General features: G+C 70.5%; 48 protein-coding genes (2 of these 48 cut by a window edge). 28 read left to right on the top strand and 20 right to left on the bottom strand.

Annotation, left to right across the window (positions count from 1 at the left end; all coding sequences use genetic code 11):
- The 5 genes from KRR26_RS02220 to KRR26_RS02200 form a co-directional block, all read right to left on the bottom strand.
- A protein-coding gene (locus KRR26_RS02220; RefSeq protein ID WP_217078998.1) for a hypothetical protein crosses the window boundary here: on the bottom strand, window positions 1-1104 show its 5' portion. Its footprint begins 552 nt before the window's first position; the window shows 1104 of its 1656 coding nt (coding positions 1-1104); its start codon is at window positions 1102-1104; its stop codon lies off the left edge, out of view.
- The gene (locus KRR26_RS02215) at window positions 1101-1922 is read right to left on the bottom strand and encodes an ABC transporter ATP-binding protein (RefSeq protein WP_120210315.1); all 822 of its coding nucleotides are present in this window, start codon (window positions 1920-1922) and stop codon (window positions 1101-1103) included. Before KRR26_RS02215 ends, KRR26_RS02220 begins: the two co-directional genes overlap by 4 nt.
- Window positions 1923-1986: 64 nt before the next feature.
- Window positions 1987-2364, bottom strand: coding sequence for a response regulator (locus tag KRR26_RS02210; RefSeq protein WP_120210316.1), 378 nt, complete (start codon window positions 2362-2364; stop codon window positions 1987-1989).
- A 139-nt stretch (window positions 2365-2503) separates the two neighbouring features.
- On the bottom strand, window positions 2504-3448 hold the full coding sequence (locus tag KRR26_RS02205; RefSeq protein ID WP_217078997.1) for an amidohydrolase family protein: 945 nt from the start codon (window positions 3446-3448) through the stop codon (window positions 2504-2506).
- 13 nt (window positions 3449-3461) lie between these two features.
- Window positions 3462-3692, bottom strand: a complete 231-nt coding sequence (locus KRR26_RS02200; RefSeq protein ID WP_120210318.1) for a hypothetical protein — start codon at window positions 3690-3692, stop codon at window positions 3462-3464.
- A 356-nt stretch (window positions 3693-4048) separates the two neighbouring features.
- Here KRR26_RS02200 and KRR26_RS02195 point away from each other — a divergent pair, with 356 nt between their 5' ends.
- Window positions 4049-4324, top strand: a complete 276-nt coding sequence (locus tag KRR26_RS02195) for a hypothetical protein (protein ID WP_120210319.1) — start codon at window positions 4049-4051, stop codon at window positions 4322-4324.
- 112 nt (window positions 4325-4436) lie between these two features.
- On the opposite strand, the gene KRR26_RS02190 is transcribed toward KRR26_RS02195, so the two are convergent.
- The 3 genes from KRR26_RS02190 to ggt all read right to left on the bottom strand — a co-directional run bounded on the left by KRR26_RS02190 (window position 4437) and on the right by ggt (window position 9170).
- Entirely contained in the window at window positions 4437-6464 is a 2028-nt protein-coding gene (locus KRR26_RS02190; protein WP_120210320.1) for a M3 family metallopeptidase, read from the bottom strand.
- A 105-nt stretch (window positions 6465-6569) separates the two neighbouring features.
- Window positions 6570-7352, bottom strand: a complete 783-nt coding sequence (locus tag KRR26_RS02185) for a TatD family hydrolase (protein WP_120210321.1) — start codon at window positions 7350-7352, stop codon at window positions 6570-6572.
- Window positions 7353-7388: 36 nt separating this feature from the next.
- Window positions 7389-9170 carry a gamma-glutamyltransferase gene (ggt, locus tag KRR26_RS02180; protein WP_217078996.1) on the bottom strand — a complete coding sequence of 594 codons (1782 nt, stop codon included), beginning with the start codon at window positions 9168-9170 and terminating at the stop codon, window positions 7389-7391.
- Window positions 9171-9623: 453 nt separating this feature from the next.
- Here ggt and glmU point away from each other — a divergent pair, with 453 nt between their 5' ends.
- Both glmU and glmS read left to right on the top strand, forming a co-directional pair.
- On the top strand, window positions 9624-11069 hold the full coding sequence (glmU, locus tag KRR26_RS02175; protein WP_407931704.1) for a bifunctional UDP-N-acetylglucosamine diphosphorylase/glucosamine-1-phosphate N-acetyltransferase GlmU: 1446 nt from the start codon (window positions 9624-9626) through the stop codon (window positions 11067-11069).
- Window positions 11070-11175: 106 nt separating this feature from the next.
- Window positions 11176-13011, top strand: a complete 1836-nt coding sequence (gene glmS / locus KRR26_RS02170; protein WP_120210324.1) for a glutamine--fructose-6-phosphate transaminase (isomerizing) — start codon at window positions 11176-11178, stop codon at window positions 13009-13011.
- A 72-nt stretch (window positions 13012-13083) separates the two neighbouring features.
- On the opposite strand, the gene KRR26_RS02165 is transcribed toward glmS, so the two are convergent.
- Window positions 13084-14025 (bottom strand): serine/threonine-protein kinase, encoded by a 942-nt coding sequence (locus tag KRR26_RS02165; RefSeq protein WP_120210325.1) that lies wholly within the window; start codon window positions 14023-14025, stop codon window positions 13084-13086.
- A gap of 248 nt (window positions 14026-14273) precedes the next feature.
- Here KRR26_RS02165 and KRR26_RS02160 point away from each other — a divergent pair, with 248 nt between their 5' ends.
- The 6 genes from KRR26_RS02160 (at window position 14274) to KRR26_RS02135 (ending at window position 22126) form a co-directional block, all read left to right on the top strand.
- The gene (locus KRR26_RS02160) at window positions 14274-14912 is read left to right on the top strand and encodes a hypothetical protein (RefSeq protein WP_217078994.1); all 639 of its coding nucleotides are present in this window, start codon (window positions 14274-14276) and stop codon (window positions 14910-14912) included.
- Window positions 14913-15030: 118 nt separating this feature from the next.
- The gene (recA, locus tag KRR26_RS02155) at window positions 15031-16116 is read left to right on the top strand and encodes a recombinase RecA (RefSeq protein WP_120210327.1); all 1086 of its coding nucleotides are present in this window, start codon (window positions 15031-15033) and stop codon (window positions 16114-16116) included.
- Between the two features lie 238 nt (window positions 16117-16354).
- Window positions 16355-18487 (top strand): alkaline phosphatase D family protein, encoded by a 2133-nt coding sequence (locus KRR26_RS02150; protein ID WP_120210328.1) that lies wholly within the window; start codon window positions 16355-16357, stop codon window positions 18485-18487.
- Window positions 18488-18600: 113 nt separating this feature from the next.
- The gene (locus tag KRR26_RS02145; protein ID WP_217078993.1) at window positions 18601-19137 is read left to right on the top strand and encodes a GNAT family N-acetyltransferase; all 537 of its coding nucleotides are present in this window, start codon (window positions 18601-18603) and stop codon (window positions 19135-19137) included.
- An 80-nt stretch (window positions 19138-19217) separates the two neighbouring features.
- Window positions 19218-21581, top strand: coding sequence for a Tex family protein (locus KRR26_RS02140; protein WP_120210330.1), 2364 nt, complete (start codon window positions 19218-19220; stop codon window positions 21579-21581).
- Between the two features lie 65 nt (window positions 21582-21646).
- Window positions 21647-22126, top strand: coding sequence for a hypothetical protein (locus tag KRR26_RS02135; protein ID WP_217078992.1), 480 nt, complete (start codon window positions 21647-21649; stop codon window positions 22124-22126).
- A gap of 185 nt (window positions 22127-22311) precedes the next feature.
- Here KRR26_RS02135 and KRR26_RS02130 read toward each other — a convergent pair whose 3' ends face one another.
- The gene (locus tag KRR26_RS02130; protein ID WP_120210332.1) at window positions 22312-23427 is read right to left on the bottom strand and encodes a hypothetical protein; all 1116 of its coding nucleotides are present in this window, start codon (window positions 23425-23427) and stop codon (window positions 22312-22314) included.
- Entirely contained in the window at window positions 23427-25283 is a 1857-nt protein-coding gene (locus KRR26_RS02125; RefSeq protein ID WP_120210333.1) for an HSP90 family protein, read from the bottom strand. Before KRR26_RS02125 ends, KRR26_RS02130 begins: the two co-directional genes overlap by 1 nt.
- A gap of 181 nt (window positions 25284-25464) precedes the next feature.
- Here KRR26_RS02125 and KRR26_RS02120 point away from each other — a divergent pair, with 181 nt between their 5' ends.
- From KRR26_RS02120 to KRR26_RS02105, 4 genes are all read left to right on the top strand, one after another.
- On the top strand, window positions 25465-26331 hold the full coding sequence (locus KRR26_RS02120) for a metal-dependent hydrolase (RefSeq protein ID WP_120210334.1): 867 nt from the start codon (window positions 25465-25467) through the stop codon (window positions 26329-26331).
- A gap of 159 nt (window positions 26332-26490) precedes the next feature.
- Window positions 26491-27864, top strand: coding sequence for a hypothetical protein (locus KRR26_RS37335; protein ID WP_328707044.1), 1374 nt, complete (start codon window positions 26491-26493; stop codon window positions 27862-27864).
- A gap of 147 nt (window positions 27865-28011) precedes the next feature.
- Complete coding sequence (locus KRR26_RS02110; RefSeq protein WP_120210335.1) at window positions 28012-28707, top strand: alpha/beta fold hydrolase; 696 nt, start codon at window positions 28012-28014, stop codon at window positions 28705-28707.
- Between the two features lie 10 nt (window positions 28708-28717).
- Entirely contained in the window at window positions 28718-30877 is a 2160-nt protein-coding gene (locus tag KRR26_RS02105) for an FUSC family protein (RefSeq protein ID WP_120210336.1), read from the top strand.
- On the opposite strand, the gene KRR26_RS02100 is transcribed toward KRR26_RS02105, so the two are convergent.
- Entirely contained in the window at window positions 30858-32447 is a 1590-nt protein-coding gene (locus KRR26_RS02100; RefSeq protein WP_217078991.1) for a HEAT repeat domain-containing protein, read from the bottom strand. The two genes, KRR26_RS02105 and KRR26_RS02100, sit on opposite strands and share 20 nt — an antisense overlap.
- A 104-nt stretch (window positions 32448-32551) precedes the next feature.
- Between KRR26_RS02100 and KRR26_RS02095 the strand changes: the two genes are divergently transcribed.
- From KRR26_RS02095 to KRR26_RS02075, 5 genes are read left to right on the top strand one after another with little or no spacing between them, the layout of a single operon-like run.
- Entirely contained in the window at window positions 32552-33127 is a 576-nt protein-coding gene (locus KRR26_RS02095) for a signal protein (protein ID WP_120210338.1), read from the top strand.
- A 31-nt stretch (window positions 33128-33158) separates the two neighbouring features.
- Window positions 33159-34094 (top strand): methionyl-tRNA formyltransferase, encoded by a 936-nt coding sequence (fmt, locus tag KRR26_RS02090; RefSeq protein ID WP_120210339.1) that lies wholly within the window; start codon window positions 33159-33161, stop codon window positions 34092-34094.
- Between the two features lie 33 nt (window positions 34095-34127).
- A complete protein-coding gene (locus KRR26_RS02085) occupies window positions 34128-35006 on the top strand; it encodes a type II 3-dehydroquinate dehydratase (RefSeq protein ID WP_233577479.1) in 879 nt (292 codons plus the stop codon).
- The gene (gene rsmB, locus KRR26_RS02080; protein WP_120210340.1) at window positions 35003-36319 is read left to right on the top strand and encodes a 16S rRNA (cytosine(967)-C(5))-methyltransferase RsmB; all 1317 of its coding nucleotides are present in this window, start codon (window positions 35003-35005) and stop codon (window positions 36317-36319) included. Before KRR26_RS02085 ends, rsmB begins: the two co-directional genes overlap by 4 nt.
- Window positions 36320-36346: 27 nt before the next feature.
- Window positions 36347-37384: a YARHG domain-containing protein gene (locus KRR26_RS02075; RefSeq protein ID WP_217078990.1), complete on the top strand. Its 1038-nt coding sequence runs from the start codon at window positions 36347-36349 to the stop codon at window positions 37382-37384.
- Between the two features lie 48 nt (window positions 37385-37432).
- On the opposite strand, the gene KRR26_RS02070 is transcribed toward KRR26_RS02075, so the two are convergent.
- A complete protein-coding gene (locus KRR26_RS02070; RefSeq protein WP_120210342.1) occupies window positions 37433-38332 on the bottom strand; it encodes a LysR family transcriptional regulator in 900 nt (299 codons plus the stop codon).
- A 123-nt stretch (window positions 38333-38455) separates the two neighbouring features.
- Complete coding sequence (locus tag KRR26_RS02065; protein WP_120210343.1) at window positions 38456-38764, bottom strand: hypothetical protein; 309 nt, start codon at window positions 38762-38764, stop codon at window positions 38456-38458.
- A 71-nt stretch (window positions 38765-38835) separates the two neighbouring features.
- On the opposite strand from KRR26_RS02065, the gene KRR26_RS02060 reads away from it, so the two are divergent.
- On the top strand, window positions 38836-39945 hold the full coding sequence (locus tag KRR26_RS02060; protein ID WP_217078989.1) for an MJ1255/VC2487 family glycosyltransferase: 1110 nt from the start codon (window positions 38836-38838) through the stop codon (window positions 39943-39945).
- 12 nt (window positions 39946-39957) lie between these two features.
- Here the strand turns inward: KRR26_RS02060 and KRR26_RS02055 are convergent, their stop codons facing one another.
- Both KRR26_RS02055 and KRR26_RS02050 read right to left on the bottom strand, forming a co-directional pair.
- A complete protein-coding gene (locus tag KRR26_RS02055; protein ID WP_120210344.1) occupies window positions 39958-41001 on the bottom strand; it encodes an SDR family NAD(P)-dependent oxidoreductase in 1044 nt (347 codons plus the stop codon).
- 49 nt (window positions 41002-41050) lie between these two features.
- Window positions 41051-41524, bottom strand: a complete 474-nt coding sequence (locus KRR26_RS02050; RefSeq protein WP_120210345.1) for a peroxiredoxin family protein — start codon at window positions 41522-41524, stop codon at window positions 41051-41053.
- Between the two features lie 164 nt (window positions 41525-41688).
- Here KRR26_RS02050 and KRR26_RS02045 point away from each other — a divergent pair, with 164 nt between their 5' ends.
- The 3 genes from KRR26_RS02045 to KRR26_RS02035 all read left to right on the top strand — a co-directional run bounded on the left by KRR26_RS02045 (window position 41689) and on the right by KRR26_RS02035 (window position 45317).
- Window positions 41689-42813, top strand: a complete 1125-nt coding sequence (locus tag KRR26_RS02045; protein ID WP_217078988.1) for an aminotransferase class I/II-fold pyridoxal phosphate-dependent enzyme — start codon at window positions 41689-41691, stop codon at window positions 42811-42813.
- Window positions 42814-42974: 161 nt separating this feature from the next.
- Window positions 42975-43859, top strand: coding sequence for a hypothetical protein (locus tag KRR26_RS02040; RefSeq protein ID WP_120210347.1), 885 nt, complete (start codon window positions 42975-42977; stop codon window positions 43857-43859).
- 21 nt (window positions 43860-43880) lie between these two features.
- Window positions 43881-45317, top strand: coding sequence for a choice-of-anchor X domain-containing protein (locus tag KRR26_RS02035; RefSeq protein WP_236068175.1), 1437 nt, complete (start codon window positions 43881-43883; stop codon window positions 45315-45317).
- A gap of 163 nt (window positions 45318-45480) precedes the next feature.
- Here the strand turns inward: KRR26_RS02035 and KRR26_RS02030 are convergent, their stop codons facing one another.
- Window positions 45481-46443 carry a hypothetical protein gene (locus KRR26_RS02030; RefSeq protein WP_217078987.1) on the bottom strand — a complete coding sequence of 321 codons (963 nt, stop codon included), beginning with the start codon at window positions 46441-46443 and terminating at the stop codon, window positions 45481-45483.
- A 379-nt stretch (window positions 46444-46822) separates the two neighbouring features.
- Here KRR26_RS02030 and KRR26_RS02025 point away from each other — a divergent pair, with 379 nt between their 5' ends.
- Together KRR26_RS02025 and KRR26_RS02020 are read left to right on the top strand one after the other, a co-directional pair.
- Window positions 46823-47566, top strand: coding sequence for a PP2C family protein-serine/threonine phosphatase (locus KRR26_RS02025; protein WP_120210349.1), 744 nt, complete (start codon window positions 46823-46825; stop codon window positions 47564-47566).
- 175 nt (window positions 47567-47741) lie between these two features.
- Window positions 47742-49577, top strand: coding sequence for a methyl-accepting chemotaxis protein (locus KRR26_RS02020; RefSeq protein WP_217078986.1), 1836 nt, complete (start codon window positions 47742-47744; stop codon window positions 49575-49577).
- Between the two features lie 236 nt (window positions 49578-49813).
- On the opposite strand, the gene KRR26_RS02015 is transcribed toward KRR26_RS02020, so the two are convergent.
- The gene (locus KRR26_RS02015; RefSeq protein ID WP_120210351.1) at window positions 49814-50578 is read right to left on the bottom strand and encodes an SDR family NAD(P)-dependent oxidoreductase; all 765 of its coding nucleotides are present in this window, start codon (window positions 50576-50578) and stop codon (window positions 49814-49816) included.
- A 60-nt stretch (window positions 50579-50638) separates the two neighbouring features.
- Here KRR26_RS02015 and KRR26_RS02010 point away from each other — a divergent pair, with 60 nt between their 5' ends.
- Entirely contained in the window at window positions 50639-51820 is a 1182-nt protein-coding gene (locus tag KRR26_RS02010; protein ID WP_120210352.1) for an acyl-CoA dehydrogenase family protein, read from the top strand.
- Window positions 51821-51895: 75 nt separating this feature from the next.
- Here KRR26_RS02010 and KRR26_RS02005 read toward each other — a convergent pair whose 3' ends face one another.
- Complete coding sequence (locus KRR26_RS02005) at window positions 51896-52684, bottom strand: DUF2058 family protein (protein ID WP_217078985.1); 789 nt, start codon at window positions 52682-52684, stop codon at window positions 51896-51898.
- 109 nt (window positions 52685-52793) lie between these two features.
- On the opposite strand from KRR26_RS02005, the gene KRR26_RS02000 reads away from it, so the two are divergent.
- The 3 genes from KRR26_RS02000 (at window position 52794) to KRR26_RS01990 (ending at window position 54972) form a co-directional block, all read left to right on the top strand.
- Window positions 52794-53840 (top strand): hypothetical protein, encoded by a 1047-nt coding sequence (locus KRR26_RS02000; RefSeq protein WP_120210354.1) that lies wholly within the window; start codon window positions 52794-52796, stop codon window positions 53838-53840.
- 120 nt (window positions 53841-53960) lie between these two features.
- Window positions 53961-54485 (top strand): hypothetical protein, encoded by a 525-nt coding sequence (locus KRR26_RS01995; RefSeq protein WP_120210382.1) that lies wholly within the window; start codon window positions 53961-53963, stop codon window positions 54483-54485.
- A 148-nt stretch (window positions 54486-54633) separates the two neighbouring features.
- Window positions 54634-54972: a hypothetical protein gene (locus tag KRR26_RS01990; RefSeq protein WP_120210355.1), complete on the top strand. Its 339-nt coding sequence runs from the start codon at window positions 54634-54636 to the stop codon at window positions 54970-54972.
- Window positions 54973-54991: 19 nt separating this feature from the next.
- Here the strand turns inward: KRR26_RS01990 and KRR26_RS01985 are convergent, their stop codons facing one another.
- A protein-coding gene (locus tag KRR26_RS01985; RefSeq protein ID WP_217078984.1) for a peptidase M3 crosses the window boundary here: on the bottom strand, window positions 54992-56373 show its 3' portion. It continues 139 nt past the right edge of the window; only the last 1382 of its 1521 coding nucleotides appear in the window; the start codon falls outside the window, past its right edge; it ends in the stop codon at window positions 54992-54994.

Below are 56373 nucleotides of genomic sequence, written 5' to 3'. Positions count from 1 at the left end.
GTAGATGCACAAGCCGCCCATCACCCACGCATCCGCGCTGCGGCCCAGCAGGTACACGAAGAGGTCCCGGCCCGACAGCAGCTTGAGCAGGATGCCGAGGATGAACGGCACCGCGGCCAGGAGGCGTGCGCGCGGGTTGCGCCACAGGTCCAGCACCTCGCGCGCCACCAGCGTGTCGTAGCGCGTGCGCGTGCGCGAGAATGGATCTCGGTCCTGGGACTCCTTGAGCTGCGGGCCCGCGCGGCCTGCTTGCTTGTGGAAGCGCATGAGCAGCGCGTAGGCCACGGCCATGCCCATCACGGTGAAGAAGAGCAGGCCGCCCGCTTCGATGAGCGCCGTGCCGGGCCGTCCCCACGCGAGCTGACCCAACCCATCGCCGAAGAACCCAGGGGGCACGCGCCCGAGCGCCACCGCCGCGTTGATGATGAGCGTCATGTCCAGCGCGCCCACGCCGGCCTCGCCCACCGCCGTCAGCCACGAGGTGTCGATGGGCGGGATGAACGACGCGGCCACGAGGAAGGCCACCAGCCCGCCGCCCATGATCTCCGCGCTGTGCTTCTCCCTCAGCACGTTGATGACCGCGTACAGGCCCACGCGGCTCCACGCCGCGCACAGGAGCGCGAAGAGCACGTACAGCACCACCGCGAGCCAGGGCGCCGCCAGCCGGTACACCGACGCGTAGCCCAGCGCCGCGCCCGTGAGCGGGGCGTAGAACACGAGGGCGCGCGGCTCGAAGAGGCTCGCCACGGTGGAGGCGATGATCAGCCGGAACGGTGAGATGGGGAACGCCGCGTAGCGGCTCAGCTCCGAGTGGTCATCCACGCCGGCGGACAAGAGCGGCCACGTCACCCACGTCGCCGCGGTGACGAAGCACAGCAGGTTGAGGATGAAGTACGGCCACACGTTGCTGTGCGCGATGGGCCCCAGCCGCATCAGCTTGAAGAAGAACAGCCCCAGGAACACGCCCGGCGCGCTGGACCCGAGGAACGCTCCCACGGCGAGCAGCCGGCTGCGCCCCGGACCCCGGTTCAGGCCGATGCGCAGGCGCAGGTCCCAGAGCAGCAGCAGGTGCTGGAAGAACCCCGGAACGGGAGGGCGGTTCACGCGGACTCCCGATGCAGGGCGCCCACGGGAGCGGGCGCCTCCGCGTAGAAAGACAACCGCGCGTTGCGCGCCGCCGGCACCGCGATGAGCTTCTCGAACACCGCCTCCAGCGACTTCGCTCCGTGGCGCTCCAGCAGCGCGCCCACCGGCCCCTGGTCGAGCATCTGCCCGCCGCGAATGACTCCGGCGTGCGTGGCCAGTCGGTCGGCGATCTCCAGCACGTGCGTCGTCAAGAGCAGCGTCACCCCGCGCCGGCTCAGCTCCCGCAGCAACTCGCGGATGACGCCCGCGGCGAGCACGTCGATGCCCTCGAAGGGCTCATCGAGCAGCACCAACTCGGGGGCGTGGATGAGCGCCGCCGCGATGGCCAGCCGCCGCCGCATGCCCTTGGAGTACTCGGCCACCAGCGAGCCGGCCTTGTACGTGAGCTCGGTCAGCTCCAGCAGCTCCGTGGCGCGCGCGGCGGCCTCGTCTCCGCCCAGGCCGTACATGCGTGCGCAGAAGGTGAGGTACTGGCGACCCGTGAGGCGCTCGAAGAGGCTCAGCTCCTCGGGGACCACGCCCACCCGCCGCTTCACCTCCATGGGCTGGCGCACGGCGTCCATGCCCAGCATCTGGATGGTGCCCGCGTCCGGGCCGTACACGCCCGTCAGGAGCGCGATGGAGGTGGACTTGCCGGCGCCGTTGGGCCCCAGGTACGCGTAGAAGGCACCACGGGGAATCTGGAGGTCCAGGCCCTGGAGCGCGGTGAAGCCACCGAAGCGCTTCACGAGTCCGCGGGCGTCGACGGCCAGGTCAGCAGGAGAGGGGGGCGTCATGGAGAGTGCCCACCATCTCACCCGAGCCAGGGTGGGGCGAACAATCCCCCGGATGACGGACGCCTCAGTGCACCAGGGCGACCTCGGGCGGACCGACGATCTGCTGCACCGTCACCCGCACCTTGTCCAGGTCCACGGGCTTGGAGATGTAGCCCGCGGCGCCCACCAGCTCCGCCTCCCATTCGAAGCCGTAGCCGGAGATGATGATGATGGGCAGCGCGCGCGCGCGCGGCATCTTCTTCAGCGCGTCCAGCAGACCCCAGCCGCTCATCACCGGCATGCGCAGGTCCAGCAGCACCGCGCCCGGCATGTCTCCCTCCAACTGGTCCAACGCCTCGCGGCCGTTTCCCGCCTGCTCCGTGCGGTAGCCCATCTCCTCGAGGGCATCGCAGATGAGCGTGCGGTGGCTCGCATCGTCATCGACGACCAGGATGTGAGACATGGCAGGGCCTCAAGGAGGGCAACAACTGCGGGAACGGCGGATTCTATGGGCACGAAGATGGGAACGCCCCTGTCATTGCGGAAGGGGCGTCGCCACTTTTCAACACCCCGTCGCGTTCACCCGCGGGCGTCTTCTTCGCTCAGCTTTCGCCATAAAGCCGCAGGGCATTGGCGCCCAACACGCCCTCCAACACCGCGTCGCTCAGGCCCATGGAGGCGAGCGCCTTCACCTCGCGATCCCACGCGTAGGGCAGGTTGGGGAAGTCCGTGCCGTACAGGATGCGCTCGGGCCGCACCGTCAACGCCTCGCGCGACAGGGGGACCGGGAAGTAGCCGGCCACCGCCATCGTCGTGTCCAGCCAGAGGTTGTCGTAGCGCTCCAGCAGCTTCGCGTAGGCCGTGAACTCGTCCGCGCCCAGGTGCGGCACGCAGAGCTGGAGCGTGGGATGCTCGCGCAGCACCCGCTCCACCCGCTCGGCGGCGCACAGCGCATGGGGGTCGCAAGGGTATTGGGGGCTGGAAGGCTCGCGCCCCGCGTGCATGACGAGCGGTCGCCCCGCCCGCGCGCAGGCGGCGTACACCTCGTGGAGCTGGGGGGCGTCCGGCGCGAAGGCCTGGACGTGGCAGTGCAGCTTCACGCCCCGCAGCCCCGCCGCGAAGGCCTCCGTCAGAATCTCCGCGGCGCCTTCCTCGCCCGGGAAGACGGTCGCCAGGCCCACCACGCGAGGCTCGGCCCGTGACACCTCCGCGACGTAGGCGTTGAGCGCGCGCGCCATGCCGGGCTTGTGCGCGTAGTGGAGAGCCACCACGCGGCTCACGCCTCGCTCCAGCAGGAACGAGAGCACCCGAGGCGTGTGCAGCTTGTAGCGGATGGGCCACCCGTACCGGTCGAACCAGCGCCACACCGCCTCGAAGACGCGGTCGGGGAACAGGTGCACGTGGGCATCCACCACGCGCGGGAGCCCCGAGGGGAGGCGCTCGCTCTCGGCGTCGTCCACGGCGGGCATGGGCATGGCGATGCCCTGCTCGCGCCACGTGGGCGCGTGGGCCAGGCAGGGCTCGGGGACGTCGGGGGGAAGGGACATCGTCGCCGGCAGACTACTCCGGCTTCTTCTCGTCACCGGGGCGAGGGCGATCCAACCGCTCCAGGTACGTGTTGTGTGCGTAGCCCTGGCGCTCCAAGCGCTGGGCCTCGATGGCGTCGGCGACCTTCGCGCAGACCTGCCCGAGCATGCGCAAGGACTCCGCGAGCAGTCGCTCGGCATGGTCCTTCGCGTCCACGGACTGGATGGTCGCGCGCTCTTTGCGGAACGGCAGGGGCCACTTCATTCCCCGCAACTTAAGGGATGCGGGGGCCTTGTGCCACGCGTCATGCCCGGCCGCCGCGCGCGGCTCGCTCGGCCGCAGTGCGTCGGAGCCGCGCCCCCTCCGGCTGATCGCCCCCAAGTCTCGGGGCGCTGTCCGGGGCTGAGCGACCCCGCCCTTCGGGGCAGGTTAACCGCATTGACCAGTCGGCAAATTTACAATTTTGGGCCCGCATCGCTGGCTTTGCCCCCGAACGCCGCCCGAAGCGTCCGCTAACCAACGAGATTCCGGGCGCTTTCACGAATTTTCAAGGCAGGGGGTGACAGCGAGTTAATTGCCCCCTATGTTGGGTCGGTCGGATTTTCCGAGAGGAGCGACGCATGGCTTACGACGGCGAGCTGGTGAAGATGGAGAACGGTCGCTGGGCGCGTTTCCAGCGTTGCCAGGTGCATCGGCCCGGAGTCGCGGACGCCGGTGAGACCATGCTGCTCATCGCGGTGGAGTTGGAGGAGCGCTTCCAGCGCCTGCTCGACGAGGCGGCGGACTCGCTGGCCCACTACCGCTACCAGGGCGTTCCCGTGCAGGTCCGGCTGGATCCGGACGCGCGCGGCATCTCGCTGCACCCCGAGAGCTCCTTCGTACCCGTCGTGCACTGAGCGGCGCACTCCGCGTCGCTCGGACGGCGCGATTTGACGAATTCACAACACTCGGGGCTCCCCGCTTCACAGCCGGGAGCCCTTCGTCTTTACAGGCTCGGCGCGCCCGTGCTCAGCCGTTGTCCAGCCAGCGCAGGAAGGCAGCGTCGTTGGCGTCGCGCCCGAGGAAGTCATGGAGCAGCGCGGCGGCGTCTCGCGTCGCTCCGGGCGCCAATACGGTGCGTCGGTAACGCAGCGCGGTGGCGGGGTTCATCAGCCCTTCCTGCTCGAAGGGTGTGAAGAGGTCCTTCGCGAGCAGGAGCGACCACAGGTACGTGTAGTAGGTGGCGCCGTAACCCTCGAGGTGCTCGAAGGACAGGTGGAAGTACGTCCCCTCGGCGTAGGTGAAGGGCGTGTACTTCTCCTGCATCTGCTGCTCCAGGGCGACGACGTCCAGGTCGCGTGGATCTCGCTCGTGCAGCCGCAGGCTGAGGGCCGTGCAGAACAGCTGCGTGCGCACCCAGAGGCCCTTGCCGAAGCCGGTGGCCTGATTCATTCGCGCCACCAGCGGAATGGGGATGGGCTCGCCCGTCTGATAGTGGCGCGCGAACGTGCGCAGCGACTCGGGACGCCAGAGCCACTCCTCCAGGAGCTGGGAGGGCGCCTCCACGAAGTCGCGTTCCGTATACGTGCTGGAGAGGCCGGCCCAGCGCGAGTGATTGCCCAGCACATGGTGGAGCAGGTGGCCGAACTCGTGGAGGAAGGCCTTCACCTCTCCGAGCCGCAGCAAGGTGGGCTCGCTGCCAGCGCGCGCGAAGTTGAAGGTCAGCACGGCCTCGGGCAGTGAGCGGCCCTCTCGCCCCGCCGCCATGTCCCACTCCGCCGAGCCCGGGTACTTGTCCGGTCGCTCGCGCATGTCCAGATAGAAGCGGCCCAGGCGCTCGGCGCCTTCGTACACGTCGTAGGCCTCGACGTCGGGATGCCACACGGGCGCGTCCGGGATGCGGCGGTACGACAGGCCGAACAGCTGCGCGGTGAGGTCCAACACGCCTTGCTTCACGCGCGTGTACTCGAAGTAGGGCAGCAGGGTCCGCGAGTCGAAGTCGTACAGCCGCGCGCGGACCTGGTCGTTCAAGTAGCGCTCGTCCCACGGGTCCACGCGCGTGGCGTCGGGCGTGTCGAGTCGCTTGATGGCCAGCAGCGCGGCGGTGTCCGCGCGGGCCTGCTCCTGGGTGGAGGCCGCGAGCCGGTCGATGAAGTCCGCCACGGCCTCGGGCGTGCGCATCATCATCGGCTCGATGGTGTAGGCGGCCCAGTGGGGATAGCCCAGCGTGGTGGCCAGCTCATGGCGGGCGGTGAGCAGCCGCTTCAGCGTGTCCACGTTGGCTGGATGGCCGCGCTGGAGCCCCGCGCGCCACACGGCCTCTCGCGCTCGGGCGCTGCGCGAGTAGGTGAGCACGGGGATGGAGTCCGCGGTCTCGGAGGTGATGCGCACGCGGCCATCGGGGCCCGGCGGATGCGCGCGCACGTAGTCCTCGGGCAGTCCATCCAGCTCCTCGGGCGACAGCAGCACTCCGCGGGTGTCCTCGCGGATGTGCTGGACGAACTCCTGTCCCCAGCGCACCAGCTCCGCTTGGAGCACGCGGACCGCCTGTCGCGTGCCCTCGTCGCGGTCCACGCCCGCGCGGCGGAAGTCCTTGAGCTGCAGCGCCACCCAGCGGCGCGCGCCCTCCGCCTGCCCCGACATGTCGAGCGAGGCGAGCACGTCATGCAGGCCTCGGTCGAGCGACAGGTCCGTGAGCTCCCGCTCCGCGCGTTGTTCGCACTCGGTGGCGGCCTTTCGAAACGCCGCGTCGGGGTGGACGTTGGTGCCGATGGTCGCGCGCGACACGGCGTCGTTGAGCAGGGTCAGCGCGTCGTCATACGTCGTCAGCGTGGCGAGCGGCTCGCGCGGCGCGGGCTGGCGTTGGAGCTGCGCGAGCAAGGCGCGCGCGCGCTGGATGTCCTGCTGGCAGCCCGCCAGGAAGGCAGCCGGGGGCTCGGAGAGCGTGCGTCCCGCGTTCGGGACGGGAGCCCGCGTCGGGCTCGGGAGAGACACCGTCGAGGCGTGGGTGCAGGCCACGAGCGCGGAGGCCGTGACGGCGGCGAGGGTGAAACGCATGGAGACTCGTCGAGGGGCGCCGGAAAGTTGGGGGGCGGACGCGCGGTCCGCACCTCTAAGGGGACGCGGAGCGGGCGTTTCCTTGGGTTGCGGGCACGTTCCGCGTCAGTCGTGAACCTGCAGGAAGCGCTCGGCGTTCTCGCGCGCGACGCGGCGGACGATGCGCTCGGAGAGCCTGGCCTTGGCGAGCAGGTTCGCCACGCGCGCCAGCCCGAGGATGTCCCCCGCGCCATCGCCCGCGTCGGAGTTCAACACCAGACGTTCGCTGCCCAGCCGCCGCACCACGGACACCGCGCGCTCGGCGCGAAGCTCATCGGGGTGCAGCGTGAGGCCCGCCCAGTGCCCCACCTCGAGGATGGTGCGCACGGTGCGCGCGTTGGCGTGGTCCACCAACACCCGCGAGGCCAGCACGCCGGACTGGCGCAGCAACGTGAGGATGCGGCGCGTGGTGCGCTCCTTGTCCTGCGTGGGGGTGTGCACGAGCACGCGCAGCTTGAGGCGCCGCGCCAGCGCGAGCTGTTCGAGGAAGGCTTCCTCCTCTTCCTCGCCCCCGTTGTGCAGCCCTGTCTCGCCCAGCGCCACCACGCGACCGCCCTGGAAGTAGTCCGGCAGGTGCCCGAGCACCTCGGACAGCCCGCGCCGAGGGATGCAGCGCGGATGGACGCCGAGCGCCGCGTAGGCGCGGATGCCCAGGCGCTCCAGGCGGGGGAGCTGGCGCTCGACGAGCTGGTCGAAGTGCTCGCGGAGCCCCTTGGGCGTGGGCTCCGGGAAGTGGTGGGCCACGACGAGCGCCCGCTCCACGCCGAAGAAGCGCATCGACTCCAGGTCCTGATCGCTCAGGCCCTCGGGGTGCAGGTGCGCATCGAAGAGCGGCAGGGGCTCGGGCACGGGCGCGTCCTCCAGGCGTCGCGGGCGGGGGGGACTTCAATCCTGCCCCAGCGCGGCGCCCTCGTTGCGGGGATCGCTCGCGGGGTAGCGCAGGTTCGTGCGGGGGTCGCTGTAGACCGCCTCGGCATCACCCCAGGCGTCCACGCGGCGGATGTGGTGACCCTTGGCCTCCAGCGCGGCCAGCGTCGCGGGCTCCAGGCCCCACTTGTCCACCCACAGCTCGTCCGGGAGGTATTGGTGATGGAGTCGGCCGGCGGCCACCGCGCGCGTCACGTCCATGCCCTGGTCCACCACGTTGCCAATGACCTGGATGACGGTGGTGGGGATGGTGGAGCCACCGGGGCTGCCCACCGCGAGCAGGATGCGCTTCGGGTCGTCCTTGGCGAACACGAACGTGGGGGACATGGAGGACAGCGGCACCTTGCCGGGCTGGATGGCGTTGGGTTCGCCCGTCACCAGTCCGTAGGCGTTGGGCACGCCGGGCTGCGCGGCGAAGTCGTCCATCTCGTCGTTGAGCAGCACGCCGGTGCCCTTGGCCACCAGGCACGAGCCGAAGCTGTAGTTGACGGTGGTCGTCATCGCCACGGCGTTGCCGTCCTTGTCCACGACGGAGATGTGCGTGGTGTTCTTCCGCTCGGGCTCGGGCGTCATCCGGCCGGCGTCCTGGGCGGGGAGGGTGGAGGTGGCGGCGCCCGCCACGGGAGGCAGGAGCGACGCGCTCGGCGTGGCCTTCTTCGGGTCGATGCTCCCCGCGAGGTCCGCGATGTGGCCCGGCGACACGAGCCGCGCCAGGGGCACCTCCACGAAGGCCGGGTCGCCCAGGTACTTCGCGCGGTCCACGTACGCGCGCCTCACGGCCTCGGTGTAGAGGTGCAGCGAGTCCGCGTCTCGGTAGGGGACGCCCTGGGGCCGCAGCTGCTCCATCATGCCCAGCACCTGGAGCACCGCCAGCCCGCCAGCGCTGGGCGGCGGCATGGTGAGCACGCGGTGGCCTCGGTACGCGGCCTCCAGTGGCGTGGCCTGACGCGTCTGATAGCCGGCCAGGTCCTCGGCCGTGAGCACGCCGCCGTTGTCCTTCACCGTCTTCACCAGGGCCTGCGCCACGGGGCCCGTGTAGAATGCCTTCGCGCCCGCCTTGGTCAGCTGGGTCAGGGTGCGCGCCAGGTCCGGCTGCTTCACGAGGTAGCCGATGGGCGGCACGTCCAGTTCGCCCTGGGCGTTGGGCGCGAGGAAGATGCGCGCGGCCTCGGGGTCCTTGCGCAGACACTGGAGCCGGCCGGTGGCCATCTGCTGGTACTTGGGCGTCACCCAGAAGCCCTCGCGCGCCAACCGGATGGCGGGTGCGAGCACCACGGAGGGCTTCAACTTCCCGTGCGCCGAGAGCAGCTCCAGGTAGCCGGCCACCGCGCCCGGGACGGCCACGCTCAGCGCTCCATCCGTGGAGAGGCCCGGCACCAGCCGCCCATCCTTCACGTACATGTCGCGCGAGGCCCCCTTGGGCGCCACCTCGCGGAAGTCGAGCGCGCGCGTCTGGCCGGACTTCGCGTCGTGCACGAGGGCGAACCCGCCACCGCCCACGCCCGAGTGGTAGGGGCCCACCACGGCCGCCACGAAGGCCGCCGCCACCGCCGCGTCCACCGCGTTGCCGCCGCGCTCCAGCATCTGCAAGGCCGCGGCGCTCGCGGGGGGGTAGGCCGTGGCCACCGCGCCGCCGCGATAGGGCCGAGCCGCCCAGGCCGCGGCGGACACGAGCACCACCGCCAGCGCCAGCCCCCGTGCCCAGGTCCCGCTTCCACGTCCTACGCGCTCGTGCCTCACTGTGCCTCCTCCTGGCGGTGGGTGATTTCGGGCCCCAGCCCCCGGATTTCGGGGTGGCGTGTTACCCGGTGAACGGAAGTCCCACCCTGAAGGCGGGAAATGGGTCGCCCCGGTAGAACTTCGGCCCCTTCCCTATGTACGAAGTGTGCGGTGCCCACCACGGTTTCAGTGGGACGACACTATTCCTCTTGGAACGTTTTCTGGGAGGGTGCATCATAACACCCGTATGCGCCGCGAACGGAGGAGTGCATGAGCACGCCGTCCATACCGGAAAAGCCGAAGGCACCGGCAGCTTCCGGAGCATCACGGGTGACGACGTTCCTGCGGCCTTGCTTTGGAATCACCATCCTGTGCAACGCGCTGAGCGTGGCCGTTCGCGCGCAGACACATGAGGGGGGCAAGACTCGCTCCCCTCCCCCAGCGCGCGGTTGACGGGGTGATCGGCTGTCCCTAATCCTGCGCCGCATGACAGCTCTGGCGGCGGTGGTGTTGTGCGCGGGCAAGGGCACCCGGATGAAGTCGGAGAAGGCGAAGGTCCTTCATCCCATCCTGGGCCTGCCCCTCTGCGCTTATCCCTTGAAGCGAGCCCTGGACCTGGGCGCCTCTCCCGTGGTGCCCGTGGTCGGCCATCAGGCGGCCGAGGTGGAGAAGTCCATCCGCGCCCACTTCCCGGACGCGCCCCTGCGCTTCGCGCTCCAGAAGGAGCAGCGGGGCACGGCGGACGCGGTCAAGTCGGCGCAGGGGGCGATGACGGGCCACTCCGGCCGCGTCCTCATCCTCTACGGCGACGTGCCGCTCCTGCGCCGCGAGACGCTGGAGGCGCTGCTCGCCGCGCATGACCGCGCGGGGGGCGTGCTGGCCATGGTGTCCACCACGCTGGAGGACCCCACGGGCTACGGCCGGGTCATCCGCGAGGGCGGCAAGGTCGCGCGCATCGTGGAGCACAAGGACTGCACTCCGGCGCAGCGGCAGGTGCGCGAGTGCAACGCGGGCATCTACTCGGTGGACGCGGACTTCCTGTGGACCGCGCTGGCGGACATCCAGCCGGTGAACGCGCAGGGCGAGTACTACCTCACGGACCTGGTGGAGATGGCCGCGAAGCGCGGGCCGGTGGGCACCGTGGACGTGGACGCCACCGAGACCGCGGGCGTCAACGACCGCGTGGAGCTGGCAGCTCGGGCGCGCGTGCTCCAGCAGCGCATCAACGAGCAGCACATGCGCGCGGGCGTGACGCTGATGGACCCCGCCTCGACCTTCATCGAGGAGGGCGTGCGCATCGGGCCGGACACGGAGCTGGGGCCGCAGGTGACGCTCGCCGCGGGCACCGTGGTGGGGCGCGACGTCACCATCGGGCAGGGCTGCGTGCTGACGGCCTCGCAGGTGGCGGACGGCACGACGCTCAAGCCCTACTCGGTGCTGGAGGATGCGGTGGTGGGCGGCCGGTGCATCATCGGCCCGTTCGCTCGCCTGCGTCCGGGCACGGAGCTGGCCGAGGACGTGCATCTGGGCAACTTCGTGGAGACGAAGAAGGCGCGCATCGGCCGAGGCTCCAAGGCCAACCACCTGGCGTACCTGGGCGATGCGAACATCGGCTCGGGATGCAACGTCGGGGCGGGAACCATCACCTGCAACTACGACGGCGTGAACAAGCACCTCACCGAATTGGGTGACGGCGTGTTCATCGGCTCGGACAGCCAGCTCGTCGCGCCGGTGAAGGTGGGTGACGGGGCCTACGTGGGGGCGGGCACCACCGTGACGAAAAATGTGCCACCGGGGAGCCTCGCTGTGTCACGCGCGCCGCAGGTCGTGAAGGAAGGTTGGGTAGCGGCCAAGAAGGCGCGGCAGTCCAAGTCCGCGAAGCCAGGAGGGGAGACCCCCCCGACGGCGAAGACGGGCTGACGCGGCGCGGCTCTTGCTTGGGGGGCAGGCACTGAACTGCCCCCGGGATGAACGGGAACCCCGCGCATTGCTCCGGCGGGTAAGGGCGTGAGAGAGAGGACTGACCATGTGCGGGATTGTTGGATACGTCGGTGACAAGGAGTCGGCCCCCATCCTCGTTTCCGGGCTGAAGAAGCTCGAATATCGCGGGTATGACTCGGCGGGCGTGGCGGTGGTGAGCGGCAAGCAGCTCAACGTCGTCCGCGCCATGGGCAAGCTGAAGAACCTGGAGAATCGCGTCGGGCAGGACCTGCCCCAGGGCACGACGGGCATTGGCCACACCCGGTGGGCGACGCACGGGCGCCCCTCCGACGAGAACGCGCACCCGCACACGTACAAGAACGTGGCGGTGGTCCACAACGGCATCATCGAGAACCACCTGGCGCTCAAGGAGCAGCTGCGCGCGCGCGGGCACGTCTTCTCCTCGGAGACGGACACCGAGGTGTTCGCGCACCTCATCTCCGAGGCGCAGGAGCAGGGCAAGGACCTGCCGGACGCGGTGCGCGCGGCCATCGCGCAGGTGAAGGGCACGTACGCGCTGGCGGTGGTGTCCTCGGCGGATCCGCACCGGCTGGTGTGCACGAAGAACGCGTCGCCGATGGTGCTGGGCTTGGGCGAGGGGCAGAACTTCGTCGCCAGCGACGTGCCGGCGGTGCTCGAGCACACCCGCGACTTCGTCTACATGGAGGAGGGGGACCTGGCCATCGTCTCCGCCACGGGCGTGGAGATCTTCAACCGCCAGGGCCAGAAGGCGAACCGCTCCACCAAGCGCATCGACTGGACGCCGATGATGGCGGAGAAGGGCGGCCACAAGCACTTCATGCACAAGGAGATCTGGGAGCAGCCCCGCGCCATCGCGGACACGCTGCGCGGCCGGATGCTCCTGACCGAGGGCGACGTCCACTTCGAGGGCTGGAACCTGACCCCCGAGAAGGTCCGCTCGCTCACCAAGGTGACCATCCTGGCGTGCGGCACGTCCTGGCACTCGGGCGTCGCCGGCAAGCACATGATCGAGTCGCTGGCGCGCCTGCCGGTGGAGGTGGAGCTGGCCAGCGAGTTCCGCTACCGCGACCCCATCGTGGACAGCACGCACCTGGCCATCGCCATCAGCCAGTCCGGCGAGACGGCGGACACGCTGGCGGCCTTCAAGGAGGCCAAGGGCCTGGGCGCCACCGCGATGGCCATCTGCAACGTGATGGGCAGCGCGATGACCCGCGAGGCGGACATCTCCGTGCTCACCAACGCGGGCCCGGAGATTGGCGTGGCCTCCACCAAGGCCTTCACCACGCAGCTGGTGATGCTCTACATGCTGGCCGTCAAGCTGGGCCGGCTGCGCAACACCCTCACGGTGAAGGCGGCGCAGGAGCACCTGACGCACCTGGCTGAGATTCCGAAGATGGTGGAGGACGTCCTCAAGTGCGAGCCCGCGGTGAAGAAGGTCGCGCGTGAGTTCATGACCGCCCAGGACTTCCTCTTCCTCGGCCGCGGGCCCATGCACCCGGTGGCGCTGGAGGGCGCGCTCAAGCTCAAGGAGATCTCCTACATCCACGCGGAGGGCTACGCGGGCGGCGAGATGAAGCACGGCCCCATCGCGCTCATCGATGAGAAGATGCCCGTGGTCGTCATCGCGCCCAAGCAGCCGCATGTGGCGTACGAGAAGATCATCGGCAACATCGAGGAAGTGCGCGCGCGCGGCGGCAAGGTCATCGCCATCATCGACGAGGACGACGCGCAGGCGGGCACGCTCGCCGACCACGTCATCCGGATTCCGCCGGCCAGCGCGCTGCTCGCGCCGGTGGTGGCCACCATCCCGCTCCAGTTGCTCGCGTACCACGTGGCGGAGATGCGCGGGAACGACGTGGACCAGCCGCGCAACCTCGCCAAGAGCGTGACGGTGGAGTAGCGGCGCGCCGGGTCGCTTCGGTGTCCTGGGGCCCGGGCCTCCTCGCGAGGGGAGCCCGGGCTTCGTCGTTCTTCAACCGATGAGGCCCAGCACCGCCATCAGCCAGTGGCGCACGTCGAGCCGCGAGGGGCTCTGGTCGGTGTCCAGGGCCCAGGTGAAGAGGGCTCCGGCCAGCTCCCCCGCGGTGCGGTAGCGGCCCCCGAGGTCCGGCGCGAGCGCCTTGCGGAGGATGGCGGCCATGGGCTTGTCCAGCCAGTCTGGCGCGGTGAAGCGCGCGGCGCGGATGGCGGCCATCACCGCCTCCGGGTCGCTCTCCCCGGGTTGGCGGAAGGGGTTGGCGCCGATGATCAGCTCATGGAGCATGATGCCCACGGCGAAGACGTCCGAGGCGGGCGTGAGGCGCTCGCCTCGCGTCTGCTCGGGCGAGAGGTAATGCAGCTTGCCCGCGGCGACGCCATCCGCCGGGCCCACGGCCTCCACTCCGTGCGCCTTCGCCACGCCGAAGTCGCCCAGCTTCACCTCGCCCTCGGCGGAGAAGAAGACGTTGGCGGGGTTGATGTCGCCGTGCACCAGCTCCAAGGGCCGGCCGCTGCGCGTGCGCGCCAGATGAAAGTAGGCCAGCCCGCGCAGCACCTCGATGGCCACGTGCACCGCCATGGCTCGGGGCAGGGGACGGCTCTGGCGCTGGAGCGCTCGCAGCAGCCCGCCCAGGTCGCCTCCCACCAGGAACTCCATGGCGATGAACGGCCGGCCAAAGGCCTCGCCCACCTCCAGGCGCTGCACCAGGTTGGGGTGCTGCAACAGGCCCATCAGGTCCGCCTCGTCCGCGAACGCCTCGGGCGACACGTCCTTGCGCATCAGCTTGAGCGCCACGCTGAAGGGCTCACCCCGGGCGTTCTGCGCGTCCGCGAGGAACACCTCCGCCATGCCTCCGCCGCCCAGCCGCGCCCGCAGCACATAGCGCCCGAACCGGCGCGAGGGCACCTCCACGGACCTGAAGGAGCTGGAATCCACGGTAAATCAGTTTAAGCCCCGACCATTCCCTGGGCCATTCCGATGCCATCGGGGTGTTCAAGGGGCGGCTGTGGGCTTTGAACCCCTGCCAGGGGCGTGCGTACAGTGCCCGCGTGCCAGACGGCTCGCGCATACAGCCTCCCGTGTCGCCTTGGGAGCGTGGGGAAGGGGCTCCGCTCTCGGACGGTGCGGCCTCGGAGAGCGCGGCCCCAGAGGTCGTGCCCTGGGCGCCATCCGAGCGGGCTCAGATGCCCGCGCCGGTTCCCCTGGGGACGCGACCCCTGGAGGCGAGGGCGCTGGCGGAAGAGGCCCACCATGCCGAGTCGTCTCGGCGCCCGGCGCTCTGTTCACAGCTCAACCAGCTCATGGGAGACGTGGTGAAGCAGGCGGAGGGGCGCGAGGCAGCGGACCTTCTCCATGGGCTGTTGGAGGGAGGGGGGCTGGCGGGCCTCGAGGATGAGAAGGGGCGGACGTGCCGCGCCGCCGCCGTCGAGGGGCTCCTGTCGCTGGGCTTCCCCTACGCCCTGGAGGTGAGCCCCGAGGACCTGGCCCACCTGAGAGCCCAGGGCGGGGGACGCAATCGCCTGGGGCTGGCTGGACTGCTGCTGCTGGGGCTGGGCGCGACGGCCCAGATGGCGTCCCAGCTCTTCATCGTGGACACGCCCTCGGAGTGGGCGCTGCTCCAGGGGGGAGTGTCGCTGGTCCTCCTGGCGTTGCTCAGCAAGGCCCCACCCAAGGCCCTCCTCTACCGGATGGCGCAGGCCCTCCTGGTCCTCGTGGCTGGGTTGGGGGTTTCGGTGTCGCTGATGACCCCAGTGGATGCCGGGTGGTTGTCCGGGCTGGCGGGGTTGGCGGCCGTTGTCCTGCTTGCCCACCGCGAGAGCTGATGAACAGGACGCAGAACGGATGTCAGAGGGGTGGACTAGGGTCTACCCATCGCGTAACTAAAAGCGCGTTCAGGTGGGCCGGGGTGGCCCGCCGTTACCAAGCCGAAGGAGCGACGAAATGTCTGTGAATCAGGAGAAGGAAAAGGCGATCGAGCTGGCGATGTCCGCGGTGGAGCGGCAGTTCGGTAAGGGCTCCATCATGCGGCTGGGCAAGGACGAGCCGCTGCTGCGCGACGTCCAGGCCGTCTCCACGGGTTCGATCTCCCTGGACATCGCTCTGGGCGTGGGCGGCGTGCCCAAGGGCCGCATCGTCGAGATCTTCGGTCCGGAGTCCTCCGGCAAGACGACGCTGTGTCTGCACATCGTCGCGGAGGCCCAGAAGCGCGGAGGCATCTGCGGCTACGTGGACGCCGAGCACGCGCTGGACGTGGGCTACGCGCGCAAGCTGGGGGTGCGCACGGATGACCTGCTGCTCAGCCAGCCGGACACCGGTGAGCAGGGGTTGGAGATCGCCGAGATGCTGGTGCGCTCGGGCGCCATCGACGTGCTGGTGGTGGACTCGGTGGCCGCGCTCGTGCCGAAGGCGGAGCTCGAGGGTGAGATGGGCGATGCGCACATGGGCGTGCAGGCCCGTCTGATGAGCCAGGCCCTGCGCAAGCTCACGGGCACCATCGCCAAGAGCCAGACGTGCGTCATCTTCATCAACCAGATCCGCATGAAGATTGGCGTGATGTTCGGCAACCCCGAGACGACCACGGGCGGCAACGCGCTGAAGTTCTACGCGTCGCAGCGCCTGGACATCCGCCGCGTGGGCGCCATCAAGAATGGCGAGAACGTGGTGGGCAGCCGCACCCGCGTGAAGGTGGTGAAGAACAAGGTGGCGCCTCCCTTCAAGGAAGTGGAGTTCGACATCATGTACGGCTCGGGCATCTCGCGTGAGGGCGACCTCATCGACCTGGCCTCGAACGACAACATCATCGAGAAGAGCGGCAGCTGGTTCTCCTTCAAGGGCGAGCGCATCGGGCAGGGGCGTGAGAACGCGAAGGACTACCTGCGCGAGCACCCCGAGATTCAGCGCGAGATCGAGGCGCGGGTCTTGGAGAAGTACGGCATCACCAAGGGCGGTCCCGCCGCCACGCCGGCCGAGGCCGCGGAGCCCGCCGCCGACGGCGAGAAGCGTCCCCGCGTGAAGGCCGTGAAGTAGCCACCGCGCTCGCTCGCTTTTCGGGCGCGCGGGAAGCACCGCAGGGGCTGTCCGTCCTCGGATGGACAGCCCCTTTCCTTTCGGTACTCCCCTCGTGAGACGCGGTCTGCGGCTCGGCGTATCTGACGCGTCCAGTCAGTGACAGGGACAGCACTGCGCTGTTTCTTGCGGGAGCGTGGGCGGCCATAGACTCCGCGGGTCTGTCACCCCACACCCCCAAGTGAAGCGGAGCCTTGCCGTGTTCGACACCCTCAAACGCCGAACGTTCTTGCAGGCCGTGGTCGCGGTTGCCGCGAGCACGACCTTTGGTTGCTCTGACGAAGACACGCCCACGGACCAGGGCGGGCGCTACTTCCCACAGTCGGTGTGCTCGGGAGATCCTCGCCCGGACAGCGTGGTGCTGTGGGTGCGCGCGGTGGATCCGGACAAGGTGGGTGCGGACCTGACGGTGCGCCTGGAGGTGTCCACGCGCGACGACTTCAGCGCGCTGGTGTTGGACAAGAAGGACCTGACGGCGCGGGCCGCGACGGACAACACCCTCAGCGTCAAGGTGACGAACCTGTCGGCGCGCACCCCGTACTATTACCGCTTCACCTACGAGAAGGACGGCAAGCGGTACACCACCAACACGGGCCGGACCAAGACGGCGCCCGCGGCGGGCGACGACGTGGCGGTGAAGTTCGCCTTCGCCAGCTGCCAGGACTTCATTGGCCGCTACTACAACACCTGGCAGCGCCTGGTTCAGCTCAACGAGGACCTGGACTTCGTCGTCTTCCTCGGGGACTACATCTACGAGACGACGGGCGACCAGTCGTTCCAGTCCGGGGCAGGGCGCTCGGTCATCTTCAGCGAGCCCGCGAGCGCGCTGCCGCAGGGCTCCGGGGTCACGGCGTTCCTCGCGGCCAACTCGGTGTCCAACTACCGGGACCTGTACAAGACGTTCCGCTCGGACAAGCAGCTGCAGGCGGTGCATGAGCGCTATCCGTTCATCGTCATCTGGGACGACCACGAGTTCTCTGACGACAGCTGGGGTTCCCACGCCACGTACGAGGACGGCAAGACGGACGAGAACTCGGAGGCGCGCAAGCGCAACTCGGAGCAGGCCTTCTTCGAGTACATCCCGCTGGACCTGTCCACGGGCAACGACGGCGCCATCGACGTGGGCGCCATTCCCCGCTACCCGGACACGCACATCTACCGCTCGTTCGACTACGGCCGGAACGTGAAGCTGGTGGTGCTCGACTACCGCACCTTCCGCCCGGACCACATCATCCCCGAGGACGCGTACCCGGCGGCGGTGGCGGTGGACCAGGCGACGCTGACGGCGGTGCTGGCCTCGCAGCCGGATCCGGTGAAGCAGGCCTTCCAGTCGGACACGTTCGCGTACGTGAACATCGATGACGCGGGCTACGCGCAGCAGAAGACGGTGCTCCAGCAGGTCTATGTGGCCCAAGCTCAGAAGGCGGGCCTGAGCCAGGCCGCCGCCAGCGAGAAGGCCGTGACGTGGGTGAAGGGCAATGTGTCGCTCTTCTACGTCAACCAGGTGCTGCAGCAGGCGGGGGCCTCGGCGCTGGTGGTGTCGCCGGTGGGCAAGCCGCGCGGCGTGGCGTTCGTGCACATGGGCAAGAGCTCGCTCTTCAACATCCAGGGCTCGCGCTACGTGGTGGTGAAGGACACGTTCGACCTGTACTCGGCGGTGAAGTTCCAGGCCTCCCAGGGAGCCAGCGAGAACGTCCTCGGCGCCGCGCAGGAGACGTGGTTCCAGCAGACGGTGCGCGAGGCGTCGCAGACCTGGAAGATTGTCGTCAGCTCCACGTCGCTGTCGGCGCTCATCTGGGACCTGCGCGACAAGGCGGACGTGGCGGACCCGACGCTGCGCCAGCGCTTCTACTTCTGCGCGGACCAGTGGGACGGCTTCCCCACCAAGAAGAAGATGCTGCTCGGCAGCCTCAAGCAGAGCGTCAACAACGCGCTGTTCATCTCCGGCGACATCCACGCCTCGTTCGCGTCGGTGGAGGAGGGCGTCCCCACGCTGACGACGCCGGCCATCACCTCCAGCTCCATCAAGGGGCTGGCGGGCCTGGCGGTCATGGCCGCGGGCTACAGCGAGGGCTCGTCCGTGTACCGCTACGTCATCACGGAGATGGAGAAGACGCTCCAGAGCGCCAACCCCAACCTGCGCTTCGCCGAGGGCGACGCCAACGGCTTCGTGGTGTTGGAGGTGAAGGGCGACGAGGCGCTCGCCACGTTCCACCTCATCCCGGGCTCCGAGGTGAACAAGGACTACTCCAAGCGGTCCCCGGAGGAGCTGTCCACCAAGGCCTTCAGCAAGACGTTCCGCGTGAAGGCGGGCGACATCCAGGCCGTCTGAGTCGCGGCGCGCCCTCTCGGGTGGAGTGAACGTGAGGGCCGCGTGGGGAGGTGGCAGGATGCCTCCCGGCGCGGCCCTCGCCTGTACGCGCGGGTCTATTCCGTGGGGACGTCATGCCTCCTGCCGACATCCGCTTGGTCCGAGTGCTGCCCGAGCATCTGGACTTCTGGTTGGCCCTGCGCGCCGAGCCCACCTCGCGGCGCTTCGTCTCTTCCGAGGAGGACTCGCGCGAGTCGCTGCTCAAGCGGCTCATGGAGGCGAGCGGCGAGGTGACGCAGCCCCAGGCGAAGAGCTTCCGTTGGATGGTGGAGGTGCAGGGCCAGCTGGCCGGCACCGTGTCCGCGCGCGAGCTGTCCCGGACCCATGGCCGCGTGGTCATCGGGTACATGATTTCGGAGGCGCACCAGGGGCAGGGCGTCTGCACGCGCGCGGTGGGGCTGATGTTGGAGCGGCTGTTCGCGCTGCCCTTCTTGCAGCGCGTGTGGTTGCACACGCTCTCGCACAACGCGGCCTCCCAGGCCGTGGCGCGCAAGTTGGGGTTCACCCACGAGGGCACGCTGCGCGCCCACGTGGTGCACGATGGCGAGCGGTTCGACCAACAGCACTGGGGCCTCCTGCGGTCCGAGTGGCGCGGTGTCCCCGCGCGCTGAGGCGGGGCGTTGGCTGGCGGGCGCGCGCAACGACGGGGCTCTGGGCGGTGTGGGAGGCCCGGGGTATAGAACGCGACGCCATGCATCCCTACGCCGCAGAGCTGTCCCGAGAGCTGGGCATCGCGCCCGAGCAGGTTGACCGCACCCTCGCGCTGAGCGCCGAGGGGGCCACCGTTCCGTTCATCGCGCGTTACCGCAAGGAGGCCACCGGCGGACTGGACGAGGTGCAGATTCAGACCCTGCTCGATCGCGCCTCGGAGCGCGCGGAGTTGGACGCGCGGCGCGAGACCATCCTGCGGACCATCGAGGAGCAGGGGAAGCTGACGCCCGAGCTGACCCGGGCGCTCCAGCAGGCGCGCACGCGCACCGAGTTGGAGGACCTGTATCTGCCGTACAAGCCCAAGCGGCGCACGCGCGCGGCCATCGCGCGGGAGAAGGGGCTGGAGCCGCTGGCGGATCTGCTGTGGAAGCAGGAGGGCCGGCGCGGAGAGGACCGGGACTCGCGCGTGCGCCCGTTCGTGGATGCGGGCAAGGGCGTGGAGGACCTGTCGGCGGCGCTGGCGGGCGCGCGCGACATCTGCGCCGAGCGCGTCACCGAGGACGCCGTCCTTCGCCGCGAGGCCCGCGAGGTGTGCGCGCGCAAAGGCTCGCTGTGCTCGGACGTGGTGTCCGCGAAGAAGGGCGAGACGACCAAGTTCGAGAACTACTACGGCCACGAGGAGCCGCTGTCCCAGGCCCCCTCGCACCGCGTGCTGGCGCTCCTGCGAGGCGAGGAGGAGGGCGTGCTCAAGGTGAAGCTCGCCCTGCCGGACGACGAGGTGAAGGGCCTCTTGTCCGGGCGCGTGGTGACGCGGCCCCAGTCCCTCTTCGCGGACGAGCTGCGCGCGGCGGTGGAGGACGGATGGGAGCGGCTCATGGGCCCCTCGCTGGAGTCTGAGCTGCGCGCCGAACTCAAGGCCCGCGCGGACAAGGGCGCCATCGGCGTGTTCGGGGACAACCTGCGCCATCTGTTGTTGGCTGCTCCGGCGGGGGCTCGCGCGGTGCTCGCGTTGGACCCGGGCCTGCGCACCGGCATCAAGCTGGTGATGTTGGACAACACGGGCGGCGTGGCGGAGGTGGCCACGCTCTACAGCGAGCGCTCGGCGGATGAGCGCGCGCGGGCCGCGAAGGTGCTGGCGGCGGTGGTGCAGAAGCACAAGCCCGAGCTCATCGCGGTGGGCAACGGCACCGGCAGTCGCGAGGCGGAGGGCTTCGTGCGCGACACGCTCAAGGCGATGGGTTCGCAAGTCTCCGTGGTGTCGGTGAGTGAGCAGGGCGCGTCCATCTACTCGGCCTCCGAGGTGGCGCGTGAGGAGTTCCCGGAGATGGACGTGTCGCTGCGCGGCGCGGTGTCCATCGGGCGGCGACTCCAAGACCCGCTGGCCGAGCTGGTGAAGATTGATCCAAAGAGCATCGGGGTGGGCCAGTACCAGCACGATGTGGATCAGGGCCTCTTGAAGAAGAAGTTGGGCGAGGTGGTGGACTCGTGCGTGAACGCGGTGGGCGTGGACGTGAACACCGCGTCGCCGCAGTTGTTGGAGCACGTGTCCGGCGTGGGCCCCTCGCTGGCCAAGAAGCTGGTGGCGCATCGGGTGGCGAAGGGCCGCTTCACCACGCGCCGGGAGCTGCTCAAGGTGAGCGGCATGGGCCCCAAGACGTTCGAGCAGGCCGCGGGCTTCCTGCGCGTGCGGGGCCCCGAGCCCCTGGATTCGAGCGCCGTGCATCCAGAGCGCTATCCCGTGGTGGAGCGCATGGCGAAGGACCTGGGCGTGGACGTGGCCGCGCTCGTAGGCAACGCGGGGCTCGTGCGCCAGGTGGACCTCAAGCGCTACCTGAGCGCGGACCTGGGCGCGCCGACGCTCCAGGACATCCTCGCTGAGCTGGAGAAGCCGAGCCGGGACCCTCGCGGTGACTTCACGGCGCCGGTGATGCGCGATGACCTGCGCACGCTGGAGGACGTGAAGGAGGGCATGGTGCTCCAGGGCGTGGTGACCAACGTCACGGCCTTTGGTGCCTTCGTGGACGTGGGCGTGCACCAGGATGGGCTCGTGCACGTGTCGCAGATCTCCACGCGCTTCGTGAAGGACCCGTCCGAGGTCGTGAAGGTGGGCGATCGGCTCACGGTGAAGGTCCTCACCGTGGACCTGGCGCGCAAGCGATTGGCGCTGTCCGTGCGCGCGGTGCAGGAGGGCGGAACGCCTGGGCCCTCGGGCAAGCCCGCGGTGGGTGGGGCGCACGGGACGCGGGGCGTGACGACGGAGCGTCCGGCCGCGCGCGGTGCGCCCCCCTCGCGCCCGAACGCGCCGGGTCCTGGCCGGCCCGCGCCGATTGCCTCCGGAGGCAATCCAGACGCCAAGAAGAAGCCGGAGCCCTTCAACAATCCGTTTTCCAAGCTGAAGCGCTGATGCGACTTCAGGGAGGGGCGCCTCGGGGGAGGTCTTCGAGGCGTCCTGCGCTATGGTGAGCGGACATGCGCTGCGACTCCTGCTTGCTCCCCGAACCGGCGGCCCCCGTTCGGCTCTCTCACAACGTGGGCATGCTGTTCATGCGCCGCGAGTATTCGACTGAGGGAGAGCTGTGCCGGAGCTGTCTCAATCGCGCCCTGTTTCACCACACCCTGCGCAACGTCACGCTGGGCTGGTGGGGGACCATCTCGTTCTGCATGACGTGGTACTTCCTCTTCTCGAACCTCGTGAACTACTTCCGCGCGAGGAGCGAGCTGGGGCAGATGAAGCCGCGCGAAGCCCCGCGTCCGCCCGCCTCCGGTGAGGAGGCGGCCCGCGTGCTCCAGCCGTTCGAGCACAACATCCGCATGCAGCTGCGCATGGGCGACAGCCCCGGTGACATCGCGCGCGAGATGGCGCGCATTCATCGCGTGGATGCCGCGAGCGCCGAGCGCTTCGTGGCGAGCGTTCAGGCGTCGGAGGCCGAAGCGGTCAGCGAGGCGTGAAAGCTCGCGTGCGCGGCTTCAGGACTCCTGGCGGTGCAACCGAAGGGGGGAAGCCGGGTCCGCGCATGGCGTGGCGCGGCTCAGGGGGCCGCGCAGTCAGCCCGCGGTGAGGCGTTCGCGCGAGGTGGCGCGCCTCGCGTGTCTCGGCCTTTGCTGTCTGGGGCGTGCGAGGGGCGTGTCGGGCGTCAGCCTTCGAGGGCGAATGGACGGACTTCGGTGCGGAGTGCTTCGGTGCGCTGGCGCAGTCGGGCGAAGCGGTCCGTTCCGTTTCGCGCGTCGAACTGGAGCGCGAGGTCCCTGGACTGCGCGTCCATCCAGGCAGCCAGGGCTCGCGTCTCGTAGGTGCTGTTGGATTGATACAGCTCGAAGTCCCGGGGCAGCCGCAGCGTCGCCGTGGCTCGGCCCGCGGACACCACTCGCCCTAGCAGGAAGCCTGCCGCGGTGTAGAAGGTGAAGCGGTCGCGGCGGCTCGCGTGCTCCAGCGCCCAACCGAGGTGCCGCTCGAACAGCGCCAGCCCTCGTTCCAGGTTGTCTGTCAGCCCGAGGAACTCCAGGTGCTCACCCACCGTGGCGAGGAACTCGCGGTTCTTCGCGATGAGCGCATAGCCGCGCTGGTGGCAGTCCCGGGCCTCTTCCATCCGCCCCAGTCGGAAGAGGGGATACAGCAGCGTTCCGAAGGTCTGATGCGGGACCTCGGTGCAGAACTGCCGCCCGTCCAAAAGCGGGCGAGCCTTGCGCAACGCCAGCTCCCACTCGCCGCGGCGCACGTGATGATCCAACTCGTCATCCAGCTCGCACACGCGACAGTCGGTGAGGTGGTCTCTGGGCGTCTGAATCCAGGCGGCCCACAGGCGCTCGGCCTCGTCGACCTCGCCCATGTCCATGGCGGTGAGGTAGCGCAGCTTGAGCATCGCGCGCTTCCCCGCGTTCACCCGTGCGAAGCCCTGCTCCAGGTCATCCAGGGCCGCGGCGATTTGCTGGCGCGAGATGCTCGGGAACTCATCCATGAGCCCGACCACCCACTTCTGCTTCCAGAGCATCTCCTCGGGGTCGAAGCGCTTCGGGTCCTTCTTCTGCTGGCCCCGGCACCACGCGAACGCCACCAGGACCTTGTCCGCCGCGCCGCCAAACGTGGCCGCGTCGATGAGTTCCCCGCGCAGCGCGTAGCCTCGGTCGATGTCCCCGTGGAGATCCGCCAGCCGCACGGCCTCCTCGAGGATGCGCGTCTTGGTGTCACCGTAGGGCAGGTGCTCGGCGCGCTCCAGGAGCGCATCCGCCTCGTCGTTCCAGTCACCCGCCATCAGTGCACCTCCCGCGAGCCCGGTCCGCCATCGTTCTCCGGCCCCTCGTCGTCATCGCCGAGCCGCGCGTCGATGAGCCCCAGCAACCCCTGGTTGAGCAGCGTCATCTCCCGCGCGCTCAGCGGGTGCTGCCCCAAGAGCAGCGATTGGACATAGAGCATCTCCACCGAGAGCTTCATCACCTCCCGGTCCGGCACCCGCGCCATCCGCCGTACCACGGGGTTCAGGTAGTTGAAGCACAGCTTCGCGTGGAGCTGGCCCGGCGCGCCTTCCAGCACGCCCGCCACCACGCCGGCGTACAGGTCGTCCGCTCCCTCTCGCGCTCGCTCCGCTTCTCGGCGGAAGGCGCCTTCTTCGTCCGTGCTGTAGAGCGTGGGCACCTCCGCGGGGAGGAACTTCCGCACCTCCACGCCGCAGCGGAAGGGGAGCAGGGCCCGGTCCGCCACGCGCACCAGCGAGCGGACCGCGTGCCGCTCGTCATCCGTCAGCTCCTCGAAGCTCTGGGGCAGCTCCGCCGAGGAGAAGGGCTCCGCGCGGACCTCGGGGAAGAGCTGAGGCAGTCGCTCCAGGAGCGCGGTGTCGTGGGTATAGGCCGCGTTGATGATGCACAGGCCCTGGGCCGCCGCCACGCGCGCCACCTGACGGAAGCCATCCAGCGTGGGGGTGTAGCGGACCAGGGAGTACGCCCGACGGTAGTCCCCCAGCGTCATCATCCCCAGCGAGGTCTCGAAGGGGAGCCAGTCGATGACGAGCCGGAAGAAGTCGTCGTCATCCAGGGCCAGGGCCTTCATGGACAGGCCGTGCAGCGCGATGAGGCGCTGGAGCGCGCGCGGCTCCTCCCGGGCCAGGTCCATCAGGTATCTGCGCAGCGCGACGCCCAGCGAGCCCCGGGCCCGCTCCAGCACCGCGTCCTCGTAGAAGGATTCGCGGCTGGCGGTGGGCCGCAGCGCGTTGGCGTTCACCACGCACTTCACGAAGAAGGCCCAGTCCGGCAGCAGGTTGTCCGCGCTCTCCGACAAGAGCATCGACTTGAGGTACACGCGGTGCTTCTGCTTCGCGTTGAAGTGCGGCGAGGCCGGCAGCACGAAGGCCACGCCCTGCACGTCCCCGGACGTGGCCCGCAGCGGGATGTAGTCCAGGAAGTCCATGTCGAAGACCTGCCGTCCGTAGGCGAGCAGGGCCTCCCGGCGCTCCGAGGGGGACTCGTAGCTCGCGCTCCAGGGCGCGCCGTCCCGGTTGAGGTGCTCGGTCTGGCCCCCCACGGTCAGGTGGATGGGGAAGGGCAGGAGCCCGCCGTAGTGCAGGACGAGGCTTCGCACGCGCTCGGGGGTGAACCACTCGGCCATGTCCGCGCGGGCCGTGAGGAAGACCTGGGTGCCGGGACGCTCCAGCGGGTGCGCGGCGGGGCGGACGTCGTAGGTGCCGTCGTGGCGACCGCGCCACTCCAGCGTCGGGTGAGTGCCCCGCGCCGAGCGCGTCACCACGAGCAGCTCGTCGCACACCATGAAGCACGACAAGAGGCCGATGCCGAACTGGCCGATGAAGTCGTTGCGCCGGGCCTCCAGGGCCTCGCGCTTGGAGGACTCGCCGATGGTGGCCAGGAAGCGGTGGACCTCCTCCTCCGTCAGCCCCACGCCGTCATCGGTGAAGACGAGGGTGGTGGCGCCGCCGTCCTGCTTCTCCATCAGCTCCAGCCGGAGGGTGCCGGGGTGCTGGGACTCCAGGTGCTGGCGGGCCCGGATGGCGTCCGTGGCGTTCTGGAGCAGCTCCCGCACGTAGACGCCCGGCGAGCTGTACAGGTGGTGGGAGAGGAGGTCGATGACCCCCCGGAGGCTGACTTGGAATCGATGGTCCACGTGGAGCGGCAGCGTAGCGCGCGGTCCCCACGGAATGTCGAAACAAGCTTGAGCCCAGGCGGCGCTCCAGGCATCTGTCTGCTCCGAGGCAGCCGGGGGCCCGTGCCCCCCTCGTCCCGCCTGGGGAGTGGTATTCGGCGGGCCGGCCTTTCTCGTCGTTCCAACCCAGGAGCAGACAGCGATGCGGACGAACTTCAAGGCGGCAGTGATGGGCGCGGTACTGGCCCTGTCGGGGACCGCGCTGGCCCAGGGCGCTCCGGCGCAGAAGCCTCCGGCGGCGGCCAAGGCGGCCAGGCCCGCCGGTGAGGCGAAGGGCGCGAAGGCCCCCGCGGCCACCCACGGCAAGACGGAGGTGACGTGGTGGGGCCACGCGGCGTTCGTGGTGCGCACCCCGGGCGGCGCGGTGCTGGCGCTGGACCCGTGGCTCACCAACCCCAAGGCTCCGCAGGGCGCGCCGTGGCCCGAGGCGGTGGACGCCATCCTCGTGACGCACGGCCACTTCGACCACGTGGGCGAGACGCAGGCCCTGGCGCAGAAGACGGGCGCCAAGGTGTTCGGCTCGTTCGAGCTGGTGAACCTGCTGGGGTTGCCCGAGGCCCAGGCGATGGGCGCCAACGCGGGCGGGACGTTCCGGGTGAAGGACGCGACCATCCACCTGGTGCAGGCGGTGCACTCCAGCAGCTACCAGGCGGATCCCAAGGCGCCGGCCCAGTACGCGGGCGCGCCGCTGGGCTACGTCATCCAGATTGATGACGGCCCCACGCTGTATCACGCGGGGGACACCGGGGCGTTCGAGTCCATGGAGCTCATCGCCGAGGAGTTCAAGCCCAACGTGGCGCTGCTGCCCATTGGCGGGCACTTCACCATGGATCCGCAGGAGGCGGCCCACGCGGCGCGGCTCTTGAAGGCGCAGACCATCGTGCCCATGCACTTCGGCACGTTCCCGGCGCTCAGCGGCACGCCCGAGGAGCTGCGCGGTGCGTTGAAGAAGCTGCGCGGCGGCGCCAAGGTGCAGGAGCTGGAGGTCGGCAAGGCCACGGCGCTGTAGTCCCCCGGGCCGGGCCCCCGTTGGAAAGAAGCGGGGGTGTCCGGCCCCGCTTCTCCGCCTGATGAACGGTTGGAAGCCGGGTGGAAACGCGGAGGCGGCTGGGTTATCTCCCGCCACCCGCCGGGAATTGGGAACCGTGGCGGGCCCGGGGGTGTACCGGTGTCGGTGTTGCACTTCGGCAAGGCGGGTTGGTTGACCGTGCTCCTCGATGAGGCGGTCTCCTCGCACGCGCGCGCGCCCGCTCCGGAGGCTCCCGAGGGCTTCCCCAGCCCCGGTCGAGCCCAGGCGCGGGCGTATCTGCAACGCACGCTGCGGGCCTCGGGGCTCTTGTACGGGACGCCCGCCGAGTCCGCGCTGGCCGAGGGCGCCGAGGCCCCTTCCCCGGACGCGATGGCGGGGCAGCTCTTCCAGGCCGTGGTGCGCACCCTGGCGCGCATGGCGCTGGACGTGGCGCGGCTCGTGGGCGCGCCTCCGGTGACGGGCCGAGAGCCGCTGCTCGTGTTGTTCGCGGTGCTCGCGGGCGAGTTGGAGCTGGCGCGCGACATCGACGCGCGGCTGGCCACGGGGCAGCCGGTGTCCAAGCGGCTGGCGGGCAAGGTGGAGAGCGCCCTGGACAAGCGGGCCCCGTCGCTGGCGGGAGACCCGGTCTACGGGCTGGTGCTGCACAACGGCGCGCAGTACGCGGACGCGCAGCTCTTCTGCCGGCAGGCCATCGACCTGTTCTCGCGAGGCCGGTTGCAGCCCATCATGGCGCGGCGGCGCATCGCCTTCGCGGCGAAGCAGAAGGCGCTGCTGGTGGACGTGCTCACGGCGCTGGCGTGCGTGGACCGGCAGCCGGCGCTCCCCGCGCGGCGGGCGATTCTGCGGCAGGTGGAAGGGCTGCGGCTGCCGCACGCGATGGAGTCCGAGCTGAAGGCGGCGGTGCGCCAGTCCTTCGAGCGCAAGCGCGGCGTCCGGGACGTGGTGCGTCAGGTGCGCGGCGTGGACGTGCGCCACTTCCTGCTGGAGCAGACGTTGCTCGCGGCGCTGGTGGACGGGCGCCGCACCCGGCGCGAGCGCTTCTTCATCGACGAGCTGGCGGACGCGCTCCGCGTGCCGAAGGAGGAGCTGCGCCGGCTGGAGCTGGAGATGGCCGAGTTCTACGCGCGCCATCGCTCGCTCGTGGATGTCTTCACCGTGTCCGACGCGGCGGGCGCCATGGGCGAGGACCTCATGGCGGGCATGCAGGAGACGCTGGAGAAGAACTTCCACCGGCTCATGCAGGAGGCGCGCGAGACGGGCGACCTGGCGGTGCTGCTCACGAAGATGGCGCGGCGCCAGAAGCTCACGCCGGACGAGCGCCAGCGCATGCGCGCGCAGCTCATCGACGTGGCCAAGGCCATCCCCGCGCTGGCCATCTTCGCGGCGCCCGGGGGCATCCTCCTGTTGGCGGCGCTGGCCAAGGTGCTGCCCTTCAGCCTGCTCCCCAGCGCCTTCCAGGATGGCCCGTCCGAGGAGGACGAGGAGCTGGGCCCCGAGCGCGAAGCGAGCTGAAGCGGGCCTGTCCTCTCGCCCGCCGCCAGACGGAGCGAGAGCCCCCGTCTGGCCGGCTCCACGCGCGCGACCCAGCTTTGCCCGAGGCCCTCGGGCGTCACCGCCTTCCCGAAGGAGCGAGCGGGGTCGTCCACGAGAGGAGCGGGGATGCGCGTGCACGAGCGGGGCGTGGAGATTGCCGTCGCGGGGCGCTTGCTGTCGGGGCGCCTCCAAGTACCCGAGCGGGCCTCCGGGCTCGTGCTGCTCGCGGGCGAGCCGGAGGACGGGCGCGCGGTGGGCGTGGCCGAGCGCGTGGCGGGGACGCTGCACGCCGGGGGGCTGGCCACGCTGGGGCTGGCTTTGCGCACGGCGGACGAGTCCGAGGCGGATGCCTGGCGTCTGCGCCACGACGCCACGGTGACGGTGTTGGCGCACCGGCTGGAGGTGGCGCGCGATTGGCTCCAGCGCGACGCGGCCCTGTCGCTGCTCCCGGTGGGCTACCTGGGCTTGGGGCTGGGCGCGGCGGCGGTGCTCGTGGCGTCCACCTATCAACCCTTTGGCGTGCAGGCGGTCGTCACCCTGGGCGGGCGGCCGGACCTGGCGGGGGACGCGCTGGCGCAGGTGCGCGTGCCCACGCTCCTGCTCGCGGGGCAGGAGGATGAGGACGGCCGCGCGCTCGTCCTCGGCGCGTTCGAGGCGCTGCGCGGACGCAAGGCCCTGCGCCCGGTGCCAGGGCTGTCTCGCTTCTTGGAGGAGCGGCTGCCGTTGGAGGGCGCGGCGCGCATGGCGGGGGCCTGGCTCCATGACTGCTTCCGAGCGGTCGCGGGGCCGGGCGTCCTCGCGTGGTCGGGTGAGCAGGCCTGAGCGAACGCGCATGCGCCACGTGCTGCCTCGCCACGTCACGCACCTGTTCCACCTGGAGGCGGGGCGGCCCGCGGTGCAGGCGGGGCTCCGGGCCGCGCTGGCGTTGGGCGTTCCGCTGCTGGTGTCCGCGCTGCTTCACCGGCCGGCGGCGGCGTGGTCCGGCATGGCCGGGCTCTTCGTGACGCTGGTGGACCGAGGCGGGCCCTACCGCTCGCGCGCCTTGGCCATGGGCGCCCTGACGCTGTTGGGCGCGCTGGGCGGCCTCATCAGCGCCATCCCGAGCCCGCTGTGGGTGGACGTGGCGCTCACGTGCTGCTGGGTGACGGCGTGCGGCTTCGCGCGCTGCTACGGCGACACCGCGGGCGTCGTGGGCATCCTCCTGGCCAACCTCTTCGTGGTGTCCCTGGCGCTGCCCGCGCACGGCTTCGCGGGGGCGCTCGCGCAGGCGGCCTTCTTCGTGCTGGGCGGCGCGTGGGCCATGGTGCTCGCGTTGGTGCTGTGGCCGCTGCGGCCCTATCTGCCCATCCGCCGCGTCATCGCCCGGTGCTATCGCGAGCTGGCCGGCTACGCGACCGCGGTGAGCCGCTGGCCGCCGGAGGGCGTGAAGCCCCCGTCCTGGACGCGCGAGTCCGCGTTGCGCAGCGCCGCCATCCGTCAGGCGCTGGAGGCCGCGCGCGCGGCCCTGGGCGCCATCCGCCGACGGAGCCAGGAGCAGAGCGGGCGAGGGGAGCACCTGCTCGTGTTGCTCGAGGCCGCGGATGCCTTGTTCCTGCGCCTGACGGCCTTCGCCGAAGCCCTCGACGCCGCGCCGCACGAGGCCCGCTTCCTCGCCATCCGCGCCGAGGCCCAGGGCGCCCTCGCGGCCTTCGCGGCGGATGCGCAGCGGCTCGCCGTCGTGCTGGAGGAAGGCGTCGTGCCCGAGCCCGAAGGTGGAGCCTGGGACGCGGAGCGGGTGGCGCAGGCCCTGCGCGCAAGAGAGGAGTCGGGGCCGATGACCGAGTCCGAGCGCGCGCACGGGCAACACCTCGTGGCGCTGCTCGAGCGGCTGCGCGAGTACGTCGCCGTGGCGCTGGACGTGGCCACGCGCCTGACGCGCGCAGAGCCCCTGCCCGAGCGGGCCGCGCTGCCGTTCGCTCGCCGCCGCATCGCGGGGCCGTCCTGGCTCACCCCGTTGCGCGACAACCTGTCGCCCGAGTCGGTCATCTTCCGGCACGCCCTCCGCCTGGGATTGACCGCCGCGGTGGCCACCGGCCTGTGTGAGTGGCTGGGGCTCAATCACTGGTACTGGGTGACCATCACCGTCATCGTGATTCTCCAGCCGTACTCGGGCCTCACGCTCCAGAAGGGGCTGCAACGCCTCGCCGGCACGCTGGTGGGGTGCGCGCTGGCGGCGGGGCTCGCGTACACCGTGCACGACCGCGTGGGGCTCCTGGCCGCCGTGGTGTGTCTCATCGCCGTGTCCGTCAGCCTGCGCCCGCTGAACTTCACGGCGTACCAGGTGCTGCTCGCGCCCGCGCTGGTGCTGCTGGCGGAGATTCAGACCGGGGACTGGCGGCTCGCGGGCGTGCGGCTCGTCAACACGCTGTTCGGCGGCGCGCTGGCGCTCGTGAGCATGCGGCTGCTGTGGCCCAGCCCGGAGCATCAGCGCTTCCCGGAGCGCGTGGCGCGTGTGCTGCGCGCGGACCGGGACTATCTGCGCCAGGTGTCCTCGCCCCGGCCGGCACAAGGAGAGGTCAGCCTTCGCGAGGCGCGCCGCCGCGTGGGGCTGGCGTTGCTGGCCGCGGAGGACTCGTTCCAGCGGCTCCTGGGCGAATGGCACGGCCCCCCCGAGCAATTGGAACCGGCGATGGCGCTGCTCACCTACGCACGGCGCTTCGGCGCGGCGGTGACGGCGCTGGCCGCCCGCCGCGACTGGCATTCGGACGCGGACCTCGCGCCGCTGACCCGCTACGCCAGCGGCGCCTTGGAGGACCTGGCGGAGTCGCTGGAGGACCGCCGCGAGCCCCGCCCGCTGCCGCCGGCCCACGCTCCCCCCGAGGGCACGGACGCGCTGTCCCGCACCCAGGAGGAGCGACTGGTGCGCCAGCTCAGCGTCCTGCACCGGGCCGTCGAGCGCGTGCCCCCGTCGCTCATGGCGCCGGGCGAGGGCCTCAGGTCCGCTCGAGCTTGACCACGAGCCGCCGCAGGTCCTCGTTCACGCCGACGAGGTGCGTGTTGCCGCGCTCGTCATCCAGTTGCTTGCGCAGCGCGGGCAGCGTGGAGCGGGCCTGCTTCGCCGTGGCGGGCGTCTCCACCAGCCAGTCCACCGCCTGGATGACCGCGGAGCGGGCCTCGGTGTCGCGCTCCCCCAGCCGCGAGGCCAGGGGCGTCACGCTCGCCGGGGCGCCCGAGCGACCCAGCTCCAGCGCGGTGCGCTCCAGCAGCGCGCCGTTCGCCTTCTCCAGCCGCTGCGTCCAGCAGCCCGCGTCCTGGGTACAGGCCTGCCCGGCCTCCAGGAGCTGCGCATAGCCCACCAGCGCGTCGCTGCGCTTCTTCCCCAGCGCGGCCGGGTTGTCGCAGCCCGTCTCCTCCGCCTGCTTGCACTCGGTGGCGGTGCGCGCGGCCTCGCCCGCGGCGAGTTTGTCCAGCAGTGGACGTTCGCGGGCATCGCCCAGCATGGCCAGCCCCTTCACCGCCACCTCGCGGGCGTACCAGTCGCCGGTGCTCGCGGCCTTCTCCAGCGCGGGCAGCGCATCCCGGCCGCCCAGCAGCGTGAGCGCGCGCACGTAGGTGCGGCGCACCGTCGGGTCGGGCTCGAGGACCAGCGCGGCCAGGGGCTTCACGGCCTCCGTGGCGCGCATGCGGCCCAGCGCGTCCGCCGCCTGCATGCGCACCATGGCCTGGATGCGCGGATCCGCGTGGGTGTAGCCGAGCTGGCGCACCAGCGGCTCCACCGCCCTGTGGTCGCGCAGGTCCCCCAGCACCTGCGCGGCCTTCATCGCGTAGCTGGCTGGGTTGATGCCCTGGCCCTGCGCCCAGCTCACCAGCTCCGCGTCCTTGCCCTCCAGCGCGGGGAGCAGCGCGTCCGCGGCGGGCGCGCCCAGCTGGAACAGCGCGAAGCTGCTCTCCACGTAGAAGGACACGCCGTGGCGCTCCTTCGTCAGCATGCGCAGGAGGACCGGCACCGCGCGCGCGTCGCCAATCTGCCCGAGCGCCTCGATGGCCTTGCGGTTGAGGAAGGGCTCCGTGGCCTCATCCGTGGCGAGCTGGATGAGCGGCTCCACCGCCTCGGGGGACTTCATCGCGCCAAGCACCTGCACGGCCTCGATGCGCGTGTAGTTGTCCTTCGAGCGCAGGAACGGGATGAGCGCCGGCACCGCGCTCCGGTCCCCGATGCGGCCCAGCGCCGCCACCAGCTCCTTGTTGGCCAGCTGCGCGGAGGCGTCCGTCGCGCTCGGGTCCAGCGCGGCCTTCAGCGGCTCCACGGACGACACGTCGTGCACGTCCGCCAGCGCGCGCGCCAGCGCTCCTTTCACCTCGGGCTTGTGCTCCGCCGCGAGCTGCGCGTGCAGCATGGGCAGGAAGCTCGCGTTCGCCTTGCCCGAGCTGCGCATCGACTCGATGAGGCGGACCCGGTCATCCGCCCGCCGGATGCGTGCAAGGTATTCTTCCCAATAGTCCGGAGTGGCCGGGTCTTTCTTGCACCCGACCAATGCGAGAAAGGACACACTGAGGCACAGCGCGACGAACGAGCGAGACATGCGAGCTCCTTTGCGTACGCGGGGTTGGCGTGTCTTTGGGTGTAGACCTGTCTTGACGAAGGAAGCAAACCACCCGAGGTACCTGGGGTACGCTGGTCAACGACATGTCCGAAGCCACTCGCAACGCGGCGCGTCCGGGCATCGCGCGCCGGACGTACCTGCTCGACCGAGAATTTCAGCTCAAGTACATCCTGCTGCTCTCGGGCCTGGGCGCGGTGAGCATGGGTGTCTTTGGGGCGCTCGCCTGGCGCGTGCAGGTGGCCGCCGAGGCGGGGACCTCGGGCGCGGGGACGCTGCTCGCGCTGACCTTGGTGGGCGTGGTGGGGCTGGGCGGCGTGCTGGGCCTGTTTGGATTGCTCTTCACGCATCGGGTCGCGGGCCCCGTGCACGTGATGAGCCTTTACGTGGCGGCACTGGCGGCGGGGCGCTATCCCCGGCTGCGGCCGCTGCGGCGCGGAGACGAGCTGCGCACCTTCTTCGCGCGCTTCTCGGACGCGGTGGACCGCATCCGTCAGCGCGAGGCGGACGAGGCGCACGTGCTGGCGCAGGCGTTGGGCGCGCTGCGGCCCGTGGCGACCACGCCCGAGGCGCGCGCCGCGCTGGAGTCCTTGGAGGCCCTGGAGCTGCGCAAGCGCCAGGCGGTGGAGCCGTCCTCGAGCACCTTGAAGACCGTGGCCTGAGCGGCCGCGGCGACCGGAGATACGCACCATCATGAGTCGACCCCGCATCATCTTCATGGGCACGCCGCAGTTCGCCGTGGCGTCGCTCGAGGCCTGCTTCGAGTTGGGTGACGTGGTGGCGGTCGTCACGCAGCCGGACAAGCCCAAGGGCCGCGGCAACGCGGTGACGGCGCCGCCGGTGAAGGAGCTGGCGCTGTCTCGCGGCGTCCCGGTGCTCCAGCCCACCAAGCTGCGCACGCCGCCGTTCGTCGAGACGCTGCGCCCCTACGCGCCGGACATCTGCGTGGTGACGGCGTACGGCCGCATCCTGCCCAAGGACGTGCTGGATTTGCCCACGCGCGGCTGCGTCAACGTGCACGCGTCGCTCCTGCCGCGCTTCCGGGGCGCCGCGCCCATCCAGTGGGCCGTGGCCCATGGCGACGCCGAGACGGGCGTGGCGCTGATGGTGATGGACGAGGGGCTGGACACCGGGCCGGTGCTGGCCGTGAAGCGGCAGCCCATCGCGCCGGACGAGACGAGCGCCACGCTGCACACGACGCTGTCCCGGCTGGGCGGAGACCTGCTGCGCGAGGCGCTGCCCGCGTACCTCCGAGGCGAGCTGAAGCCCGTGCCCCAGCCCTCGGAGGGCATGGTGCTGGCGCCCCTCATCGACAAGGAGGAGGGGAAGCTGGACTTCACCCGCCCCGCCGTGGTGCTGGAGCGGCGGCTGCGCGCCTTCACGCCGTGGCCGGGGGCCTTCACCACGCTGGGCGGCAAGGTGCTCAAGGTGCACCGCGTGAAGGTGGGCGCGGGGCAGGGCGCTCCCGGCACGGTGCTGGCGGCGGGGCCGGGTGGGGTGGAGGTGGCGACCTCGGAGGGCTCGCTCGTGCTGCTGGAGCTGCAACTCGAAGGCAAGCGGGCGATGGGCGCGGCGGACTTCCTGTCCGGGCACAAGCTGGCGCCGGGCACTCAGCCGTTCGGGCCGTGACGGGGCGCGGACATGTCGAGGAGTGAGACGCGGATGGCGATGACCTTGCTGGTGTTGCTCGGGCCGAACCTCCCCCTCCAGGGCGAGCGGGAGGACGTGGCGGGGGGACGGCTGTCGGACCTGGAGGCGGCGCTGCGCGAGAAGGCCCGGGCGCTGGGCCAGACGCTGAAGGTCGTCCAGTCGAACCACGAGGGCGTGCTGCTCGACACGCTCCACGCCGAGCGCCAGGCCGTGGCGGGCATCGTCATCAACCCCACGAGCCTCGTGGGCTCCTATCCGCTGAAGGAGGCGCTGGAGCTGGTGGGCGTGCCCGCCATCGCGGTGCAGCTCAAGCCCCCGGCGCGCGAGTCCGTGGTCGCCGAGGCGTGCGCGATGGTGGTCGAGGGCTCGCGCGGCTTCGAGCCCTACCTCCAGGCCTTGGAGACGTTCGCGAGCGGCGTCTTCACCCCGACGGGCGCGACGGACGAGGCCGCCGCTGCTCCCTCGGGCAAGACGCTGGGCCGCAAGGCGGGCGCCACGGGGACCAAGGCCCCGCCGGCCCATCCCGCCGACGTGGCGAAGGGCAAGACGCTGGGCCGTAAGGCCGCCACGGAGAGCGCTCCGGTGGGGCCCCGGGCGGGCAAGACGCTCGGGCGCGGGGGGAAGGGCGCCGAGGTGCCGCCGGGCTTCCTGACCCGAGCAGAGGTGCGCCGGAAGATCGCCGACCGGCTGTCGGGCATGCTGAGTGCCGCGGAGCTGGCCACCTGGGCGCGGACGCAGTATCAACAGCTCCAGCGCGGCGCCCCCGCCGAGAGTGGCCACCGCGAGCTGCTGGAGGACGTTCTTCAGAGCCTCACCCTCTCTACGATTGCGGCGACGCGCCTGAGGGATGAGCAACTCGTGGACCTGATGACCCGGCTGGAAGAAGGATGAACGCACGCACCCTGGCGATCTCGGTGCTCGCGCGCGTGCGCGCGACGGACGCGTACCTCAACGTGGTGCTGGACACGCTGCTGTCCGAGTCGCCGCCCAAGGACCCGCGCGACGCCGCCCTCGCGACGGAGCTGTGCTACGGCACCACGCGCCGGCAGATGGCGCTGGACTACGCCATCGCGCGCTTCGCGGACCGCAAGCTGGACGCGCTGGAGGACAAGGTCCTCGCGGCCCTGCGCGTGGGGGCCTACCAGCTCTTCCACACCCGCGTGCCCGCGCGCGCGGCGGTGGCGGAGACGGTGCAGGCCCTCAAGGACGTGGGCCTCTCACGCGCGGCGGGCTTCACCAACGCCATCCTCCGCAAGCTGGCGGAGCTGCCCTCCGCGCCCCTGCCGTCCCAGTCGGACCCCGTGCAGTACCTGTCCGTGCGCGAGAGCCACCCGCGCTGGCTGGTGGAGCGCTGGGTGCGGCAGTTCGGCCGTGAGCGCGCCGAGGCCATGCTGGTGGCCGACAATCAGGCCCCCGCGGTGGTGGTGCGCGCCAACACCTCCAAGGTGACCCGCGACGCGCTGCTGGCCCAGATTCGCGAACAGGGCGTGGAGGCGCGCGCCACGGACATGTCCCCCGTGGGCATCGTGCTGCCGCCCGTGGGCCGCATCGAGGACGTGTATGGCTACGCGGAGGGCCTCTGGCAGGTGCAGGACGAGGCCGCGCAGCTCGTGGGCGTCTATGGCGCCCTCCCCGAGTCCGCCCGCGTGCTGGACGCGTGCGCGGCGCCCGGGGGCAAGGCCTGTCATCAGGCCGAGTCCCACGACGTGGTGGCGGTGGACCTGCACGCCCACAAGCTGCGCAAGATTGAGTCCGAGGCGAAGCGCCTGGGCCTCTTGTCGCGCCTGAAGGCCCACGCGCACGACGCCTCCGAGCCGTTCCCCGAAGCGTGGGGCACGTTCGACGCGGTGATGGTGGACGCGCCGTGCTCGGGTCTGGGCACGCTGCGCCGTCACCCGGAGCTGCGCTACCGCCGGCAGGAGTCGGACGTGGCGCGGCTGGCCACCCTCCAGCGTCGCATCCTGGAGAACTGCCAGGAGGCGGTGCCTCCCGGGGGCCTGCTCGTGTACGCGGTGTGCACCCCCGAGCCGCAGGAGGGGCAGGACCAGGTGGACATGTTCCTGCGCAGCCATCCGGAGTGGACGGCGGAGCCGCCGGTGCTCCCAGGGCTCAAGCTGCCGCTGGCCCAGGCGTGGCTGCGGACCCTGCCCGGCCCCGAGGGATTCGATGGATTCTTCGCCGCGCGTCTGCGCAAGCTCTACTGACCTGTCTTTCCGCGAGAGGCCGTCTCCATGAGTGTCGCGCGCTCCCTCGTCGTGCCCGCGCTGGCGCTGGCGCTTTGGGCCCCGTCCGCGTGGGCTCAGAAGAACAAGCCGGCCCCGGATGCCTATGTGCCGGCGCCCGCGGCCAGCATCCCGGGCTACTCCGAGACGGTGATGCCCTGTGAGATCATCCCGGTGGACACCGCGCCGCGAGTCTCGTGCAAGGGCGAGCTGCTGGAGGGCAAGTCGCTGCGGGAGCTGGCCATCCTGCGCAACACCATCTTCGCCCGCTACGGCTGGGCGGGTTACCGCAAGCCCTGGCTGAAGGAGCACTTCTTCCAGCAGCCGTGGTTCAAGGCCGACCCGAAGTTCTCGTACAAGCGCCTGTCCGACGCGGACCGCAAGAACGTGCACTTCATCGCCGTGCGCGAGCAGTCCTTCTCCGAGCGCGAGCTGCGCTGGATGCAGAACGACGTCTACGCCCGCGCCGGCAAGTCCTGGGATGACGTCTACGAGTGGCACCTCAAGGACGGCCGGCGGGTGAAGGGGTGTGACGAGCCCGAGGCGCCGCTGGACGAGGCGCAGCCTTGTACTGGCCTGAGCTGCCGGATGGACGAGTCGATGGCGTGTCACTACAAGGTCGAGCCCTGGTACCGCCCGGATCCGAAGTACACGGACGCCAAGCTGACGGCGGAGGCGCGCATCGAGCTGGGCCTGCTGAGCCGCGCGCTGGGGGGCTACGCGAGCGACTCGGGCAAGCTGGAGTCCTCGCAGCAGTCGCTGGAGCGGGTGCTGAGCGTCAATGAATTGCGCCAGCTGTCGCTGCGCGACCTGCGCCTCTTGCGCAACACCATCTACGCGCGGCGCGGACGGCCCTTCAAGAGCAAGGTCCTGCAGGCGCACTTCGCGCAGCTGGGTTGGTACAAGCTGGACCCGACGTACACCGACGCGCGGCTGACCGAGAATGATCAGCGCAACGTCAACCTCATCCGCTCGGTGGAGAACGAGTTCGGTGGGCCCCTCAAGGACGAGGATTGGCTCATCGACCCAGCCACCGACGTGGCCTGATAAGGCCACCGCCGCCCCGTGAGGGCGGCACTCAGGACAGCGAAGAAGTCAGTCTTCCACGGGGAGCTGCGCGGCCTGCTTGAAGGCCTCCAGCACCGCCGCGGAGGCGCGATCCAGGTACTTGCCCTTGCGGATGAGCAATCCGATGGGGCGGGACACGGGGCCCTCCGCGAACGGCTTGGCCACCAGGGTGCCCTGCTTGATCTCCGCCTGCGCGGTGGAGACCGGGAGGATGGCCACGCCCAGGCCCATCTCCACGGCCCGCTTGATGGTCTCCACGTTGTCCATCTCCATCACCGGCGTGATGTCGATGTTCTTCTCGCGGAACAGGCGATCCAACGCCTTGCGCGTGGGGGCTTCTCGGTCGAACGCGATGAAGGGCACGCCCGACAACGCCGTGACGCTCACCTTGGCCTTGCTGGCGAAGGCGTGGTTGGGCGCGCACACCACCGCGAGCTTGTCGTCGCGGAACGGGTGGATGTCCACGCCCGCGCGCGGCTGCGGATACGCGACGATGCCAATCTCCGCCGCGCCCAGAATCACGTCGTCGTAGACCTGATCATTGCGCCGGTAGTTCAGGCGCATGTTGACCTTGGGGTGCGTCTTCAAGAGCTGCTTCTGCACCTGGTTCAGCTCGTGCAGACCCACCGAGTAGATGGTGGACACGGTGGTCGCGCCCTGAACCTCGGTGGCCTGCTCCCGAATCTCCTGCTCCACCTCCGCGAAGCGCGCGAGGATCTCCTTGCAGCCGCGGAACAGTCGCTCGCCCGCCGGCGTCGGCGTCACCTGCCGAGCGCTGCGTGACAGCAGCTTCTGCTCGTACCGGTTCTCCAGCGCGCGGATCTGCTGGCTCACCGCGGACTGCGTCACGTGGTTGAGCTGCGCCGCGCGAGAGAACGAGCCGGTCTCCACGACGTCACAGAACATCTTCAGGGATTCGAGCTGCATAAGGCCGTCTCCTACCCTCAAACCTAATGACTGGGCCACAAGTAATTAGTGAACCTTCCTCGCGCTGAAAATCCGACAGCGGGGTGCCTGGCCTGTCCGGCCGTTCAGCACCCGAAGGACGGTTCACGTGGGCGTCACGCTGGATGGGGGTTCATGCGGGGGAAGGGGGGCCCGGCCGCGGGCCAGGACGAAGAGGGCGGCGCCGAGCGCGACGAGCGCTCCGCCACAGAGCGTCTGGAGCCGGCCCAGGTCGCGGGCGGACTCGCTGAGGAGCCGGCACTCGGGAGCGGTGAGGTCCGTGCAGTCGGGCGAGCCGAAGACGCCGTGCACGCCCACCCAGAGCAGGCCCACGCCGCCGAGCATCAGGCCCGCCGCGAGGCCGAAGAGGGCCGCGCGCAGGACACCGGAGACCCTGGAAGTGGCCGGGGGCATGGACGCGCGCGCTATAGCCGGGCGGCGAGGCAAGGGCAACGGGGCAGGTGTCCCGCGTATGCTCCGCGACCATGCGAATCCTGTATGGAGTCGTCGGCGAGGGGATGGGCCATGCGACGCGCTCGCGTGTGCTGCTCGAGGAGCTGACGAAGGAGCACGAGGTCCACATCGTCGTGTCCGGCCGGGCGCAGGACTATCTGGCCAGGCGCTTCCAGAACGTGCACGGCATCTGGGGCCTCACCATTGCCTACGAAGGCAACTCGGTGAAGAAGTGGCAGACGGTGCTGCAGAACCTGTCCGGCGCGGTGAAGGGCTGGCCGCAGAACGTGCGCCAGTACTTCGAACTGGTGGAGGAGTTCCGCCCCGACGTCGTGGTGAGCGACTTCGAGACGTTCAGCTACCTGGTGGCGAAGAACCACCGGCTGCCCGTCATCAGCGTGGACAACATGCAGGTCATCAACCGCTGCAAGCATGACCCCATGCTCCTGGCGGGTCACGAGGACAGCTTCGAGGCGACGCGCGCCATCGTGAAGGCGAAGCTGCCCGGGGCCTTCCACTACCTGGTGACGACGTTCTTCTACCCAGAGCTGCGCAAGCGCCGCACCACGCTGGCGCCCTCCATCCTCCGGCCGGAAATCCTGGCGGCGAAGTCCGAGCCCGGCGAGCACCTGCTCGTGTACCAGACGGCGACCACCAACACGGCGCTGCCGGAGATCCTCAAACAGTCTGGCGTCCCGTGCCGCGTGTATGGTTTGCGGCGCGACCTCACCGGGGACGTGGTGGACGGCAACCTCACCTACCGGCCCTTCAGCGAGGCGGGCTTCATCAACGACCTGCGCACGGCTCGGGCGGTGGTGGCGGGCGGGGGCTACACCCTCATGAGCGAGGCGGTGTACCTGCGCAAGCCCATGCTGAGCCTGCCGGTGGGCGGCCAGTTCGAGCAGGTGCTCAATGCCCTGTACCTGGAGCGGCTGGGCTACGGCATGTATGTGAAAGCCCTCACCGTGGACGCGCTGAATGAGTTCCTCCGCCGCGTGCCGAAGTGCCAGGAGGCGCTCGCTGGCTACGAGCAGGATGGCAACACGCGAATGATTGCCGCCCTGCGCGAGCAGTTGGAGCGCGCTTACGAGCACCGCGGCCACTGGCGCATGGAGATGGCCGAGCTGGACGGCCAGGACTGAGCCGCCCGGTCTTCAGTGGGGGGACGCGCCGGCCTCGTTGTTTCGCTGGGCGGCGCGTCGGCTCAGCCGCGTGAGCCAGGAGCGGGTGAGGCGCGTCTCGCTCTGGCTGCCTTTGAATCGGTCGGGGCTGCTGCCCTGGGGCAGCAAGTGATTGACGGCCTCCAGCACGCGGGCCGTGGCCTGGGGCGAGAGCGCGGAGGCAAGCACCGCCACCTTCGCGGGGAGCCCCAGCCGCACTTCCGCGTCGCCGCGCCGACAGGCCTCGACGATGAGCCGAGCCGCGCGCTCCGCACGAAGCGAGAGGCCCGCGAGCGCGTCGCCCACGGCGAACCAGGCGTACTCGCGCGAGTGGTCTCCCTTGAACGCGGCGTTGCGCGGGCTCCCGGTGCGCATCAGGCCCGGGCACACCGTCGTCACCGCGATGCCATCCTGCGCCAGCTCCGCGCGCAGCGCCTCGGACAGGCCCACCTGGGCGAACTTGCTCGCGCAGTAGGATGCGAGGTGGGGCACCGCCACCTTGCCGCCAATCGAGGCGATGTTGACGATGCGCCCTCGGCCTCGGCGCTTCATGTCGTTGAGCACGGCGAGCGTCGTGTACAGCGATGCCCACAGGTGCGTGTCCAGGGCCTCGCGGAAGTCCTCCAGGGACAGGGACTCCAGCGGGCCCACCTGGATGATGCCCGCGTTGTTCACCAGCACGTCCACCGCGCCGAACCGCTCGTGCACGCGCGACACCATGGCCTCCACTTGGACCTGGTCTCGCACGTCACACGTCACGGCGAGCACCTCGCCCCCGGCGCGCGTGAGCGCCTCGCGCGCCCGCTCCAACGTCGCGGCGTCTCGGCCGCAGAGGGCCACCTTCGCGCCCTCGCGGAGGAACTGGCGCGCGAGCACGAACCCCAGGCCCCGCGTGCCCCCGGTGATGAGCACCGTGCGCCCCTGGAAGTCGAAGCGCAGGCGCGCGGCTCGCCGCAGGCGCAGGAGCCATCCCAGGCCCACCGCGGCCACGGCCACGAGGGCCTGTCGAGAACTGAGCGAGCGACGTCGCGAGGTCATGTCGAACTCCGTCGGAGGCGAGGTGAGGATGCGCCGCCTTCGCGCGAACTCAGGGAGGCGGGGCCGCGGCCGAGCGGTCGTATTGCGTGGAGCGCTCGAGCACGGGCCGGATCTGCTGGAGCGCGGAGGGCCCGATGAAGACGTGACGCAGCCGGCGAGACTCCGCGTCGAACACGAGGAACGTGGGGTGCACGCGGACGTCGTAGGCGCGAGCCATGGAGCCGTCGTCCACCGCGATGGGGTAGCGCAGGCCGTGCTTGCGCGCGAAGGCCTCCACGGCGTTGGTGTCACGCAGCTCGCGGGCGGAGTGGGTGACGTCCACGCCAATGACGCGCAGGCCCCGCGGACCGAACTCCTTCATCCACTGACTCACCGTGTCGAACTGCGCGGCGCAGTCGGCGCAGTCCATGGACCAGAAGTGGAGCAGGACGGGCAGCCCGTCGAGCTCCGAGACATGGACCGGGGCATTCACCCATCCGCCATCCGGGTCGAGCAGCGTGAGGGGGATGTTGAGCGTGGGCATGCGGACTCCGCCGAAAGGGCTTCAGGAGGACGCGACTCAAGCTATGCATGGGGGGCGCAGGCTTCCCGGGCACGTCCACCCGCCGCTCGCCCGTCCGGCCGTCGCCACATCCAAGCAGCCCCTCCCCCGGCGGGAGGGCCGACCCCAAGAGAGCTGGCCGCGTCATGCACATCCCCGACTTCAAGCTGGAGCGATACTTCGCGCGCTGGGAGTTCGCCGCGCCCTACCTGCTGTGCTCGTCGGACATCGAAGGCTGGCGGCAGAAGGACCTGCTGGCGCTCGCGGACGCGGACTCGCTGGCCCGATGGGAAGGCTTGACGCTCGGCTACACCGAGTCCACCGGACTGCCCGCCCTGCGCGAGGCCATCGCCGGGCTCTACCCCGGTCTGTCTCCGGGAGACGTGCTCACCTTCGCCGGCGCGCAAGAGGCGGTCTTCGTCTTGATGAACGTGCTGCTCGGACCGGGCAGCCACGTGGTCGTCACGTGGCCGGGCTATCAGTCCTTGCACGAGGTGGCGCGCGCCACCGGCGCCGAGGTCACCCTGCACGCGCTGCGCGAGGAGGACGGCTGGGCCTTGGACGTCGAGGCGCTGCGCCGCGAGCTGCGCCCGAACACGCGGCTCATCGTCGTCAACTTCCCCCACAACCCCACGGGCGCGCTGCCGGACGCGGCCACGTTCGAGGCGCTGTGCGCGCTCGCGGAGGAGCGCGGCATCTACCTGCTGTCGGATGAGGTCTACCGGCTGCTGGAGTACGAGCCGCGCGACCTGCTGCCCGCCGCCGCTTCGCGCTTCACGCGCGGACTCAGCCTGGGCGTCATGTCCAAGGCGTTCGGCCTCGCGGGGCTGCGCGTCGGCTGGCTTGCGTCCAAGGACGCGGCGCTGCTCCAGCGCTGCATGGCCTACAAGGACTACACGACCATCTGCAACGGCGCCCCCAGCGAGGTGCTCGCGTTGATGGCGCTGCGCGCGAAGGAGCAGGTCCTCGCGCGCAGCCGCGCGTTGCTCACCCGCAACCTCGCGCTGTTGGATGGCTTCTTCGCGCGCCACTCGCAGACCTTCCACTGGGTGCGTCCGCGCGCGGGCAGCGTCGCGTTCCCGCGCCTGCTGGGACGCGAGCCCGTGGCGCGTTTCATCGAGCGGCTCGTCGAGCGCGAGGGCGTCCTGCTCCTGCCGGGCGAGGTGTATGACTTTCCTGGCAACCACTTCCGACTGGGCCTGGGCCGCGACAACCTCCCGGCAGCGCTGGAGCGACTGGAGCGCTTCGTCCAGCAGTCGCCCCGCCCCTGAACCGACGTTTGCCGCACTGCGTCGGTTCTTCCACGGGCAGCAAGTTTTCCCTGTTATCGATTTCTTTGAGCGCGAGACCTAGACTGCGGGCCCCCTTGCCCGGAGGGCAACCGGGCGGATTGTCCTCTCTCCCCCTGAGAGGCTGTGCAGGAGGCACTCGCATGAAGACGCTGTTCGGTGCGGCCGTGGCTGCCGCGATGATGCTCGTGGGCACGGAAGCCGCTGCTACCAACTACACGCTCTGGATTCATGGTCGAAACGGTGGCGGGACTCAGGCCGGCAACTACAACGACTTCAGCTATTGGGGTCCGGCCAGCACGGCAGCGGGTGTGAACAAGAAGGCGGTGAACTGGAACGGCACGCAGCGCGTCGGCAATGAGAACGGCCGCATCCGCGACGCGCTGGACTGCTTCTGCACCGGCGACAACTGGTGCTACATCGCCGCGCACTCGGCGGGAGACCTGCAGATTGGCTACGCGTTGTCGCTCTACGGCGGCTCCACGCGCACGAAGAAGAACGCGTCTCCCAACTCCAGCGGCGTATGCGGCAACCTGGATGGCACCACGCAGACGGGCTGGAACATCCGGTGGGTGGACGTGGCCTCGGGCGCCGGTGGCGGCAGCGAGCTGGCGGACGTGGGCGAGTGGGCGGTGAGCGAGCCGCTGGTGAGCGACCTGGTCACCACCACGGCGCGCGCCATGTACAACCACAACACCACGCGCAACGTGTGGCTCTACATGTTCGCGGCGGCGAAGGGCACGCTCTACTCGGGCATCCTCCCCGGGCAGGATGACGAGGCCGTGGCGTACCACTCGACGGGTGGCGTGTCCGGCAGCTCGGGCGGCTCGTACTGCAACCCGGGTGACTGGTTCTGCGGCGGCACGCTCAACACGGGCACGGCCGCGTGCAGCGATGGCCGCGCCAAGTGGACCAACCACAGCGTGGACTTCCGCGACGACGGCGAGACGGTCAACCACTACGCCAACGGCAACTGGGGTGGCATTGTCTCCAAGGTCCGCGCGGACATGGTGACGTACGCCTACTAGCGCGCGGGCATGAAGGACTCCATGGCTCCCGATGGCACCGTTTCCGCGTCGTCGCGGTCGCGAGGTAGCGGCTGGCGGCTCGTGTTCCTCCCACTGGCGCTCGCAATCCTGGGGGCCGTGGTGTGGTGGAGCCGCGGAGTCGGCGCCGTCGCGGAGTCCGAGTCCTCGCCGCCCGTTGATGCGGCCCCTTTCGCGCAAGACGAGCACCCCTCCCCGGGCGCTCCGACGCGAGGGGGGCCGCCCTCATCGAAGGGGCCCGTGGCGAGCGTGGCCGCGATGAGTCCCGAGGAGCAGGAGCGCGAGGAGCGGCGCGCGCTCTGGGAGACGCGGCTGGAGCGCGCTCAGCGAACGCTGGAGTCCTATGTCGTCGCCACGCGCTATCCCCCCGACTCGCGTCCGAGCCGCGAGCATCCGGACCAGATGGAGCTGCCCGAGCCCGAGCGCACGCGGCGGTTGGTGAGCCGCACCGGTTCGGGGGACAGCGCCTCGGATGTGCAGATGCGGCTCAAGCAGGACAAGGTCTTCGTCGTCGGCGAGGAGTCGGTGCTCTTCAGCGTGGCGTGCGAGGACGAGCGCCACACGCCGCGCCCCTGTGAAGTGGTGTCCGCCGTCGCGCACGAAGCCGAGCATGTGCCGGGCGCGGGCGGCGTGAAGGGTGTGCCGCTCGCGTTCGCGGATGATGGCGCGGAGGGCGATGCGCGGGCGGGCGACGGCATCATCACCGGGCGCTTCCAGCCTTCTCGCCAGGGCTTCCCGCTGTACTCGGGCACGCTGCGCGTGGACGTGCACGTGCGCTCGGGGCAGGTGGAGGACTCCAGCTTCTTCGACATTCTCTACACGCCCGCAGCTCCGGCCACCTTCACCCGCAAGGTGCGCGAGGTGGTCGAGAACGGCTCACTCCAGCTCTATCTCGGCATCCAGGTCCGGAAGGCAGGACGGTATGTCGTGTCGGGGAGACTGGATGACGAGAGCGGTGTGGCCTTTGCCTACGTGTCCTTCAACGAGGAGCTGCCTGAAGGGGCGCACGAGGTGAAGCTGACGGTCTTTGGAAAGCTCATCATCGACGAGGCGCCCACGTTCCCGCTGTTGTTGCGAGACGTGGATGGCTTCTTGCTCAAGGAGTCGGGGGATCCGGATCGCGAGCTGATGGCCACGCTGCGCGGGCCCGTGCACACCACGCGCGAGTATGCCCCTACGGCCTTCTCGCCCGCCGAGTGGCAGAGCGAGGAGCGCACGCGGTACATCAACCGGCTGACCCAGGATGTCGACGAGGCGAAGCAACAGCGCGACTCCACGGGGACGCCATCGCCCGCACCGAAGAAGGAAGCGCCGGCCCAGAAGGACCTCCCCGCGCGGCAGGACTCCGACACGAAGCGCGAGCCCTCTCCGAGGAAAGAAGCCCCGGCTCGCGGAGACACGTCCGAGCCCCAAGGCGCCGATACCCCGCGCAAGCCCTGAGGTCGCCCAGACGCTGCTTCACGGAGCGGATGCCGTGAGGACCGCGGACATCCGTCGCGCGAGGAGGACCCCGCGCAGCCCATCACGCGACTTCATGGCGCGGTGATGGGACGGATGCGCGCGACGCTTCGTTCACAGGACGAGGGCCGCGGGTGCTGATGTCTCAAGGCTCGCGCGTCGTGAGCTCGTCGCCTGCGCCCGTGGACACGGGATGAGAGTTCGCGTCAGGCGGTGTCTCCGCGACCGAGGCGGCGTGGGCCTCTTCCGGCAGGGGTGATGGCATGACGGCCACGGCCTGCTCCGTTGCGGTCTCTGGCGCGGACTCCACCGAGACGGGGGGCTCCATCGGCGCGGCTGCTTCGCGCGCGGCCTCGGCCGCGATGGGCTCGTGCTCGGGCGCGGCCACGTCGGTGGCGGTCGCGAGGAACTCGGACTCCGGCGCGGACACGTCGTTCACGTCCGCGAGGAAGTCGGGCGTCTCGCCGCTCGCATCGAGCGTCCCCCCGGTGTCGAACCCGGAGTCTGCATCGAGGTCGTCGAACCCCAGCTCCATGGGCAGGCTGTCCAGGTCGCTGGTGCCGGGCGGCTCCAGCATGAAGAGCAGATCCTCGGGCTCGTCCACGGTGGGCGTGGAGGTGTCCAGGTTCTGCAGTTCCCAGGCAGCGGCCTCGGGGGACAGGATGTCGAGCGGGTTCAGCTCGCTCGCGAAGGCCTCGCGCGGAGGCATGGCCGAGGGCCGGAAGCTCGGAAGGGGAGAGGGCGTCGCCGTTGAAGGTTGGGGGCTGCCCAGGATCTGCGCGTAGCGAGGACGCGCGGATTCGAAGTCGCTGATTCCCGCCAGCGTTCGCAGCTGCGCGTGCCCCATCAGGTGCGAGGCCGTGGGGGGTGGACCCATGCCGTCTGCGCCTGGGCCCGCGTCCGTCGCGCCCGCCACGTCGTGGCCCTCCAGCAGCGGCGCCACGTCATCCTCGCCGGCCTGGAAGTCGCTGGTGTCGGAGAAGCCGTGGCGGACCGCGGGCACGGGCGCGGGTGGCTCGTGGCGGATGGGGGTCGTGACCTCGTACTCCGCGATGGACCGCGTCGCGGGCGAGGCGATACCGGAGGGCAGTCGGCGGACGGAGCTCATTCGGTCACCTCGATGGCGGCGCGCGGGACGGGCCGCATCGGATTGTCGTCGTGGGCCTGGGGAAGTTGCTAGGCGCGACGCGTGATGGCGCGCCCGGGACCCGGCGTGTGGTGGGAGTGGCGGCCCTGGGTTCGCGACGCGGTGCGAGAAGTGTCGGGTGGTGAACACATGATGGGGGGCAACCCCCACGCATGGGGGCGAGTGTAGACGCCCGAGCGCCGCCATCGTCCGACTCCTGACAGGTGGGGCGCGCGTGTCGGAGGAACGTGGCATCGGTGCGTCTTGGAGGGCAGGAACAGGGACCGTGTCCCCGGGCCGGGGGAAAGAGGTCGGTGGCCTCCCGCTTGCTGGGTGGGAGTGCAACGAGGAGGCAGCAGTCATGCAAATCGACAGCGCGGGACAGACCCATGTCGGCCGGCGGCCCCACAACGAGGATGCCTACTGTGTCCTGCCGGAGCTGGGGCTGTTCGTCGTGGCGGACGGGTTGGGAGGCCAAGAGGGCGGCGAGGTGGCGAGCCGCTGCGTGGTGGACACCTTCGCGGGACTCGGGCTGCGTCTGGAGAAGGACCGAGACGCGACGTGGCCGGACGCGGTGGACCCCCGCAGGAGTCGCGAAGAGAACATGTTGGCCGCGTGCGCCGCGCTGGCTCAACGCAACTTGATTGCACAACGGGTGGGGCGCCTCCGGGAGATGGCCTCCACGGTGGTGGCGCTGGCGGTGGGCGAGCATGGCGCGGCGGTGGTGCACGTCGGAGACAGTCGGTTGTATCGCCTGCGAGACGGGAAGTTGGAGGCCCTCACGCGGGACCACTCGCTCATCGAGGAGCTGCGCGCGGCGGGCATGGAGCCCCCCGGCGGACCCGCGAACCTCCGTCACCTCATCACGCGCGCCCTGGGCACGGACAACGCCGAGCCCACGGTCCAACGGCTGGATGCGCGCACAGGGGACGTGTTCCTGCTCTGCTCGGATGGGCTCTATGAGCCTCTGGGGTTGGATGGGCTGGTGCCGCGCCTCCACGCCGCCACCGCGCAGGAAGCCTGTGATGCGCTGGTGAGCGCGGCCTTCGAGGCGGGCGGACGCGACAACATCACCGCGGTCGTGCTGCGCGTGCCGGAGGCCTGAGACCCAGGGAGGAGGCTGCGGGGTCGTCGTCCTGGACCCTCCCGGGTGACGAGGGCCCGTGGGCTGACGGGGTGCTCGGGGACTGCGCGCATCCCTCAACATTTCGCCGCTTCCGGGATAGTCTTCGCTTCCCCCCTCCTCTGGCGTCTCACTTCCTGCCCGAGCACCGTCGCATATGACGCTCAGCCTCGCCGCGCGCTTGACCGCGGCTTTCATCCTCGTCTTCCTGGTCCTCACCGCGGGCAGCGTCGTGCTCACGGGCATGTCGTTGCGCTCGCGGATGACCGCGGGGCTGGCCTCCAGCCTCGAGCAGGACGAGGCGGCGTGGAACGCCTTGCAGGAGCAGGAGGAGCGAGCGCTCGTGGCGGTGGCCCGCGCCGCGTCCGCGGGGCCGGTGTTGCGCGCGGAGCTGACGCGCGGCGTGGCCGAGGTGAAGGCTCTCCAGGCGCAAGCGCGAGCACAGCGAGACCTGCTGGGCGTGGACGTGCTGCTCCTGGCGGGCGCGGATGGCGCGTTGCTGGCGGGCAGCCGGGACGGGGCGGTGACGGGGCTCGGACAGCTGCTGCGTCGCGAGGGGCTCGCGCTCATCACGTTCGCGGGCGAGCCCTACCAGGCGGTGTCCCAGGCGGTGGAGGAGGGTGGGCGCACGGTGGGGCACGTCGTGGTGGGGACCCAGCTCGGGAGCGCGCTGTTGCGCCGGCTGCATCAGCAGCGCGCGGGCGTGGAGCCCGTGCTGCACCTGGGGCCCAGGTTGGTGGCCCATGCCTTCACATCCGGCGCGCCCGAGGCGCTGCTGGGCACCCTGCCCGCGCAGGCGAGCGCCTCCGTGAGCGAGCTGGAGCTGGCCGGCGTGCCCCTGCGGGTGTCTCGGGTGGCGGTGGGCGACGGCATCGAGTTGGTGTTGGCGCGCAGCGCGAAGCTGGAGCTGACTCGACTGCGCTCGACGCTGGGGCTCATTGTCCTGCTGGGCTGTGTGACGGCGGCCATCGCGGGCGTGGTCATCTTCCTGCTGGTGCGCCGGGTGATGGCGCCGCTGAGCGCCCTGCGAGAGGCCGCCGCGCGCGTGGTCGCGGAAGGGGACTTCAGCCGCACGTTGGACGTTCGCTCGACGGGCGAGATTGGACAACTCGCGGCTTCCTTCGCGGAGATGATGGCTCGGCTGCGGGCGGTGCTGTTGGCGCTGCGAGGCTCGGCGCAGGAGCTGGAGGCCACGGCTCTGGAGTTGGCCACGTCCGCGTCGGAGCAGAACCTCGCCGTGACTCGGCAGGCGGCGGCGCTCCACCAGACGCAGATCGCCGCGAAGAACCTTCAGCAGAGTTCTCGCGCGGCCGCGCAGCGCGCCACGGGTGTGCTGCGCGAGGCCGAGCAGGCGGGGGCGCTGGGGCAAGCGGGTGAGTCCGCGCTGGCGGGCAGCGTGGGCGGGCTCACGCACATCCGCTCGCATGTGGATCGCATCTTCAACACGGTGACGGGGCTTCAGCAGCGCACCCGGCAGGTGGGCGATATCACCGGGACGGTGAAGGACCTGGCGGACCAGTCGAACGTGCTCGCGCTCAACGCGGCCATCGAAGCGGCGCGCAGCGGTGAGTCGGGTCGCGCCTTCGCGGTGGTGGCGCGGCAGATGCGGTCACTCGCGGACCAATCCGCCAGCGCCACGGCGCGCGTGCAGACCATCCTCGCGGACATCGGCAAGGCCATCTCGGAGACGGTGCGGACGAGCGAGGGCGGCTCGCGTGAGGTCGAGGGTGGACTGGAGCAGGTTCGCGCCGCGGGGGAGAGCCTTCGTGCGCTCGCGACCCTCATCCAGAACAACAGTCAGGCGGTGCGCAGCATCGCGGAGACGGTGAGCCAGCAGGACGCCGGCATCGCGGAGCTCTTCGCCGCCCTCAGCGACCTGACGACCCTCGCGGATGAGACGGTCGAGCGCGTGGCCACGAGCGCTGTCGCCGCCGCGCGCCTGACCTCCGCGTCGCATGACGTCAGCTCCATCGTGAATCAGTACAGACTGTGAGCGCCGCGCTGGGCTTCTGACCCCGGCGGGTGGTCGCGGACGAGCCTCGCGCCTTCAGCAGGGGCCGCTCGCCCCTCGCTCCCTCATCGACTGCATGCGAGTGGGCAGGGGGGCTCGGGCGCGCGCGGTCCGCCCGCTGCCCCCTCGTTTGAGGCGCGCCGCGGCGAAGGCGGCGGGCGCCAATGCGGCCCGGTCGGGAGGCGCGACGCGCGGGCCTCGCGCCACCGGAGGGGTCGTTAGCCGACCTCTCCCCCGTCGATGGCGTAGGCCGCGCCAGTGATTCCGGCCGCCGCGTCCGAGGCGAGGAACAGGCAGAGTGCCGCGACCTCCTCGGGCTGGATGATGCGTCCCATGGCGTTCATTGACGCGAGCGCCTCGCGGGCCTGCTCGGGCGAGCGGCCCGTGGACTGGGTGATGGCCGAGGTCGCCGAGGCGAACATGTCCGTCTCTACCCAGCCTGGATTGACGTTGTTCACCGTCACCTGCTTGCGCGCGTACTCCACCGCGAGTGCCCGCGTGAGGCCCAGCAGCGCGTGCTTGGATGCGCAGTAGGCGGACGTGTACTTGGCCCCGCGCACGGCCGCGATGGAGCCGATGTTGATGACGCGGCCTCCACCGGCTGAAGCCATCGCGGGCATCAGCTCGCGGCAGAGGATGAAGGGCGCCGTCACGTTCACGGCCATCACCTTCGCCAGGTCCTCGGTCCGCGTCTTGGTCAGCGGCGCCGACACCGTGATGCCCGCGTTGTTCACCAGGACACGCGGCGTGCCCGTGGCCAGGATGGCCTGACAGGCGGACAGCAGCGCGGACTCATCCGCCACGTCCACGGCCCGCGTGCGGATGGCCTCGCCGCCTTCGGCGCGCAAGGACTCCAGCGCCTCCTCGGAGCGGGCGAGCGCCCACACGCCGTATCCCGCGCGTGCGAAGGTGAGCGCCACCGCGCGGCCGATGCCTCGGCTGGCGCCCGTCACCACCACCGTCTTCATCGTCTCTGGAGCCATGGGCGCGCAGCATACCCGGGCGTTTGACGACGCCGGAGCGCGACGTTAAGCACCGCACTCATGCCCCGCGCCGACATCACCGACCTGTTTCGGATCGACGACCTGCTGTCCGATGAGGAGAAGGCCGCGCGTGACACCGTGGCCCGTTTCGTGGACGCCGAGGTCCTGCCCATCATCGGCAAGCACTTCCGAGAGGGCACCTTCCCCGCGCACCTCGTGCCGCGCCTGGCGGAGCTCGGCGTGCTGGGTGCCAACCTCCAGGGCTACGGCTGCGCGGGCATGAACACCGTCACCTACGGCCTCATCCTCCAGGAACTGGAGCGCGGGGACTCGGGGCTGCGCTCGTTCGCGTCCGTGCAGGGCTCGCTGTGCATGTTCCCCATCCACGCGTATGGCAGCGAGGAGCAGAAGCAGCGCTTCCTCCCCTCCATGGCGCGAGGCGAGCGCATCGGTTGCTTCGGCCTCACCGAGTCCGACTTCGGCTCGAACCCGGGCGGCATGCGCACCCGCGCGCGCAAGGAGGGCGACCACTACGTCCTCAATGGCTCGAAGGCGTGGATCACCAACGGCGCCATCGCCGACGTGGCCATCGTCTGGGCCAAGACGGATGACGGAGGCCCGGAGTCCGTGCGCGGCTTCCTGGTGGAGAAGGGTATGCCAGGATTCAGCGCTCGGGAGATCCCCGGCAAGTTCTCCCTGCGCGCTTCCGTTACCAGCGAGCTGTCCTTCCAAGACGTGCGCGTCCCCGCGAGCAACGTGCTGCCCGGCGTGGTGGGCCTGAAGGGGCCGCTGTCGTGTCTCAACAACGCGCGGCTGGGCATCGCGTTCGCCGTCACCGGCGCCGCCATCGCGTGCTTCGAGGGCGCGCGCGAGTACGCGCAGTCTCGCGTCCAGTTCGACGGCCGCTCCATCGCCAGCTACCAGCTCACGCAGGAGAAGCTGGCGGACATGCTCCAGGAGATCGTCAAGGCGCAGCTCGTGGGCCTGCGGCTCGCGCGGCTCAAGGACGAGGGCAAGAGCACGCCCGTCATGGTGAGCCTGGCCAAGCGCAACAACGTGAAGAGCGCGTTGGACATCGCGCGCGTGGCCCGCGGCATCTATGGCGCCAACGGCATCACGGATGACTATCCGCCCATCCGGCACATGCTCAACCTGGAGAGCGTCTTCACCTACGAGGGCACCCACGAGGTGCACACGCTGGTGCTCGGCAAGGCCATCACCGGCATCGACGCGTTCAACTGACGCGGACGCGGGAGGCCCGCCCCCCGCGCCGAGCGTCCGTCATGCGGGCTCGGGGTGCGGGGGGCAGGGGTGGGTTTACGGGGTGCTGCCGCCGGAGGTGTCCTCGGCGGGCGCGGGCGACTCACTGGGCTCGTCAGCGGACTCGGGCTCGTCGGGAATCTCCGGGGCGGTTCCAGCCGCCTCGGCGTCCTGCCGGGCCTTGAGCTCCTCGTCGTTCATGAAGCCGACGGGGTCTTCCTTGCGGTTGAGGAAGCGCACCGACTTCTTCGACAGCGCGTACATCTGCGTCGCCGACGACGCGGGCACGAGCGAGTGCTCGATCTGCGCGGGCTCCGGGCGCTCGACGACGCCCAGCTCGCCGTCCTCGAGCTGCTTGGCCTGGGTGGGGCTCAGCTCCAGCCGGCGCAGCTTGCCCTTGCGGGTCATGAAGTAGAACGCCGTCTCGCCCGGCTCCAGCGGCACCTGGTTGCCGAGCACCAGCTCCCGAAGGGCGCGGTCCAGCTCCACCTGCTTCTTGGACTCGGCGCGCTGGTAGGCCTTGGAGCCCGGCATGGGCGGCAGCTTGGGAATGGGCTTCTCGGACGCCGTCGTCGCGGCGGCGGGACGACCTCCCGAGCCGCCGTGGTACGGGGGACGGCCTCCGTCGCGGCGCGGCGGTCCACCGCCACCCTCGCGGCGGGGCGGGCCGCCGGCTGTCCGGTTCTCATCACGGTCGCGGCGGGCCGGGGGGCGGCCCGAGGGCGCCCCGTGGCTCTCCGAGGAAGGCGCCGGGCGACGGCTCGTCTGGGACGGCGCGTCGCTCTTCTTGGCCTGCTCCTCGGAGACAAGGCCCGCCTTCAACAACTTGTCGCGCAGGTTCTGCATGGGTTGGGCGTTCTATCCCTTGCACGGCCGCATGCAAGCCATCGCTTGCCGCACCTGTATGCGCCACGTAACTTGCCGCTCCCGCCGTCCGTCCCGCTGTGGAGGAGTCGTGAGTCGGTTCACCCAGTCCACCGTCACCCTTGCCCTGGCGCTGGCCGCCGTGGGCTGCACCGACCCGGTCGACAAGGCTGCCAAGGCCCGCATCTTCTCGCCGGAAGACCCCCCCAAGGTGGTCGCGTCCGCCCAGCAGAGCCTTCCTCCGGAAGATGTCGCGGAAAACCCCAAGGTGGCGCGCCGCATCCTCGGCATGGACGCCGCCGAGGTCACCGAGCGCATCGGGCCCCATCGCTACCAGGCCACCGTCAGCTACGAGTGGGGCGGTCCCAACAGCGCCAACCCGGTGAAGCTCACCGAGACGCGCACCTTCCGCGCTGGCCGTGGGGGCGTCAGCGGTGACTTCGATGGTGTCCTGGAGAACTCGCGCGACCAGGGCCTCGAGGTCATGCGAGTGGGCGGGCAGGTCTTCGCCAAGAACCGCTACGGCCCGTTTCGTCAGCGCCTGCGCGACCGCGGCATGGCGGAGCGCACGCGCACCGAGCTGACGGGCGCCATCCGCGACTTCGACAGCCTCTTCCAGGGCCGCCTGAAGCTCACCCCCGAGGGCACCGTCTCGTACGAGGGACGCACGGCCTGGAAGTACGCCGTGTCCCTGGGGCCCGCCGTGGATTCCGGCCCCGCGCAGAAGCTGCCGGCCCTGTTCGCGCCCAAGAATGGCGGCGCGGACGAGACCTCGAAGCGCCGCGCCAACTTCTTCGCCCACCGCCTGCCGCGCTCGCTGGATGGAGAGGTGCTGGTGGACAAGGACACCTCGGTCGTCCTGAAGGCCCGCCTGGATGGCCGCATCGGCGTGCCCTCCGAGAAGACGCCCGAGGCCGCCGAACTGCGCATGACGCTGGAGTCCACCCTGTCGGAACTGGGACAGGACCCCCGCCTCCAGCCGCCCCAGGACTTCCTCCCGGACGCGGACAAGCCGCAGGGCATCGCGGACGCGCTGGACCACTTCGGCATGCCGCGCTCCAAGCCCGGGGACACCACGGGGACGCCCGCCCCGGGTGGCGAAGGGGCCGAGCAGCCCGACGAGGACGACGGAAACTGAGCCGCGTGCCCGCCTGGCTGCCCTGACGTGGCGGTCCGGCGCGCGCCGCGAATCGGCGGGCCCGTGGCGCGAGTCTCCTCGGAGACCCGCCCTGGCCTCGTGCTTGCTCTCTGCGGGGGCATGTCCTGGCGCCTTGGCTTGCTGCTCTGCGGTGGTGTGCTGCTGGCGCTCCCCGCGAGCGCGGCCTCGGACCGGGGCGTGGACCTCACCCTGGCGCCCGTTGGGGGCTTCGTGCTCCGCGGCCCCGCCAAGACCCGCCTCTCAGGGCTCAGCGCGGGGCTGGGCTGGGCCTACCGTCGGTCCGGTTCCCTGCTGGAGGTGGGAGGTCACGTGTCCTCCTGCCAGTGGCTCACCGAGGCGACGCCCCTGTCCCTGCGCTGGGCGCCGCTGGGGGATGCGCCGGTGCGGCCCTACCTGGGGCTGGGGGCGACCCTGCTCGTCGCACACGCCCGGTCCGAGCCAGACGCGCCCCGCGTGCTCCAGGTGGGAGCCGAGCTGAGCGCGGGGGTGGGCCTGGAGCTGGGCGGGCAACTCTTCCTGTCCGCCGAGGCGCGCTACCAGAACGTCTCCGCGCGGGGAGAGCCGTTTTCAGGGGAACGTCAGGTGCTGGGCTCCCTGTACCTGGGACTGGGTCTGCACTTGTAGTGTGCGAGACCTGTCGCTACAGCGTGGCTTCGACCTGTTGGAAGAAAATTTGACCGTCCTCTTGCGTCCTCTACAATCCTCGACGGTTGCGGCTCGGACGCATCCGACATGCTCGGGTGTTCAGGCGCGAACAAGCAAGGGAGCGGAGATGGAGCGCAAGGTCGGAAGTAGCACGGTGACGGCCAAGGAGGTCAAGGCAGCGCTGGAGAAGTCGACCACGCTGACGGCCGAGGAGGAGAAGGCCCTGCGCATGCGGCATGGCGCTGGTGCCTCCAGCACCCGCGCGCCGCTCCCGCGTGCCGCTGGCAACAACGAGGAGTTGGCGGACGAGCTGCTCGTCATCGAGATGCAGCTCATGAAGGCGATGCGCGCGCGCGCCGCACAGGCTCGCGCCACCGCCCCGAAGGCGACGGTGGCCGTGCCCAAGGCGGCCGCCAACCCCACCAAGGACAAGATTGTCCGCGCGCTGCGCGGCAAGAAGAAGTAGTCCCCGGGGGCGCGACCCCCTACCTGTTGAGGATGGCCACGAGGCGTGCTCCCGCCTCGGGCAGGGCCAGCGGCGTGCCCGAGATTTCCGTGGCCAGGCCTTCTGCGTCGGTCTGGCCACCGCGCTTGAACAACCCCTGGAGCCAGCTTCGTGCCGAGGGGTTGCGCCAGAAGTCGTCGTCGAAGCGCTCGGTCATCGAGGCGGTGAGCCGGGTCTCCAAGGCCCAGGCCCGCAGGTAGCGCGCGACGTAGAGCTGCGGATCCACGTCATGCAGGAAGAAGCCACGGTGCGCCTCGGCGAAGAGCGCGCGGCGCTGGCCGACCACGTACTCATCCGCGAGGTCGGGTGAGGGGCCTCGCGTGGCGAGTGACAGCTCATAGCCGAGCTTCGCGCAGTGGCGGCGCAGGACGGCCAGGGCCTGGAAGGCGGCCATCCGCGCGGCGTCCTGCGCGGTGGAGGACGGCAGGCCCAGGTAGCGTTTGAGCCAGCCGGGGGACAGCAGGAGTCTCTCGAAGGTCGTCGCGTAGGCCTCGGTGACGGAAGCATCCGCCAGCCGGCGCAGCTCCACGGGCGCGTCGTCGTCCACATGGGCCAGGTGCTGCGCGTGCCCCATCTCGTGCAGGAAGCTGCCCAAGGGCTCCATTCCGCCCTGTCGCTGGAGGACCAGCCGCAGCTCGCTCGGGACGCGGACCGCGACGACGAAGGGGCGGGCGGCCTTGCCCGGACGCTCCTCGTCGTCGATGAGGATTCGGCCCGCGGCGTTGGGGTGGAAGCCCCAGTCCCCGAGCCAGCGGGTCACGGCGGGGAAGGTGTCCTCGCGGCGGAAGTGGGGCTCCATCCACGGGACGCGCATCGTGGCCTGCACGTCGTGGCGGCGTGCATCCCCGCCGGGCAGGGCGCGCAGGTTGGGCTCCAGCTTCCGCAGCGCGTAGCCGAGCACGTCGCGATAGGCGTCCTCCGTGCGGCGGAGCGTCTCCTCGGCGGCCTCCGCGAGCTTGGCCGTGTCGATGCCGGTGACGTCCTGGCGCAGGGCGAGGTAGTTGCTCGCGCCCAGGCGTTCCGCCACGCGGAGGGCGGCTTCGTGGCGGTCGCCGTAACGGCCGCGGTTCTCCCAGAGGAAGTTCCCGGCGGCGCGCTCCATCAGGCCGCGGCGGACGCGGTCGGACTCGCGCGGAAGCTGGGCCAGGATGGACCCGAGCCCGAGCGTCTGGTCATCCACCGGGATGGCCGAGCGAGCTTCCAGCGAGGCGATGGCCTCGCGGGCGCGCGCGGCGAGACCGTCCTCGACCTGGGTGGCGATGAGCTCACGCAGCAGCTCGGTGCGGCGGATGGCGAGTGGTTCGGCTCGGGTCTTCGCCTTGGCGAGGGCCTCGGAGGCGGCGGCGAACGTGTCGGGGGCGG

The organism is Citreicoccus inhibens (genome assembly GCF_019039035.1).
Classification (GTDB): Bacteria; Myxococcota; Myxococcia; order Myxococcales; family Myxococcaceae; genus Citreicoccus; species Citreicoccus inhibens.
This window is presented reverse-complemented; position numbering and strand designations above follow the sequence as displayed.

Bases quoted from the DNA above. Each gene is read 5' to 3' on its own strand.
- KRR26_RS02215 (WP_120210315.1), bottom strand. From the start codon at position 1,922: ATGACGCCCCCCTCTCCTGCTGACCTGGCCGTCGACGCCCGCGGACTC.
- KRR26_RS02210 (WP_120210316.1), bottom strand. From the start codon at position 2,364: ATGTCTCACATCCTGGTCGTCGATGACGATGCGAGCCACCGCACGCTC.
- KRR26_RS02205 (WP_217078997.1), bottom strand. From the start codon at position 3,448: ATGTCCCTTCCCCCCGACGTCCCCGAGCCCTGCCTGGCCCACGCGCCC.
- KRR26_RS02200 (WP_120210318.1), bottom strand. From the start codon at position 3,692: ATGAAGTGGCCCCTGCCGTTCCGCAAAGAGCGCGCGACCATCCAGTCC.
- KRR26_RS02195 (WP_120210319.1), top strand. From the start codon at position 4,049: ATGGCTTACGACGGCGAGCTGGTGAAGATGGAGAACGGTCGCTGGGCG.
- KRR26_RS02190 (WP_120210320.1), bottom strand. From the start codon at position 6,464: ATGCGTTTCACCCTCGCCGCCGTCACGGCCTCCGCGCTCGTGGCCTGC.
- glmS (WP_120210324.1), top strand. From the start codon at position 11,176: ATGTGCGGGATTGTTGGATACGTCGGTGACAAGGAGTCGGCCCCCATC.
- KRR26_RS02160 (WP_217078994.1), top strand. From the start codon at position 14,274: ATGCCCGCGCCGGTTCCCCTGGGGACGCGACCCCTGGAGGCGAGGGCG.
- recA (WP_120210327.1), top strand. From the start codon at position 15,031: ATGTCTGTGAATCAGGAGAAGGAAAAGGCGATCGAGCTGGCGATGTCC.
- KRR26_RS02145 (WP_217078993.1), top strand. From the start codon at position 18,601: ATGCCTCCTGCCGACATCCGCTTGGTCCGAGTGCTGCCCGAGCATCTG.
- KRR26_RS02140 (WP_120210330.1), top strand. From the start codon at position 19,218: ATGCATCCCTACGCCGCAGAGCTGTCCCGAGAGCTGGGCATCGCGCCC.
- KRR26_RS02135 (WP_217078992.1), top strand. From the start codon at position 21,647: ATGCGCTGCGACTCCTGCTTGCTCCCCGAACCGGCGGCCCCCGTTCGG.
- KRR26_RS02130 (WP_120210332.1), bottom strand. From the start codon at position 23,427: ATGGCGGGTGACTGGAACGACGAGGCGGATGCGCTCCTGGAGCGCGCC.
- KRR26_RS02120 (WP_120210334.1), top strand. From the start codon at position 25,465: ATGCGGACGAACTTCAAGGCGGCAGTGATGGGCGCGGTACTGGCCCTG.
- KRR26_RS02110 (WP_120210335.1), top strand. From the start codon at position 28,012: ATGCGCGTGCACGAGCGGGGCGTGGAGATTGCCGTCGCGGGGCGCTTG.
- KRR26_RS02105 (WP_120210336.1), top strand. From the start codon at position 28,718: ATGCGCCACGTGCTGCCTCGCCACGTCACGCACCTGTTCCACCTGGAG.
- KRR26_RS02100 (WP_217078991.1), bottom strand. From the start codon at position 32,447: ATGTCTCGCTCGTTCGTCGCGCTGTGCCTCAGTGTGTCCTTTCTCGCA.
- KRR26_RS02095 (WP_120210338.1), top strand. From the start codon at position 32,552: ATGTCCGAAGCCACTCGCAACGCGGCGCGTCCGGGCATCGCGCGCCGG.
- fmt (WP_120210339.1), top strand. From the start codon at position 33,159: ATGAGTCGACCCCGCATCATCTTCATGGGCACGCCGCAGTTCGCCGTG.
- KRR26_RS02085 (WP_233577479.1), top strand. From the start codon at position 34,128: ATGGCGATGACCTTGCTGGTGTTGCTCGGGCCGAACCTCCCCCTCCAG.
- rsmB (WP_120210340.1), top strand. From the start codon at position 35,003: ATGAACGCACGCACCCTGGCGATCTCGGTGCTCGCGCGCGTGCGCGCG.
- KRR26_RS02075 (WP_217078990.1), top strand. From the start codon at position 36,347: ATGAGTGTCGCGCGCTCCCTCGTCGTGCCCGCGCTGGCGCTGGCGCTT.
- KRR26_RS02070 (WP_120210342.1), bottom strand. From the start codon at position 38,332: ATGCAGCTCGAATCCCTGAAGATGTTCTGTGACGTCGTGGAGACCGGC.
- KRR26_RS02065 (WP_120210343.1), bottom strand. From the start codon at position 38,764: ATGCCCCCGGCCACTTCCAGGGTCTCCGGTGTCCTGCGCGCGGCCCTC.
- KRR26_RS02060 (WP_217078989.1), top strand. From the start codon at position 38,836: ATGCGAATCCTGTATGGAGTCGTCGGCGAGGGGATGGGCCATGCGACG.
- KRR26_RS02055 (WP_120210344.1), bottom strand. From the start codon at position 41,001: ATGACCTCGCGACGTCGCTCGCTCAGTTCTCGACAGGCCCTCGTGGCC.
- KRR26_RS02050 (WP_120210345.1), bottom strand. From the start codon at position 41,524: ATGCCCACGCTCAACATCCCCCTCACGCTGCTCGACCCGGATGGCGGA.
- KRR26_RS02045 (WP_217078988.1), top strand. From the start codon at position 41,689: ATGCACATCCCCGACTTCAAGCTGGAGCGATACTTCGCGCGCTGGGAG.
- KRR26_RS02040 (WP_120210347.1), top strand. From the start codon at position 42,975: ATGAAGACGCTGTTCGGTGCGGCCGTGGCTGCCGCGATGATGCTCGTG.
- KRR26_RS02035 (WP_236068175.1), top strand. From the start codon at position 43,881: ATGGCTCCCGATGGCACCGTTTCCGCGTCGTCGCGGTCGCGAGGTAGC.
- KRR26_RS02030 (WP_217078987.1), bottom strand. From the start codon at position 46,443: ATGAGCTCCGTCCGCCGACTGCCCTCCGGTATCGCCTCGCCCGCGACG.
- KRR26_RS02025 (WP_120210349.1), top strand. From the start codon at position 46,823: ATGCAAATCGACAGCGCGGGACAGACCCATGTCGGCCGGCGGCCCCAC.
- KRR26_RS02020 (WP_217078986.1), top strand. From the start codon at position 47,742: ATGACGCTCAGCCTCGCCGCGCGCTTGACCGCGGCTTTCATCCTCGTC.
- KRR26_RS02015 (WP_120210351.1), bottom strand. From the start codon at position 50,578: ATGGCTCCAGAGACGATGAAGACGGTGGTGGTGACGGGCGCCAGCCGA.
- KRR26_RS02010 (WP_120210352.1), top strand. From the start codon at position 50,639: ATGCCCCGCGCCGACATCACCGACCTGTTTCGGATCGACGACCTGCTG.
- KRR26_RS02005 (WP_217078985.1), bottom strand. From the start codon at position 52,684: ATGCAGAACCTGCGCGACAAGTTGTTGAAGGCGGGCCTTGTCTCCGAG.
- KRR26_RS01995 (WP_120210382.1), top strand. From the start codon at position 53,961: ATGTCCTGGCGCCTTGGCTTGCTGCTCTGCGGTGGTGTGCTGCTGGCG.
- KRR26_RS01990 (WP_120210355.1), top strand. From the start codon at position 54,634: ATGGAGCGCAAGGTCGGAAGTAGCACGGTGACGGCCAAGGAGGTCAAG.